General features: G+C 70.2%; 52 protein-coding genes (1 of these 52 running past the window's edge). 33 read left to right on the top strand and 19 right to left on the bottom strand.

Annotated features, from left to right (window positions below; translation table 11 throughout):
- The 16 genes from QM595_RS07635 to QM595_RS07560 form a co-directional block, all read left to right on the top strand.
- Positions 1–1,190 carry the 3' portion of a PucR family transcriptional regulator gene (locus QM595_RS07635; RefSeq protein WP_415170942.1) on the top strand. It extends 106 nt beyond the left edge of the window, so only the last 1,190 of its 1,296 coding nucleotides appear in the window; its start codon lies off the left edge, out of view; the stop codon is at positions 1,188–1,190.
- A gap of 165 nt (positions 1,191–1,355) precedes the next feature.
- Entirely contained in the window at positions 1,356–2,717 is a 1,362-nt protein-coding gene (locus QM595_RS07630; RefSeq protein WP_415170941.1) for a uracil-xanthine permease family protein, read from the top strand.
- Entirely contained in the window at positions 2,714–3,532 is an 819-nt protein-coding gene (locus QM595_RS07625) for an FAD binding domain-containing protein (protein ID WP_415170940.1), read from the top strand. The genes QM595_RS07630 and QM595_RS07625 overlap by 4 nt, the downstream gene beginning before the upstream one ends.
- Positions 3,533–3,545: 13 nt before the next feature.
- Positions 3,546–4,073: a (2Fe-2S)-binding protein gene (locus QM595_RS07620; protein ID WP_415170939.1), complete on the top strand. Its 528-nt coding sequence runs from the start codon at positions 3,546–3,548 to the stop codon at positions 4,071–4,073.
- A complete protein-coding gene (cutA, locus tag QM595_RS07615) occupies positions 4,070–6,454 on the top strand; it encodes an aerobic carbon-monoxide dehydrogenase large subunit (RefSeq protein WP_415170938.1) in 2,385 nt (794 codons plus the stop codon). The genes QM595_RS07620 and cutA overlap by 4 nt, the downstream gene beginning before the upstream one ends.
- Complete coding sequence (locus QM595_RS07610) at positions 6,451–7,131, top strand: SRPBCC family protein (RefSeq protein WP_415170937.1); 681 nt, start codon at positions 6,451–6,453, stop codon at positions 7,129–7,131. The genes cutA and QM595_RS07610 overlap by 4 nt, the downstream gene beginning before the upstream one ends.
- Entirely contained in the window at positions 7,128–8,531 is a 1,404-nt protein-coding gene (locus QM595_RS07605; protein ID WP_415170936.1) for an amidase, read from the top strand. Before QM595_RS07610 ends, QM595_RS07605 begins: the two co-directional genes overlap by 4 nt.
- A 435-nt stretch (positions 8,532–8,966) precedes the next feature.
- Positions 8,967–9,650 (top strand): lysophospholipid acyltransferase family protein, encoded by a 684-nt coding sequence (locus tag QM595_RS07600; RefSeq protein WP_415170935.1) that lies wholly within the window; start codon positions 8,967–8,969, stop codon positions 9,648–9,650.
- Positions 9,651–9,730: 80 nt separating this feature from the next.
- Positions 9,731–11,803, top strand: coding sequence for a hydantoinase/oxoprolinase family protein (locus tag QM595_RS07595; protein ID WP_415170934.1), 2,073 nt, complete (start codon positions 9,731–9,733; stop codon positions 11,801–11,803).
- Positions 11,800–13,764 (top strand): hydantoinase B/oxoprolinase family protein, encoded by a 1,965-nt coding sequence (locus tag QM595_RS07590; protein ID WP_415170933.1) that lies wholly within the window; start codon positions 11,800–11,802, stop codon positions 13,762–13,764. The genes QM595_RS07595 and QM595_RS07590 overlap by 4 nt, the downstream gene beginning before the upstream one ends.
- Positions 13,754–14,161 (top strand): cupin domain-containing protein, encoded by a 408-nt coding sequence (locus QM595_RS07585; RefSeq protein WP_415170932.1) that lies wholly within the window; start codon positions 13,754–13,756, stop codon positions 14,159–14,161. Before QM595_RS07590 ends, QM595_RS07585 begins: the two co-directional genes overlap by 11 nt.
- Before the next feature lie 110 nt (positions 14,162–14,271).
- Positions 14,272–15,417, top strand: coding sequence for a WD40/YVTN/BNR-like repeat-containing protein (locus QM595_RS07580; RefSeq protein WP_415170931.1), 1,146 nt, complete (start codon positions 14,272–14,274; stop codon positions 15,415–15,417).
- 191 nt (positions 15,418–15,608) lie between these two features.
- Entirely contained in the window at positions 15,609–16,541 is a 933-nt protein-coding gene (locus QM595_RS07575; RefSeq protein ID WP_415170930.1) for a carbamate kinase, read from the top strand.
- Positions 16,542–16,562: 21 nt separating this feature from the next.
- Complete coding sequence (locus tag QM595_RS07570) at positions 16,563–17,681, top strand: ring-opening amidohydrolase (RefSeq protein WP_415170929.1); 1,119 nt, start codon at positions 16,563–16,565, stop codon at positions 17,679–17,681.
- A gap of 56 nt (positions 17,682–17,737) precedes the next feature.
- Positions 17,738–17,998: a type II toxin-antitoxin system VapB family antitoxin gene (gene vapB, locus QM595_RS07565; protein WP_415170928.1), complete on the top strand. Its 261-nt coding sequence runs from the start codon at positions 17,738–17,740 to the stop codon at positions 17,996–17,998.
- Positions 17,986–18,384, top strand: a complete 399-nt coding sequence (locus tag QM595_RS07560) for a PIN domain-containing protein (protein WP_415170927.1) — start codon at positions 17,986–17,988, stop codon at positions 18,382–18,384. Before vapB ends, QM595_RS07560 begins: the two co-directional genes overlap by 13 nt.
- Here the strand turns inward: QM595_RS07560 and QM595_RS07555 are convergent, their stop codons facing one another.
- The gene (locus QM595_RS07555) at positions 18,385–19,545 is read right to left on the bottom strand and encodes a CaiB/BaiF CoA transferase family protein (RefSeq protein WP_415170926.1); all 1,161 of its coding nucleotides are present in this window, start codon (positions 19,543–19,545) and stop codon (positions 18,385–18,387) included.
- Positions 19,546–19,641: 96 nt separating this feature from the next.
- Here QM595_RS07555 and QM595_RS07550 point away from each other — a divergent pair, with 96 nt between their 5' ends.
- The 4 genes from QM595_RS07550 to nudC are packed head-to-tail and all read left to right on the top strand — an operon-like array spanning position 19,642 to position 27,805.
- Complete coding sequence (locus tag QM595_RS07550; RefSeq protein WP_415170925.1) at positions 19,642–22,830, top strand: ATP-dependent helicase; 3,189 nt, start codon at positions 19,642–19,644, stop codon at positions 22,828–22,830.
- A complete protein-coding gene (locus tag QM595_RS07545) occupies positions 22,827–25,988 on the top strand; it encodes a UvrD-helicase domain-containing protein (RefSeq protein ID WP_415170924.1) in 3,162 nt (1,053 codons plus the stop codon). Before QM595_RS07550 ends, QM595_RS07545 begins: the two co-directional genes overlap by 4 nt.
- A 59-nt stretch (positions 25,989–26,047) precedes the next feature.
- The gene (locus QM595_RS07540; RefSeq protein ID WP_415170923.1) at positions 26,048–26,863 is read left to right on the top strand and encodes a DUF1684 domain-containing protein; all 816 of its coding nucleotides are present in this window, start codon (positions 26,048–26,050) and stop codon (positions 26,861–26,863) included.
- A gap of 36 nt (positions 26,864–26,899) precedes the next feature.
- On the top strand, positions 26,900–27,805 hold the full coding sequence (gene nudC, locus QM595_RS07535) for an NAD(+) diphosphatase (protein ID WP_415170922.1): 906 nt from the start codon (positions 26,900–26,902) through the stop codon (positions 27,803–27,805).
- A gap of 119 nt (positions 27,806–27,924) precedes the next feature.
- Here the strand turns inward: nudC and QM595_RS07530 are convergent, their stop codons facing one another.
- Entirely contained in the window at positions 27,925–28,179 is a 255-nt protein-coding gene (locus QM595_RS07530) for a mycoredoxin (RefSeq protein WP_415170921.1), read from the bottom strand.
- 93 nt (positions 28,180–28,272) lie between these two features.
- Here QM595_RS07530 and QM595_RS07525 point away from each other — a divergent pair, with 93 nt between their 5' ends.
- The 5 genes from QM595_RS07525 to QM595_RS07505 all read left to right on the top strand — a co-directional run bounded on the left by QM595_RS07525 (position 28,273) and on the right by QM595_RS07505 (position 31,757).
- The gene (locus QM595_RS07525) at positions 28,273–28,704 is read left to right on the top strand and encodes a hypothetical protein (protein WP_415170920.1); all 432 of its coding nucleotides are present in this window, start codon (positions 28,273–28,275) and stop codon (positions 28,702–28,704) included.
- A gap of 106 nt (positions 28,705–28,810) precedes the next feature.
- A complete protein-coding gene (locus tag QM595_RS07520; protein ID WP_415170919.1) occupies positions 28,811–30,829 on the top strand; it encodes an ATP-dependent DNA helicase UvrD2 in 2,019 nt (672 codons plus the stop codon).
- A 119-nt stretch (positions 30,830–30,948) separates the two neighbouring features.
- Positions 30,949–31,149: a hypothetical protein gene (locus tag QM595_RS07515; protein WP_415170918.1), complete on the top strand. Its 201-nt coding sequence runs from the start codon at positions 30,949–30,951 to the stop codon at positions 31,147–31,149.
- Between the two features lie 165 nt (positions 31,150–31,314).
- Entirely contained in the window at positions 31,315–31,560 is a 246-nt protein-coding gene (locus tag QM595_RS07510; protein ID WP_415170951.1) for a WhiB family transcriptional regulator, read from the top strand.
- Positions 31,557–31,757, top strand: coding sequence for a hypothetical protein (locus QM595_RS07505; protein WP_415170917.1), 201 nt, complete (start codon positions 31,557–31,559; stop codon positions 31,755–31,757). The genes QM595_RS07510 and QM595_RS07505 overlap by 4 nt, the downstream gene beginning before the upstream one ends.
- Before the next feature lie 120 nt (positions 31,758–31,877).
- On the opposite strand, the gene QM595_RS07500 is transcribed toward QM595_RS07505, so the two are convergent.
- From QM595_RS07500 to QM595_RS07480, 5 genes are all read right to left on the bottom strand, one after another.
- Positions 31,878–32,387 (bottom strand): hypothetical protein, encoded by a 510-nt coding sequence (locus QM595_RS07500; protein WP_415170916.1) that lies wholly within the window; start codon positions 32,385–32,387, stop codon positions 31,878–31,880.
- A 292-nt stretch (positions 32,388–32,679) separates the two neighbouring features.
- Positions 32,680–33,279 carry a DUF6318 family protein gene (locus tag QM595_RS07495; RefSeq protein ID WP_415170915.1) on the bottom strand — a complete coding sequence of 200 codons (600 nt, stop codon included), beginning with the start codon at positions 33,277–33,279 and terminating at the stop codon, positions 32,680–32,682.
- A 32-nt stretch (positions 33,280–33,311) separates the two neighbouring features.
- A complete protein-coding gene (locus QM595_RS07490) occupies positions 33,312–34,637 on the bottom strand; it encodes an HNH endonuclease (RefSeq protein ID WP_415170914.1) in 1,326 nt (441 codons plus the stop codon).
- Between the two features lie 259 nt (positions 34,638–34,896).
- Positions 34,897–35,694 carry a hypothetical protein gene (locus tag QM595_RS07485; RefSeq protein WP_415170913.1) on the bottom strand — a complete coding sequence of 266 codons (798 nt, stop codon included), beginning with the start codon at positions 35,692–35,694 and terminating at the stop codon, positions 34,897–34,899.
- A 117-nt stretch (positions 35,695–35,811) separates the two neighbouring features.
- The gene (locus QM595_RS07480; RefSeq protein WP_415170912.1) at positions 35,812–35,970 is read right to left on the bottom strand and encodes a DUF5679 domain-containing protein; all 159 of its coding nucleotides are present in this window, start codon (positions 35,968–35,970) and stop codon (positions 35,812–35,814) included.
- A gap of 451 nt (positions 35,971–36,421) precedes the next feature.
- Here QM595_RS07480 and QM595_RS07475 point away from each other — a divergent pair, with 451 nt between their 5' ends.
- Both QM595_RS07475 and QM595_RS07470 read left to right on the top strand, forming a co-directional pair.
- Positions 36,422–37,438, top strand: coding sequence for a PHP domain-containing protein (locus QM595_RS07475; RefSeq protein ID WP_415170911.1), 1,017 nt, complete (start codon positions 36,422–36,424; stop codon positions 37,436–37,438).
- Positions 37,439–37,447: 9 nt separating this feature from the next.
- Positions 37,448–37,996: a M48 family metallopeptidase gene (locus QM595_RS07470; protein ID WP_415170910.1), complete on the top strand. Its 549-nt coding sequence runs from the start codon at positions 37,448–37,450 to the stop codon at positions 37,994–37,996.
- On the opposite strand, the gene QM595_RS07465 is transcribed toward QM595_RS07470, so the two are convergent.
- Entirely contained in the window at positions 37,928–38,491 is a 564-nt protein-coding gene (locus tag QM595_RS07465; protein ID WP_415170909.1) for an NUDIX hydrolase, read from the bottom strand. The genes QM595_RS07470 and QM595_RS07465 overlap by 69 nt on opposite strands.
- The gene (locus QM595_RS07460) at positions 38,488–39,765 is read right to left on the bottom strand and encodes a zinc-dependent metalloprotease (RefSeq protein WP_415170908.1); all 1,278 of its coding nucleotides are present in this window, start codon (positions 39,763–39,765) and stop codon (positions 38,488–38,490) included. The genes QM595_RS07465 and QM595_RS07460 overlap by 4 nt, the downstream gene beginning before the upstream one ends.
- Before the next feature lie 66 nt (positions 39,766–39,831).
- Here QM595_RS07460 and QM595_RS07455 point away from each other — a divergent pair, with 66 nt between their 5' ends.
- From QM595_RS07455 to QM595_RS07440, 4 genes are all read left to right on the top strand, one after another.
- Complete coding sequence (locus tag QM595_RS07455) at positions 39,832–40,260, top strand: molybdenum cofactor biosynthesis protein MoaE (protein ID WP_415170907.1); 429 nt, start codon at positions 39,832–39,834, stop codon at positions 40,258–40,260.
- Between the two features lie 4 nt (positions 40,261–40,264).
- Positions 40,265–40,495, top strand: coding sequence for a hypothetical protein (locus QM595_RS07450; RefSeq protein ID WP_415170906.1), 231 nt, complete (start codon positions 40,265–40,267; stop codon positions 40,493–40,495).
- Between the two features lie 48 nt (positions 40,496–40,543).
- A complete protein-coding gene (locus tag QM595_RS07445) occupies positions 40,544–41,602 on the top strand; it encodes a PDZ domain-containing protein (RefSeq protein WP_415170950.1) in 1,059 nt (352 codons plus the stop codon).
- An 80-nt stretch (positions 41,603–41,682) separates the two neighbouring features.
- A complete protein-coding gene (locus tag QM595_RS07440) occupies positions 41,683–44,622 on the top strand; it encodes a UPF0182 family protein (RefSeq protein ID WP_415170905.1) in 2,940 nt (979 codons plus the stop codon).
- Here QM595_RS07440 and QM595_RS07435 read toward each other — a convergent pair.
- Genes QM595_RS07435 through QM595_RS07425 form a run of 3 tightly spaced genes read right to left on the bottom strand, consistent with a single transcriptional unit; the run spans position 44,619 to position 47,062 of the window.
- Positions 44,619–45,350 (bottom strand): amino acid ABC transporter ATP-binding protein, encoded by a 732-nt coding sequence (locus QM595_RS07435; protein ID WP_415170904.1) that lies wholly within the window; start codon positions 45,348–45,350, stop codon positions 44,619–44,621. The genes QM595_RS07440 and QM595_RS07435 overlap by 4 nt on opposite strands.
- Entirely contained in the window at positions 45,347–46,186 is an 840-nt protein-coding gene (locus tag QM595_RS07430; protein WP_415170903.1) for an amino acid ABC transporter permease, read from the bottom strand. The genes QM595_RS07435 and QM595_RS07430 overlap by 4 nt, the downstream gene beginning before the upstream one ends.
- Before the next feature lie 9 nt (positions 46,187–46,195).
- Positions 46,196–47,062 carry an ABC transporter substrate-binding protein gene (locus tag QM595_RS07425; RefSeq protein WP_415170902.1) on the bottom strand — a complete coding sequence of 289 codons (867 nt, stop codon included), beginning with the start codon at positions 47,060–47,062 and terminating at the stop codon, positions 46,196–46,198.
- A gap of 92 nt (positions 47,063–47,154) precedes the next feature.
- On the opposite strand from QM595_RS07425, the gene QM595_RS07420 reads away from it, so the two are divergent.
- On the top strand, positions 47,155–48,318 hold the full coding sequence (locus QM595_RS07420) for an alpha-hydroxy-acid oxidizing protein (protein WP_415170901.1): 1,164 nt from the start codon (positions 47,155–47,157) through the stop codon (positions 48,316–48,318).
- Positions 48,319–48,435: 117 nt separating this feature from the next.
- Positions 48,436–49,053, top strand: coding sequence for a hypothetical protein (locus QM595_RS07415; RefSeq protein WP_415170900.1), 618 nt, complete (start codon positions 48,436–48,438; stop codon positions 49,051–49,053).
- A gap of 275 nt (positions 49,054–49,328) precedes the next feature.
- Here QM595_RS07415 and QM595_RS07410 read toward each other — a convergent pair whose 3' ends face one another.
- The 7 genes from QM595_RS07410 to QM595_RS07380 form a co-directional block, all read right to left on the bottom strand.
- On the bottom strand, positions 49,329–50,120 hold the full coding sequence (locus QM595_RS07410; RefSeq protein ID WP_415170899.1) for a tyrosine-type recombinase/integrase: 792 nt from the start codon (positions 50,118–50,120) through the stop codon (positions 49,329–49,331).
- Positions 50,121–50,126: 6 nt separating this feature from the next.
- The gene (locus QM595_RS07405; protein WP_415170898.1) at positions 50,127–50,348 is read right to left on the bottom strand and encodes a helix-turn-helix transcriptional regulator; all 222 of its coding nucleotides are present in this window, start codon (positions 50,346–50,348) and stop codon (positions 50,127–50,129) included.
- Positions 50,349–50,724: 376 nt separating this feature from the next.
- Entirely contained in the window at positions 50,725–51,591 is an 867-nt protein-coding gene (locus tag QM595_RS07400) for a zeta toxin family protein (RefSeq protein WP_415170897.1), read from the bottom strand.
- Positions 51,588–51,833, bottom strand: a complete 246-nt coding sequence (locus tag QM595_RS07395; RefSeq protein WP_415170896.1) for a hypothetical protein — start codon at positions 51,831–51,833, stop codon at positions 51,588–51,590. The genes QM595_RS07400 and QM595_RS07395 overlap by 4 nt, the downstream gene beginning before the upstream one ends.
- Positions 51,834–51,977: 144 nt before the next feature.
- Entirely contained in the window at positions 51,978–52,481 is a 504-nt protein-coding gene (locus QM595_RS07390; protein WP_415170895.1) for a hypothetical protein, read from the bottom strand.
- Positions 52,482–52,622: 141 nt separating this feature from the next.
- On the bottom strand, positions 52,623–54,326 hold the full coding sequence (locus tag QM595_RS07385) for a type I restriction-modification system subunit M (RefSeq protein ID WP_415170894.1): 1,704 nt from the start codon (positions 54,324–54,326) through the stop codon (positions 52,623–52,625).
- Positions 54,327–54,912: 586 nt separating this feature from the next.
- Positions 54,913–57,480: an AAA family ATPase gene (locus tag QM595_RS07380; protein ID WP_415170893.1), complete on the bottom strand. Its 2,568-nt coding sequence runs from the start codon at positions 57,478–57,480 to the stop codon at positions 54,913–54,915.
- Positions 57,481–57,671 lie beyond the last annotated feature (191 nt).

Below are 57,671 nucleotides of genomic sequence, written 5' to 3'. Positions count from 1 at the left end.
AGGACGGCACCCTCGACAATATCGCCGCCGAGGTGGCGCGAGTGCTCGACGTCGGGGTCCTGGTGACCTCCACCGACGGCCGCGAACGGGCCGCCGCGGTGACCATCGACCACCGCGCCGTCCTCGACGAGCACGACCTCGTCGACCCGACCGGCCGGATCCGGGTCGAGCGGCTCGGCGGCACCCGCATCGCGCTGGGCCGCGGCCACGAGGCGCGCAGCCTACGGGTGGCGGCCGGCGGCGCCGACCTGGCCCGGCTGATCGCGGTGCGCCTCGACGGGGAGATCTCCGTCGACGACGTGCACGCCCTGGAGCGCGCCGCGGCGGTGGCCGCGCTGCTGATCACCCGGCAGGAGGCGATCACCGCCGTCGAGAACAAGTACCAGGGCGACTTCCTGCGCGACCTGTTCCTGCACCGCACCGGCGACGACGAGTACGTCGCCGAGCACGCCGCCACCTTCGGCTGGGACCTGGACCGGCCGCTGATCGTGATGTGCGCCGAGATCGACCCGCTGCCGCCGGGCGCGACGCCCGTCTCGCGGCTGGTACGACGACAGTGGCAGGAGCGCTTCGCGGCGGCCTGGCGGCAGGTCACCCGCGCCAGTGGCGAGGGCATCGCCACCGTCGACTTCTCCTCCGAGGTGGTGGTGCTGCTGCCGATCGGCGCGGACGACCCTGATGCCCACGACGCCGGCCACCAGGCGGTGCGCCAGGTGGTGCACGCCGTTGCCGGCGACAAGGGCGGCGGCCGGCGGCCGTTCAGCGTCGGCGTCTCCCGGGTCGCTCGCGGCCTGGAGAGCCTGCCCGAGGCCTATGCCCAGGCGCAGCGAGCCGTCGCGGTCGGCCGCCGGGTCCACGGCAACGGGTCGACGACCTTCTTCGACTCTCTGGGCCTGCACCGGCTGATCGCGCTGATCCCCGACCAGGCCGAGCTGCGCTCCTTCGCCAACGACGTACTCGGCCCGCTGGCCCAGGACACCACCGAGGCCGCCGACCTGCGCAAGACGCTGCAGGTGCTGCTCGACACCAACTTCAACGTCGCCGAGGCGGCCCGCAGCCAGTTCTTCCACTACAACACGATGCGCTACCGGGTCTCCAAGCTGGAGCGGCTGCTCGGCCCGCTCTCGGAGGACCCGCATCTGCGTCTCGACGTCGCGGTGGCGCTGCGCGTCCTGGAGATCACCGGCTGATCCCACCCGGGCCACCCCGGACACCCAGCGCGAGACCTCACAACTGATGCCACCACTACGGGCCTTCCTTCGGCATGTGTCGCCGTCGAGACCCGATGATCTTCGTCACTACGTTGAACGAATCCCGCCTCGACTGAGCGAGGCACCGACGAAGGGTGCGGCGAAATGTCGTCGTTGTTCACATGGAAGGAAGTCGACCCGGCCCCCGGTGAGCCGGTCGGACCGGGCGAGCGGCTCAGCTGGGGCAAGACAGTGGGCCTGGGCGCCCAGCACGTCGTCGCCATGTTCGGCGCGACCTTCGTCTTCCCGCTGATCATGGGCCTGGACGCCAACCTGGCCATCTTCTTCTCGGGCGTCTGCACGATCCTGTTCCTGCTCGTCTGCCAGAACAAGGTGCCCAGCTATCTGGGCACCAGCGCCTCGTTCGTGGCCGGTGTCGCCGCGATCCGATCGCAGGGCGGTGATTCCGCCGACGTCACCGGGGCGATCCTCGTCGCCGGCATCGTGCTCGCGATCGTCGGCGTGCTGGTCCACCTCGCCGGCACCGGCTTCCTGCACAGGCTGCTGCCGCCGGCCGTCACCGGCGCGGTCGTCATGCTCATCGGCTTCAACCTGGCGCCGGTGGTCGCCGCCACCTACTGGCCGCAGGACCAGTGGGTCGCCCTGCTGACCTCGGCCTTCATGGTGGCCGCGGCTGTGCTGATGCCCGGCTTCTGGAGCCGCATCGCGGTCTTCCTGGCGCTGATCTTCGGCTACCTGCTGTCCTGGATCTGCGACGTCCTCTTCGGCCAGATCACCTCGGTGCTGCCCACCGGCCCCGATGCCGTGGCGCACGACCGGGTCAGCTGGGCGGGCGTCGAGGCCGCCGACTGGATCGGCTTCCCGAGCGGCAAGCTGGCCGACGGCGTCAGCGTGGTGCACGGCCCGAGCTTCAGCCTGACCTTCATCCTGCTGGTGCTGCCCGGCGTGATCGCCCTCATCGCCGAGAACACCGGCCACGTCAAGGCCGTCGCCGAGATGACCGGCGACAACCTCGACCCCTATCTGGGCCGGGCCATCGGCGCCGACGGCGCCGCGACCGCGCTGGCCAGCCTCTTCGGCGGCAGCCCGACCACGACGTACGCCGAGAACATCGGTGTCATGAGCGCGACCAAGGTCTACTCCACGGCCGCCTACTACGTGGCCGCCGTCGTGGCGATCCTGCTCGGGCTCTGCCCGAAGTTCGGCGCCATCGTCAACGCCACCCCCGGCGGCGTCCTGGGCGGCATCACGGTTGTGCTCTACGGCATGATCGGACTGGTGGGAGCCAAGATCTGGGTGGAGAACGGCGTCGACTTCGGCAAGCCCGTCAACATGGTCGGCCTGGCCGCCGGCATCATCGCCGGCATCGGCGGCGTCACGCTGACGATCACCGACGACTTCTCGCTCTCCGGCATCGCCCTCGGCACCCTCCTGGTCCTCGTCTACTACCACCTGGTCGACCGCGGCCGAGGTGTCGAGCAGGGGCAGGTGTCAAAGGTCCTGTGAAGCCAGCGGCGTTCCGCTATCACCGGCCCACCACGCCAGCCGAGGCCTGGGAGGCGCTGGCGGCTGACCCCGGCGCGAAGGTTCTCGCCGGCGGTCAGTCGCTGGTGCCGCTGCTGTCGATGCGGCTCGCGGCACCCTCCGCGCTGGTCGACATCAACGGCATCCGGGGGCTGGACGCCATCGAGATCACCGACGAGGGCGTGCGGGTCGGTGCGCTGGTGCGCCATGCCGACCTGCTCGCCTCGCCGGCGGCACGAGAGGCCCAGCCGCTGCTGGCGCTGGCGCTCTCCCATGTCGCCCATGCGACCATCCGCAACCGCGGCACCTGCGTCGGCTCGATCGCCCATGCCGACCCCTCGGCGGAGCTGCCGGCCGTGCTGGCGCTGCTCGGCGGCTCGCTGACCGCCGGCTCCGCACGGGGGACCCGGGTGATCCCGGCGGCCGACCTCTTCATCGGCCCGCTGGAGACCACGCTCGACCACGACGAGCTGGCGCTGGCCGTCACCTTCCCGGCCCTCCCCGCCGGCGCCGGGGTGGCCTACGACGAGATCGCCCGCCGGCACGGCGACTACGCCATGGCCGGCGTGGCCGCCCTGGTGGCTCCCGACGGCACCGTCACCGCGTCGTACGTCTCCTGCTCCGAGGTGCCCACCGTGGTCGACCTGACCGGCGTCCCGGACGACGAGCTCGGCGCGGTCGCACTGAGGCACCTCGACCCGGTCGAGGACATCCACGCCACCGCCGACTACCGCGCCCACCTCGTCGAGGTGCTGACCCGGCGCGTGGTCTCCGAAGCCAGAAAGGCACGCGCATGAGAAAGGCACGCGCATGAGTGAGGAGACCCACTCCTTCGCCCTGAGCGTCAACGGCGTCTCCTACGACCTCGACGTGCCCGCGCGCCGACTGCTCTCCGACGCGCTGCGCCACGACCTCGGCCTGACCGGCACCCACGTCGGCTGCGAGCACGGCGTCTGCGGCGCCTGTACGGTGCTGCTCGACGGCCGCCCGGTGCGCTCCTGCCTGGTCTTCGCGGTCAGCGCCCAGGGGGCCGAGATCACCACCGTCGAGGGCCTCGGCAACGAGGACGGCTCGCTGGGTCCGGTGCAGCAGGCGTTCGCCGAGTGCCACGGCCTGCAGTGCGGCTTCTGCACCCCGGGTTTCCTCACCACCATCACCGCCGGGCTGCGCGACAACCCCGCCCCGACCCACGAGGAGGCCCGCGAGATGATCGCCGGCAACCTGTGCCGCTGTACCGGCTACCAGAACATCGTCAAGGCCGTCGAGCGCGCCGCTCAATTGGGTGGAGAGCGCGCCGCTCAATTGGGCGGAGAGCGCGCCGCGGAGGTGTCGCCGTGACCACCAAGCTGATGGGGCGAGGCGTCCAGCGGGTCGAGGACCAGCGGTTCCTGCGCGGCCAGGGCCGGTACGTCGACGACGTGGCGGTCTCGCCGAGCACCCTGCACGCGGCGGTGCTGCGCTCGCCGCACGCCCACGCCCGGATCGTCGACATCGACGTCTCCGAGGTGCTGGAGATCGACGGCGTCCATGCGGTGTGGACCTACGACGACCTCGAAGGCCTCATGGCCGAGCCGCTGCCGCTGCTCATCCCGCACCCGAGCCTGACCCACGGCCGCACCCAGTACGCGCTGGCCAAGGACGAGGTCAACTACGTCGGCGAGGCGATCGCGTTCGTGGTGGCGGAGGACCGCTACCTGGCCGAGGACGCGGTGGCGCGGATCAAGGTGAGCTATGAGTTCCTGCCGCCGGTGGTGGGCGTCGAGGCGGCACGGCGCGCCGAGCACCTGGTGCACGAGGACGTGCCCGGCAATGTCGCGGCCCGGCTGGAGCAGAACACCGGCGCCGAGGGCGAGCTCGAGGCCCGGATGGCGCAGGCGCCGCACCGGCTCACCCTCGACCTGACCATCGAGCGCTCGGCCTGCACCCCGCTGGAGGGCCGCGGCACGGTGGCGCGCTGGGACCCCGACCTGGGCCGGCTCACGGTGTGGACCTCGACGCAGACCTCGACCGGCGTACGCGCCGCGGTGGCGGCCAAGCTGGGGCTCGACCTGCGCCATGTCGACGTGATCACCCCCGATGTCGGCGGCGGCTTCGGGGTGAAGATCAACCACCCCTGGCCCGAGGAGCTGCTGGTGCCGCTGGCGGCCCGGCTGCTCGGCCGCACCGTGAAGTTCACCGAGGACCGCCGCGAGCACTTCATCTCCTCCGCGCACGAGCGCGGCCAGCTGCAGCACATCGAGGTCGGCTTCGACGACGACGGCCGGCTGCTCGCCCTCGACGTGACGTTCTGGCACGACAACGGCGCCTACACGCCGTACGGACTGATCGTCCCGATCATCACCTCGACCCAGCTGCTCGGGCCCTACAAGCCGGGCGTCTACCGGGTCGTCTTCGAGTCGCTCTACACCAACACCGTCATGGTCACCCCCTATCGTGGCGCGGGCCGGCCGCAGGGCTGCTACGCCATGGAGCGGACCATGGACGCCATCGCCGCCTACCTCGGCAAGGACCGCACCGAGGTCAGGGCGGTCAACTTCATCCAGCCCGACGAGTTCCCCTACGACCAGCGGATGATCTTCCAGGACGGCCGCGAGCTGGAATACGACTCCGGCGACTACCCGGCGATGCTGGCGAAGATCAAGGCGCTGGTCGGCTGGGAGGAGTTTCCCGCGATGAAGGCGGCGGCTGCCGCGCAGGGACGCCGGCTCGGCATCGGACTGGCCTGCTACGTCGAGGGCACCGGCGTCGGCCCCTACGAGGGCGCCCACGTCCACATCGAGACCTCCGGCAAGGTCAAGGTGGCGACCGGCCTGACCACCCAGGGCCAGGGCCACGCCACCGTCTTCGCGCAGCTGGTCGCTGACGAGCTCGGCTGCAAGTTCGAGGACGTCGAGGTGGTCACCGGCGACACCCGCCGGATGCCGTACGCCGTGGGCACCTTCGCCTCCCGGGCAGCGGTGATGTCCGGCTCGGCGATCCACCTGGCCGCCAAGCGCGCCAAGGAGAAGGCGCTGCGGATCGCCGCCGACGCGTTGGAGGCGGCCGAGGACGACCTGGAGATCGTCGACGGCGTCGTACGCGTCCGTGGTACAGACGCCTCGATCGACCTGGGCACCGTCGCGGTGCTCTCCAACCCGCTGCGCTACGCCTTCGACGAGGCCTCCAAGGCGGCCACCCAGTTTACCGTCGGCGACCCCGGCAAGCCGCCGGTGGCCGAGGACGACGAGCCCGGCCTGGAGGGACAGGACTTCTACTCGCCCGAGCGGTCCACCTTCGCCTCCGGGATGCACGCCGTCATCGTCGAGACCGACCCCGAGACCTGTGAGATCCGGGTGGTGAAGTACGCCGTGGTGCACGACTGCGGCCGCCTGATCAACCCGATGATCGTGGAGGGTCAGATCCACGGCGGCGTGGCCCAGGGCATCGGCGGCGCGCTCTACGAGCGGATGGCCTACGACTCCTCGGGGCAGCTGCTCAACGCCTCCTTCATGGACTTTCTGATGCCCTATGTGACCGAGGTCCCCGACGGCATCGCGATCGACCACCTCGAGACGCCCTCGCCGCTCAACCCGCTGGGGATCAAGGGCGCCGGCGAGGCCGGCGTCATCCCGGCCGCCGCCGTCTTCGCCTCGGCCATCTCCGACGCCGAGGGCTTCCCGCTCACCGCCATGCCGATCTCGCCCGCCGAGCTCTACGAACTCCGAAAGGCACACTCGTGAACATCTCCGGTGCCGTCACCGTCGCCCAGCCCGTCGACGCGGTCTGGGACGCCATCCTCGACCCGGCCGTGCTGGTGCAGACCATCCCCGGCTGCTCCCGGCTGGAGACGCTGAGCTCGACTCCGGGGGCGGAGACCTCCTACGCCATGACGGTCACCGCCGGCGTCGCGGCCATCAAGGGGACCTACGACGGCACCGCGACGCTCTCCGACCTGGTCCCGGGCAAGTCGCTGCGGATGAGGCTCTCCGGCGCCGGCGCGCCGGGCACGGTCGACGCGACCGTGTCGGTGTCCTTCGCCGAGGTCGAGGGCGGGACGTCCATCTCCTACGACGCGGACGCCATCGTCGGCGGGATGGTCGGCGGCGTCGGCCAGCGGATGCTCTCCTCGGTCTCCAAGAAGATGGCCGGCCAGTTCTTCGCGGCGGTGGGGGAGGCCATCGCAACTCCGCGAGTCGGCAGAAGTGCAGGTCCAGAAAGCGCCGAGTCGGCAGAAGTGCTGGCTCCAGGAGGTGCCGAGTCGGCACAAGTGCCGGGCCAGCCCGCCCGCGCGACCTATGTGCGTGACTCCGGGCCTGCACTCGTGCCGACTCGGCAGGCGTTCTACGAGGGCATCGCCATCGGCGCCGGGCTGGTGCTGCTCGGCATGGCCGCCGGCCGGCTGCTCGGCCGACGATGAGCGACCTGACGGTCGACTCCCCGGCGCGCGACCAGGCCGCCGCCGTACGCTCCCGCGCGATCTCCGCCCGCGAGCTGCTGGAGCTCCACCTCGACCGGATAGCCGAGCGCAACCCGACCCTCAACGCGATCGTCTCGCTCGACGCCGACCGGGCCCGGGCGGGCGCCGCCGCGGCGGACCAGCACCTCGCCTCCGGCCAGCCGGTCGGGCCGCTGCACGGCCTGCCGTTCGCCTTCAAGGACACCCACGCCGTGGCCGGCTGGCGCACGACGTACGGCTCGCCGCTCTACGCCGGCTACGTCCCCGCGACCGACGAGCTGATCGTCGAGCGGATTCGTCGCGCCGGCGTGGTGACGATCGGGAAGACCAATGTGCCGGAGTTCGCGGCCGGGTCGCACACCTTCAACACGATCTTCGGTACGACGCTCAACCCGGTCGACCCGACCAGGAGCGCCGGGGGCTCCAGCGGGGGAGCGGCGGCCGCGCTGCGGTCGGGGATGGTGCCGCTCGCCGAGGGCTCTGACATGGGCGGCTCGCTGCGCAATCCGGCGTCCTTCTGCGGCGTGGTCGGGCTGCGGCCCTCGTTCGGCCGGGTGCCGGAGTGGCCGCTCTACAACCAGTGGGAGACCACCTCGACCGGCGGCCCGATGGCTCGCGACATCGGCGACCTGGCGCTGCTGCTGTCGGTGATCGCCGGCCCGGACCCGCGAGCGCCGCTGGCGCTCGGCGATCCAGGTGCCGCCTTCGCGCCGCCGTTGAGCGAGTCGGGGGTCGGCGCGCTGGCCAGACTGCGGGTCGCCTGGTCGCTCGACCTGGGCGGCGCCTTCGAGGTCGACGCCGAGGTGGCGGCCGTCGTGGAGGAGGCCGGCCGCGTCATCGCCGGCGCCGGAGCCGCTGTCTTCTCCGACTGGCCCGACCTGTCCCCGGCGGACGACACCTTCAGAGCGCTGCGCGCCTGGCACTTCTGGGCGAAGTTCGGCCCTCTGCTGGCCCAGCACCCGGACTCGTTCAAGCCCTCGCTGGCCGCGAACATCCGCGCCGGCGAGTCGCTGACCGGCGCCGACGTCGCCCGCGCCTATGCCCAGCGCACCGCGCTGGGCGAGACCATGCGGACGTTCTTCCAGACCTACGACCTGCTCGCGCTGCCGGTCTCCCAGGTGCCGCCGTTCCCGGCCGACCAGGAGTTCCCGACCGCCATCAACGGCCGGCCGATGGACACCTACCTCGACTGGATGCGGTCGGCCTACTTCATCACCGTCACCGGCTGCCCGGCCCTCGCCATCCCGGCCGGTCACACTGCCGCCGGCTTGCCGGTCGGCGTCCAGCTCGTCGCCCCCCACGGCGCCGACCGCCGGCTGCTGGAGATCGGTGCCGCCTTCGAGGCCGCCCGCGGCTGGTGAGCCCGCGCCTCGACTGGTCTAGACCGGTTGTTCACAGTCGACCCCGATAGCGGTGGAGAAACGATCGTTTCGGTGGATAACAGACCGTGAACGGTGGAGGACACGCCGACGAATTGTGGAACCAGAAGAATGTCTCGGAAGGGTCTTGAGCCGGGTGGATCGGCGGGCGTAGAACTTACTTACGCACTCCCGCAAGGGAGAGCGGGACAGCTCGGAGACGAGGGTCCATCTCACCGGAGGACGTCGCAAGACTGACGAAGGTGACGGCGGCTGGGTGACGAAGCCGTTGGGGCCGGAGTCGAGGAGATGTCGATCGGAAGCGTCACCGGCACCGATCAACCCGAAGGGCCCTTGGCACTCATACTGCCGAGGGCCCTTCACCTATTTCCCGCGCGCCGATTCGCACGACCGGCCGGTAACCGTCAGGATCAGGCCGTGCTCTACGAGGTGATGCACCGTGTCCTTCCGCCATTGCTGAAGGCGGTATGGCGCCCGGACGTCAGCGGCCTGGAGAACGTGCCCAGGCAGGGCGGGGTGATCCTGGCCAGCAACCACCTCAGCTTCGTCGACTCCGTGGTCATCCCCACCGTCGTCCCGCGCCGGGTCGTCTTCCTGGCGAAGTCCGACTACTTCACCGGCACCGGCATCAAGGGCGCGCTGCAGCGCAGCTGGTTCGAGACGATGGGGATGCTCCCCGTCGACCGCGAGGACACCAGGTCGGCGCTGGAGAGCCTCGACGTGGCGCTGCGCGTGCTGGCCGACGGCGAGGCCTTCGGCATCTACCCCGAAGGCACCCGCAGCCGTGACGGCCGGCTCTATCGCGGCCGGACCGGCGTCGCCCACCTGGCGCTGACCGCCGGCGTGCCGGTGGTGCCGGTCGGCCTGTGGGGCACCGAGCGGATTCAGCCGATCGGAGCCAGTCTCCCGCGCGTGGTCAAGGTGCGGGTCAGGTTCGGCGAGCCCATCGACCCCGGCACCCGGTACGACGACCTGCCGACCGGCAAGGCCCGGCGGCTGCTCACCGACGAGATCATGACGGCGATCCAGCGGCTCTCCGGCCAGGAGGAGGCCGGGATCTACGCTCCGCCGTCTCTTGAGGGCCGGTCCGCCGACGCCTGACGACTTCTGACAACGAGACCCGGTTTGGTCGGCAGAACCTGCTATCGCCGTACGTCGTGACGCCCGGCGAGACTGGAGCCATGAGTGTGCGCATCGGCATCGACACCGGCGGCACCTTCACCGACGTCGTCGCCTTCGACGAGGAGACGGGCCGGGTGGTCACCACCAAGACCCCGAGCACTCCCCACGATCCGGCCGAGGGCTTCCTGGCCGGCGTGGCCAAGGGTCTGGGCCTGCTGGGGCTGCGTGACGGCAGCCAGATCGCGGCGGTCTCCCACGGCACCACGGTGGCGACCAACCAGCTGCTGGAGGGGAAGGTCGACCGGCTCGGCTTCATCACCAACACCGGCTACGAGGCGATGCTGGAGATCGCCCGGCAGTCGGTGCCCGACGGCTACGGCAACTCCTACTTCTGGGTCAAGCCCGACCGGATCGTGCCGCGCGACCTGGTCAAGGGGGTCGAGGGCCGCTTCGACTTCGAGGGCAACGAGGTCAGGCCGTTCGACGAGACGGGCGCGCGGAGCGTCGCTCGCTGGTTCAAGGACAAGGGCGTCAACACCCTCGGCGTCAGCTTCCTGCACTCCTACGCCAACTCCGCCCACGAGGAGCGGATGCGGGAGATCCTCGCCGAGGAGCACCCCGACGCGGTCGTCTCCATCTCGAGCGAGGTGCTGCGGGAGTACCGCGAGTACGAGCGCTCCATGACCACCCTGGTCGACGCGGCCGTGAAACCCAAGCTCAAGGCCTACGTCGGCAACATCAAGACCCGGCTCGCGGAGTTCGCCAGCCCGCCGTTCTACGTCATGAAGTCCAACGGCGGCGTGCTCAGCGCCGACGAGGTGGTCAACCAGCCGATCACCACCGTCCTCTCCGGTCCGGCCGCCGGCGCCCTCGGCGCCGCGCTGATCGCCAAGGTCGCCGGCTTCGACCGGGTGCTGACCAGCGACGGCGGCGGCACCTCCACCGACGTCTCCGTCGTCATCGACGGCGAGCCCACCCTGACGACCGAGGGCAGCGTCGGCGCGTACCCGTCGAAGATCCCGATGATCGACGTGGTCACCGTCGGCGCCGGCGGTGGCTCTATCGCCTGGCTGAGCCCGGAGGGCACCCTCAAGGTCGGCCCGCAGTCGGCCGGCGCCGCGCCCGGCCCGCTGTGCTACGGCACCGGCGGCACCGAGTTCACCATCACCGACGCCCACGTCGTGCTCGGCCGGATCCCCCCGCACCTGCTCGGCGGCGAGATCCCGCTCGACGTCGACGCCGCCCGCGCGGGCCTCGACACTCTCGCCGAGAGCCTCGGCATGACCCCTGCGCAGGCCGCCGTCGGCGTGCTCGAGATCAGCGCCTGGAACCAGGCCAACGCGCTGCGCCAGGTCACCGTCAAGCGCGGCCTCGACGTCCGCGACTTCACCCTGGTCACCTTCGGCGGGTCCGGCAGCCTGCTGCTCTGCCGGCTGATGGACGTGCTCGGCATCCCCACCGTCCTGGTGCCGCCCAACCCCGGCAACGTCTCCGCCTTCGGGCTGCTCACCGTCGACGTCAAGAACGACTACGTGCAGACCCACGTCTGCCTCGCGGCGAGGCTTCAGGCGAGCGATGTCGGCAAGGTCTACGACGACCTGACGGCGCAGGCGGCGAAGGCGCTCACCGACGAGGGCTTCGCCGCCGAGCAGCACCAGTTCGTCCGCACCGCCGACCTGCGCTACTTCGGCCAGGCCTTCGAGGTCCGGGTGCCGGTCCCCGACGGCCCGATCACCGAGGAGACGCTCGCCACGGTGGCGGCCCGGTTCCATGCCGAGCACAAGACGACCTACGGATACAGCTTCGACGGCACCGACGCAGCGTCCCAGGGCCAGCAGGTGGAGTGGGTCAACCTCCGGGTCTCCGGGATCGGTCCGATCAAGCGACCCGAGATCCGCCGGTACGACGGCGAGCCCGGCGAGCCGGAGCCCCGCTCGAGTCGAGAGGTCTGCTTCGACGCCGCCGACGGCTACCTGGAGACGCCGGTCTGGTGGCGGCCCGACCTGGTGCCCGGCGTACGGATCTCCGGCCCAGCCATCGTCGAGGAGTTCGGCTCCACGGTGCCGGTCCACCCCGGCTTCGTGGCGGAGGTCGACGACTACCTCAACCTGATCGTGAGGAAGGACTCATGAGCCGCAGGGCCCCCACTCAGTTCCCGTTCGGCCACCTGACGGCCGACGAGGGGAGGAGCGCCGACCCGGTGCTCGTCGAGATCGTCCAGGGCAGTCTGGCCAGCGTCGAGCAGGAGGTCGAGACGGCCATCGCGCGCACCAGCCGGAGCCCGATGATCCGCGACGCCCACGACTTCCGCGCCGGCATCCACGACCGGCTGCTGCGCAAGCTCACCGGTCGCTCCTACTCCGCCCTGGTCCACCCGGTCGCCCGCGACTTCCCGATCGAGGAGATGAAGCCGGGCGACGTCTTCTTCCACAACGACGTCTACCGCTCCGAGGGCGGCATCGGCCACCTGCCCGACCTGTGCGTCACCGTGCCGGTGTTCGCGAAGCGCAGCGGAGCGAACCATGGGGACAGCGCGGGCGGGCGTGTGGTCGCCTTCGTCCAGGCCTTCGGCCACCACGACGACATCGGCGGCGCGGTGCCGGGCTCGATGCCCAGCACCGCGACCAGCGTCTTCGAGGAGGGCCTGATGGTGCCGCCCATCAAGCTCTGGAGCGAGGGCGTCCCCAACCGCGGCGCGCTGGCGATCATGACCCGCAACTCGCGGATGCCCGAGTCCCTGGCCGCCGACCTCGACGCCGAGTGCTCTGCCTGCCTGATGGGCGCGCGGCGGCTCGGCGAGCTCTTCGAGCGGTACGGCGTCGAGGCGGTCGAGTCGGCGTTCGACGCGATCATCAGCCGCACCACCGAGACCTACCGCCGCGAGATCCTGGCGAAGATCCCGGTCGGCAGCTGGGCCTGGGAGGATTACGCCGAGCACGACGGCGTCGAGGAGCCGAAGCTGCACACCCAGCGGATCACGCTGACCCGTACGGCCGCCGACGACCCCGAGGGCGAGCGGATCATCCTCGACTTCGACGGCACCGGCCCACAGGCCAAGGGCCCGATCAACCACTGCGGTGACTACAGCGACGGCGTCTTCCTCAAGAAGTGGCTGGCGCCGATCCTGCGCAACCTCGCCGACACCCCGGAGCGGATGGCCGAGCTCGACGTCAACGAGGGCATCGTGCCGCTCGTCGAGATGCGCTTCCCCGAGCCGGGCACGCTGCTCACGCCGGTCTTCCCGGCGCCGACCAACGCCCGCACCTTCGTCATCCTGCGGCTGCTGGGAGTGTTCGCAGGTGTGCTGGCCAAATCCGTCGACGGCCGGATGCCGGCCGACCAGGAGACGATCCGCTACACCGGCGTCTACGGCGAGGACCGCGACGGCAACCCCTACCTGATGCGCGAGGTGCTCGGCGGCGGCTCCGGCGGTCGGCCGCACGGCGACGGCGAGGACACCATCCACGTCGTCCCCGACAGCCGCAACCTGCCGACCGAGTTCACCGAGGCGCGCTTCCCGTTCCGGGTCGAGTCGCTCACCCTCGCCGTCGACAGCGGGGGAGCCGGCAAGCACCGCGGCGGACTGGGCTACGAGAAGCACATCCGGATGCTCAAGGACGCCCACTTCATGTCCATCGCCGACCGCTCCATCCTGGCCTGCTGGGGCGTCAACGGAGGGCTCGCCGGCAAGCCGTTCCAGATCACCATCGACCCCGGCGGCCCACACCAGCGCGAGGTCGACGCCCTGGCCGACGCCGAGCCGGTGCGGGCCGGCGAAGTGATCCGGATCCGCACCACCGGCGGTGGCGGCTGGGGCGACCCGCTCGAGCGCGACCCGGCCCTGGTCGTCCGCGACGTCATCTGGCGCAAGGTGTCCGCCGAGTCGGCGCTGGCCGACTACGGCGTCGTTCTCACCGGCGAAGGCGACGACCTGGGCTTCGACGAAGCGGCCACCCAGCGTGAGCGCGCAGCGCGAGCATCGGGTCCGGCCAGCCCGGCCTTCTTCGACCGCGGCCCCGGCTACGCGCGGCTCGCCGCCGGGGCGTCGTACGCGGAGGTCGATGTGCGGGAGAATCCGGGGCGTGCTGACTGAGACACTGGGCCTGACGCCGCACCCCGAGGGCGGCCTCTACCGGCTGACCTGGACGTCCCCGCAGACGGTGACCCTTCCCGACGGCCGGGTGCGCCCGACCGCGACGCTCATCTACTTCCTGCTCCCCGCCGGCGCCTCGAGCGCCTGGCACAAGGTCGCCTCCGACGAGACCTGGCTCGCCCATACCGGCACCGTCTCGTTGCAGTACGGCGGCGATGGCGATGCTCCGGTCGAGGGCGAGGTCGTCACCGTGGGCGTCGATGTCGCCGCCGGCCAGCACCCGCAGGCGCTCGTCCCGGCCGGCGTCTGGCAGCGCACCCTCCCTGGTGAGGCGGAGGCGCTGGTGAGTTGCCTGGTCAGCCCCGGCTTCGACTTCGCCGACTTCGAGCTCGGCTGAGGCTCTCGCCGGGCCGCGAGTCAGGGCGTGATCAGCCCGGCCGCGAACTCGGGCGAGACCCGCGTCTCCGGGCTGATCCCCATTCATAGCCTGGGCATATGCTTGGCCCGATGCGAGCCAAGAACGTGGTGATCGGCGCGGCCGTGGCACTGTGGACAGCCGTCGCCGTGACGAGTGGCACTGCCCCGGCCGAGGCCGTGACGCCGGCCTCGGCCAAGCTGAAGGTCAAGGCCTGGCAGCAGGTCGCGCTTCCGGTCGGCAGCATCCCCCGGGACGTCTCGACGGTCAGCGCGCGAGTGGTCTGGGTGGCCGACTGGCAGGGTGGGATCCTGCGCACGACCAACGCCGGCCGGTCGTGGCGGCGCACGCAGGTCACCGATCCGGCCGACTACGTCACGTACGTCGCCGGCGTGAGCAAGAAGGTCGCCTATGCGATCACGGCGCCCACCACGTTCCCCGCCACCTCCACCCAACGGCTCCTCCGCACGGGCAACGGCGGCAGGACCTGGCGGCCCGTGCTGACGCCGCCCGGCCCGGACTACCAGCTCTCCTGCCTCGCGATGGCGCCCGACGGCAAGCGGGGCTTCGTTGTGGGGAAGCAGGTGTCCGCCGTCCCCTACACCTCGCCGAGCCAGCTTCACCTCTGGGTCACGAAGGGCGCCGGCAAGCGCTGGGCACCGGTCGCCGCCGCGGCATCGCCGAGCGAGTTCCCGACCACTCGCCTGGACCACACGGGGCTCTCGGGCTGCTTCGTGCAGCAGGGCGGCAGCGTCGGCATCGTCCTTCAGCGCTACACCGTCGACCCGACGACGTACCGGACGAACGCCAACTACAACTACCTGATCTCCGGCTCAAAGTGGGGCAGGCACTGGCGTGCTCCCGTCGAGCTGCCGCCCGCCGCCGGCGGGATGGGCTTCGTGCAGACGGTCGCTGCGCGCGGCAAGCACGTGCTGGCCGTCGGCGGTGTCGACGGCGACGACATCTTCACGACGCCGGGGCCGTCATGGTCCGCTGTCCGCTCCCGGTGGTCGGTCGGCGGGACGACTCCGGGATACATGCTCGACGTGTCGTGGGTGCCCGGCCGCCCGAAGACCGCGGTCGCGGTCGGCTTCGGCGGGACCGCGGTCACCACCGATAGGGGCCGCACCTGGCTCCCGATCGACCAGCTCGAGCTGGGTCAGGTCTCGTGCGCGGGCACCACCTGCTGGGCTGCCCCGCGGGCCGGTGCCACCCTGGAGCGACTGCGCCTGAGGTAGGCCTGCACCCATCGAATGGGTGCTGATCCCCATTCAGAACAGCCGCCCGTGCCGGTGGACTCGTGGCACGGTGGTCCGGATCGTTGAGGATTCCCTAGCAACACCTGCCAGTGAAACGACGATCCGTTGGCCGATATTGGGCTGGGGAGTCGGGCCGCGCTGAAATAGGTTCGTGCCATGGGAGTGGCCCGATGAAAGTGCTCTGCGCGCTCGGCGGCAATGCGCTGACCAGCGCCGAGGGTCGTGCCCGACCCGAGGACCAGATCGCCGCGGTCACCACCGCTGCCGGTGGCATCGCGGAGTTGATCGCGGCCGGCCATCAGGTCGTGCTGACCCACGGCAACGGCCCGCAGGTCGGCAACCTGCTGGTCAAGAACGAGCTCGCCGCCGCGGTCGTGCCGCCGGTCCCACTGGACTGGTGTGTCGCGCAGACCCAGGCCACCATCGGCGTCATCCTCGCCAATGCGCTGGAGAAGGCGCTGGCCGACCGCGGTGCCCCCCGCCCGGTGACGGTGCTGGTCACCCGCGCGCTGGTGCGATCCGACGACCCCGGCCTGACCGAGCCCAACAAGCCGATCGGCCGCTACCTGCCGCTGGCCGAGGCACAGCTGCTCATCGACCACGGCGAGGTGTGGCGCGACTTCGGGGCGAAGGGCTGGCGCCGCGTCGTGGCCAGCCCCGAGCCGGTCGAGATCGTCGACGCCCCGGCGATCCGCGCCATGGTGGACACTGACTGCGTCGTGGTCGCCAACGGCGGCGGCGGCGTGCCAGTGGTGGCCGACGCCGACGGCCTGCTGCACGGCGTCGAGGCGGTCATCGACAAGGATCTCGGCGCGGCCCTGCTGGCACAGGCGGTCGAGGCCGACGTACTCCTCATCGCGACCGACGTCCGCCACGTCCTGCTCGGCTACGGCACCTCCGCCGAGCGCGCCCTCACCCGGACCACGGTGGCCGAGCTGCGCGGCTTCGCCGAGGCCGGCGAGTTCGGCACCGGCTCGATGGCCCCCAAGGTCGAGGCCGCGCTCCGCTTCGTCGACCGCACCGGCGGTCGCGCCGCCATCTGCTCGCTCGATGACATCGTTCCCGCCCTCGCCGGCGATGCCGGCACCCTCGTCACCGCCTGAAAACCCGAAAGGATCCCACTGATGCCCTCCCCGCGTGTTCCAGCTATCGAGGTTCGCAAGGTCCCGCTCCACAACGTCTCCGACGCCTCCGAGCTCGTCAAGCTCCTCGACGACGGCGTCTTCGAGGCCTCCCGGGTGATCGCCGTCGTGGGCAAGACCGAGGGGAACGGTGGCGTCAACGACTACACCCGCATCCTCGCCGACCGAGCGTTCCGCGAGGCGCTGGTCTCCCGTGGCGCCGACCCCGAGGCGGTCAAGGAGGTGCCGATCGTGTGGTCGGGCGGCACCGACGGCGTCATCAGCCCCCATGCGACCATCTTCGCCACCGTCGACCCGGATCCGGAGCATGCGCCGTCCGACGAGCTGCGGCTCACCGTCGGCTACGCCATGAGCGAGGAGTTGCTGCCCGAGGACATCGGCCGGGTCGCCATGGTCGAGAAGGTCGCCGCCGCGGTGAAGGTCGCGATGGAGCGGGCCGGCATCACCGACCCCGCGGAGGTGCACTACGTGCAGACCAAGACCCCGCTGCTCACGCTGTCCACGATCTCGGATGCCCACAAGCGCGGCAAGACGGTCTTCACCGAGGACACGCTGCACTCGATGGACGTCTCCAACGGTGGTACGGCGCTGGGCATCGCGGTCGCCCTCGGCGAGATCGAGATGCCCACCGACGAGCAGATCATGAAGGACCGCACCCTCTACTCCTCGGTGGCCTCCTGCTCCTCCGGCGTCGAGCTCGACCGCGCCCAGGTGGTCGTGGTCGGCAACGCCCCCGGCGTGGGCGGCCGCTACCGGATCGGCCACTCCGTGATGAGGGACGCCCTGGACGCCGACGGCATCTGGGAGGCGATCCGCTCCGCCGGGCTCGACCTGCCCGAGCGGCCGCACACCTCGGACATCGACGGCCGGCTGGTCAACGTCTTCCTCAAGTGCGAGGCCTCCCAGGACGGCCACGTCCGCGGCCGCCGCAACGCGATGCTTGACGACTCCGACGTGCACTGGCACCGCCAGATCAAGGCCGCCGTCGGCGGCGTCACCGCGTCCGTCACCGGCGACCCGGCCGTCTTCGTCTCCGTCAGCGCCGCTCACCAGGGCCCCGACGGCGGCGGCCCGGTGGCCGCCATCGTCGACCTGGGCTGACGCCGGTTGTCGGCCCTCTCGTATATACGTACTGTATATACGAGAGGAGGTTGCCGATGGTCACCACCAAGCTCTTCCTGAGCAACACCACGCAGGCCGTCCGGCTGCCCAAGGCTGTCGCGTTCCCCGACGACGTCACCGAGGTCGAGATCACCGTCGAGGGCGATAGCCGGATCATCCGGCCCGTCCGCGTCGATATCAGCTGGGAGAGGTTCTTCAAGCTCCGGGAGGAGTTAGGCGGCGTCGGCGACGACTTCCTCGCGGATCGCGATGAAGGCGTCCGTGATCAGGAGGAGCGTGCCTGGTGGTGGGAGTGAGCGCACTGCTCGACACCGACATCTCCATCGAGGTCATGCGCGGTCGCTTCCCGGAGATCGACCGGCGGTTCAACGAGGAGCCGGAGCCACGCATCTCGACGATCACGCTCATGGAGCTCGCATTCGGAGTGCTGCGATCCCCGCGTCGTCGTCGTGAGCAGCAGCTCCTCACCGGCTATGCCGACCTGGTCCCGGCCGAGCCGTTCGACGAGCGTGCCGCGATCAGCGCCGCCCGGGTGCGGGCCGAGCTGACGGCCGCCGGCACGCCCATCGGGCGCTACGACACCCTCATCGCCGGTCACGCGCTGGCGCTCGGCGTGCCGCTGGTGACCCGCAACCGGCGCGAGTTCGAGCGGGTCGAGGGACTGACCCTCGAGGTCTGGTGATCAGCCGAACTCGGCGCGGATCGCGTCGGTGTGCTGGCCGAGCAGCGGGGGAGCGGCGTGGGTCTCGCGGCCGCCGCTGAAGGCGTTGTCGTCGAAGCGCAGCGGTGAGCCGGGCAGCTCGATCTCGCCGAGCGTGGCGTGGTCCACCGAGACCACCAGCCCCTGGGAGCGGGTCTGCTCCCAGGTGTAGACGTCGTCGAGCGAGCGCACCTTGCCGGCCGGCACCCCTGCGTCGGCCAGCAGCGCCAGCCAGTGCTCGGCGTCGGCGGTCGCGAAGAGCGTCTCGAGCCGCTCGATGAGCTGGCTGCGACGGGCCACCCGCTCGGGGTTGGTGGCGAAGCCGTCCTCGTCGGGCGACCAGCCGAGCGCCGTACACAGGGCTCGCCACAGCGACTCCGAGCCGCAGGCGATCTGGATCGGCGCGGTGGCCGTGGCGAACATGCCGTAGGGCGCGATCGACGGGTGGTGGTCGCCGGCCAGCCCCGGCACCTCGCCGGCCACCGTCCAGCGGGTGCCCTGGAACGCGTGGATGCCGACCATGCCGGCCAGCAGCGAGGTGCGTACGACGCGGCCGACGCCGGTCAGCGCCCGTTCGTGGAGCGCGGCGAGCACACCGATGGTGCCGTTCATGCCGGCCACCAGGTCGCCGATCGGCACCCCCACCTTGGTCGGCGCGGAGACGCCGGTCAGCGACATCAGGCCGCCCTCGCCCTGCGCGATCTGGTCGTAGCCGGCTCGGGTCGCCTCGGGTCCGTCGTGACCGAAGCCGGTGATCGAGAGGACCACCAGTCGCGGGTTGAGCTCGTGCAGCCGGGAGACCGGGAAGCCGAGCCGGTCCAGCACGCCGGTGCGGTAGTTCTCCATCAGCACGTCGGCGCGCTCGATCATCCGCTCCAGCAGCTGCTTGTCCGCCTCGGCCTTGAGGTCGAGGACGATCGACTCCTTGTTGCGGTTGGCGGAGAGGAAGTACGTCGAGACGCTGTCGTCCTGGTCGGCTGTGCCCGTGACGAACGGCGGCCCCCACGACCGGGTGTCGTCGCCGGCGGGTGGCTCGATCTTGATGACCCGGGCGCCGAGGTCGCCCAGCGTCATCGCCGCGTGGGGCCCCGCCAGAGCACGGGTCAGGTCGAGCACGAGCAGGTCAGTCAAGGGTCCGGACATGTCTGCCAGCCTCTCAGCATGGGATAGGGCGGCATATGGCGAGACCTGACCACAACTGGCGGAACTGTCGGCGCCGCATGATGGAGTGTCCCTGACATGCCGACCTACCGTCTCCTTCCGCCCGCCGCGCCGCCCGTGCCGCCGGTGCTCGACGAGCACCAGCAGCGGGTCGTCGACCACGCGGGCGGGCCGCTGCTGGTGCTGGCCGGGCCCGGCACCGGCAAGACGACCACCATGGTCGAGGCGATCGTCGACCGGATCGAGCGGCGCGGCGCCCGCCCCGACTCGGTGCTGGCGCTGACGTTCTCCCGCAAGGCCGCCGAGCAGCTGCGCGACCGGGTCACCGCCCGGCTCGGCCGCACCACCGGCGCCAGCCCGTCGATGACCTTCCACTCCTTCGCCTACGGACTGGTGCGTCGCTATGCGCCCGCCGAGCTCTACGCCGCACCGTTGAAGCTGCTCAGCGCCGCCGAGCAGGACGTGGTGCTCGCCGAGCTGCTCACCGATGCGCCCGAGTCGGTGCGCTGGCCGGAGCGGCTGCGGGCCGCCGTCGGCACCCGCGGCTTCGCCCGCGAGGTCGCCGGGGTGCTGGCCCGAGCGCGGGAGCGTGGCCTCGACCCCGACCAGCTCGTGGAGCTGGGCCGCCGCGAGCGGGCCCCCGAGCTGGAGGCGGCCGGTCACTTCCTCGCGCAATATCTGGACGTGCTCGGCGACCAGGCCGCGATCGACTACGCCGATCTGGTGGCCCGGGCGGTCATCGAGGCCGAGCGCCATCGCGACGAGCTCCGGGCTGCCTACTCCTGCGTCCTCGTCGACGAATACCAAGACACCGACCCGGCCCAGGTGGCGCTGCTGCAAGCCCTCGCCGGCGACGGTCGCGACCTGGTCGTGGTCGGCGACCCCGACCAGTCGATCTACGGCTTCCGCGGTGCCGACCTGCGCGGCATCCTCGACTTCCCGACACAGTTCCGAACGGCGGCTGGCGACCCCGCCCCGGTCCTCGCCCTCGGCACCACCCGGCGGTTCGGCCACGCCCTGCTCGCCGCGTCCCGGCGGGTCGCTCGCGGCATCCCGCTGACCGGGGCGATCCCCGCCGACGCCTACGACGCCTTCCGCACGCCGGAGGTCGCCGCCGGCACCCCGGACGGCGAGGTCGGAGTGCTGACCTTCGACACGCCACGAGCCGAGGTCGAGCACATCGCCGACCTGCTCCGCCGCGGCCACCTCGAGGGCGGTCTCGGCTGGGGCGAGATGGCGGTGCTGGTGCGCTCGGGACGCAACTCGATCCCGGCGCTGCGTCGCTCCCTGATGGCGGCCGGCGTGCCCGTCGAGATCGCCGCCGACGAGACGCCCTTGGCCCAGGAGCCCGCGGTCCGGGTGCTGCTCGACGCGCTCTCGGTGGCCGTCGACGCCGAGATCGAGAGCGGCGATCACCTCGACTATGTCACCGGCGACCGAGCGCGGGAGCTGCTCACCTCGCCGCTCGGCGGCCTCGACGTCACCGACGTCCGCGCACTGATCCGGCATCTGCGCGGCGTCCACCCCGAAGCGCGCAGTCGTGACCTGCTTCGCACCGCCCTCCTCGACCCCGACGCCCTGGCGCACGTCGAGGGCGAGCCGGCCCGGCGGGCCGCCCGGCTGGCCCGGCTGGTGGCGGCCGCTCGCGAGGCGATCGCGGCGGGCGCCAGTGCCGAGGAGGTGCTGTGGGGCCTCTGGAGCGGGAGCGGCTGGCCCGACCGGCTCCGCACCGCCGCCGAGTCCGGCGGCCCGGCGGCCCGGCTCGCCCACCGTGACCTCGACGCGATCGTCGCCCTCTTCGAGGCCGCCGCGAAGGCCGAGGAGCAGCGAGCCAAGACCAGCCCGCAGACCTTTCGCAAGCAGCTCGAGGCCCAGCAGATCCCGGCCGACACTCTTGCCGAGAAGGGGGTGCGCGGCGAGGCGGTGCGGCTGCTGACTGCCCACCGGGCCAAGGGGCTGGAGTGGCGGCTGGTGGTCGTCGCCCATGTCCAGGAGGGCAGCTGGCCCGACCTGCGTCGTCGTGGCTCGCTGCTGGGTCCCGACCGGATCCCGCCAGGCGGCCGGGGCGAGCTGCTGCCACCGCTCGGCAGAGCGGCGATGCTGGCCGAGGAGCGCCGACTCTTCTACGTCGCGGTCACCCGAGCCCGCGAGCGGCTGATCGTCACCGCCGTGCGCAGCGCGGAGGAGGACGGCGAGCAGCCGTCGCGATTTCTCGACGAGCTCGACCCGACCGCGGACGAGGATGCCTTGGCAGCACGCCATCGGGTCGGCCGCCCCGCTCGCTCGCTCTCGCTGCCCGGTCTGGTCGCCGAGCTGCGGCGCGTGGTCGCCGACCCGGCGCAGCCGGCGCAGCGCCGCAACGCGGCCGCGCTGCGACTGCGACGGCTGGCGTCGGTGGTGCCGGCCGCGGACCCGGCGACGTGGTGGGGTCTGCACGCCTCGTCGGTGGCGATCGAGCCCATCCGGCCCGCCGAGGAGCCGGTGCGGATGTCGGCGAGCGCGCTGCAGAGCATCCTGGAGTGCCCCGTGAAGTGGTTCCTGGAGCGGGAGGCCGGCGGCGAGCGACCCAGCACCAGCAGCCAGGGCTTCGGCACCATCGTCCATGCCCTCGCCGAGCGGGTCGCCTCCGGCGAGCTCGGCGAGGCGAGCGTCGCGGACCTGATGGAGCTCGTCGACGAGGTGTGGGACCGGATGGAGTGGCGTACCCCCTGGGCGGCCCAGCGCGGTCGTGACGACGTCCGCGCCGTGCTGGAGCGCTTCCTCAACTGGCACCGTCGCGCCGAGGCCCGCCTCGTCGTCCAGCAGGAGGCCAACCTCGACGTCGAGGTCGACCTGCCCGACGGGCAGCGGGTGCGGCTCTACGGCTTCGCCGACCGACTCGAGCTCGACGCGGACGGCAAGGTGGTGGTGGTCGACCTCAAGACCGGGAAGTACGCCCCGCGCGACAAGGATCTCCACCTCAACCCGCAGCTGGGGCTCTACCAGCTGGCCGTCGACCACGGCGCGGCGAAGGAGTGGGCGGGCGAGGCCGGCTCCGGGGGCGCCGAGCTGATCCAGCTCCGGATGGGCTCCGGCGGCCTGCCGAAGGTGCAGGCCCAGGCACCCGCCACCGACGACGCGCCGCTCGCCGTGGTGGAGCAACTCGGCGACGCGGTCCGGGCGGTGCGCGGGGAGACCTTCGTGGCGCGTCCCGACGACCAGACCTGCCGGTTCTGCTCGTTCAAGCCGGTCTGCCCCGCCTGGTCACCGGGGAGCGTGCTCTCGTGAGCCCGCGGATCCACACCCCCGAGCAGCTGCGCGACCTGCTCGGCGAGACCTGGACCTATAGCGCCGAGCAGTGGGCCGCGGTGACCGCCGACCCCACCCGGCCGGCCGTGATCATCGCCGGCGCCGGCTCCGGCAAGACGGCGGTCATGTCCGGCCGGGTGGTCTGGCTGGTCGCCAACGGCATCGTCACCCCCGACCAGATCCTCGGACTGACCTTCACGACCAAGGCCACCGGCGAGCTGCAGCAGCGCGTCCGCGCCGCCCTGCGCCGCGCCGGCCTGCTCGGCGCCAGCCCCGACACCGGCACTGGCATCGCCGACGACGTCGAGGAGCCCACCATCGCGACGTACCACTCCTATGCCGCCAACCTGCTGAGCGAGCACGGTCTGCGCATCGGTCACGAGCCCGACGCCCGGCTCATCGCCGACGCCGCCCGCTTCCAGCTCGCCGCCCAGGTCGTCTCCCGCTACGAGCAGCCGGTCCACGCCCTCACCGACCACCCCGACACCGTCATCGGCAACCTGCTCGCCCTCGACGGCGATCTCGCCGAGCACCTCGTCAGCCCCGAGCAGCTGCGTGCCTGGGACCTCGACGCGCTCGACCAGCTCCGCGCCACCGACGCCAAGGGCTGGAAGGCCGACTACGACAAGGCGATCAGCGCGATCACCCGCCGACTGGAGCTGGTCGGGCTGGTCGAGGCCTATCGCGCCCGCAAGCGCCACCTCGGCCTCATCGACTTCTCCGACCAGATCGCGCTCACCGCCCGGCTGGCCGAGGAGCACCCCGCGGTCGGCGAGGCAGAGCGGGAGCGATTCCGGGTCGTGCTGCTCGACGAATACCAGGACACCTCCGTCGCCCAGGCCCGGATGCTGCGCGCACTCTTCACAGGCGGTCATCCGGTGATGGCCGTGGGCGACCCCAACCAGGCCATCTACGGCTGGCGCGGCGCCTCGGTTTCCAACATCCTCGGCTTCCACCGTGACTTCCCGCCCGCCGACGACCGCCTGCCCACCACTCTCAACCTGACCTTCAATCGGCGCTCCGACCGACGCATCCTCGAGACCGCCAACCTGCTTGCCTCACCGCTCTACCAGGCCACCGGCACCCTCCCGCTGCGGCCCAAGGAGGATGCCGACCCGGGCGAGGTCCGCGTCGCCGTCTTCGAGACCTACGACGACGAGCTCGACCACCTCGCCGACCAGGTCCGCGCCACCCACGACCGGGGCACGCCGTGGCAGGAGATCGGCGTGCTGGTCCGCACCAACGCCCACGGCGCCGACGTCTACGACCGGCTCACCGCCGCCGAGATCCCGGTGGAGATCGTCGGCCTGAGCGGGCTGCTCCGGCTCCCCGAGATCGCGGAGGTGCTGGCGACCCTGAGCCTGCTGCGAGACGTGACCGACAACGCCGCCGTGCTGACCCTCCTCAACGGTCCCCGCTGGGCGATCGGGCTGCGCGACCAGGCGCTGCTCGGTCGTCGCGCCCGCGAGCTCGGCGGCCGCGGGCAGCAGCGGCGCCCGGACGTGCACGGGCAGCTGGCCGCCGCGGTCGAGACCGTCGACCCGGCCGAGGTCAACGCGCTCTGCGACGCTCTGGAGGACCCCGGCGACCTGCCCTACTCCGCCGAGGCGAGGCAGCGGTTCGCGGCGCTGACGGCCGAGCTGCGCCGACTCCGGGCCGCGGCGGGTGAGCCGGTCCTCGACCTGGTACGCCGCATCGTCGAGACCATCGGCATCGACGTCGAGCTCTCCTCGGCAGTCAGCGAGAGCGCTCGCGCCCGCCGCGACAACCTCGACCTGTTCCTGCAGGCGGTCGCCGAGTTTCGCGGCTTCGACGGCCAGATCACGCTGCCGGCGCTGCTCGCCTGGCTGGAAGCGGAGAACGACGCCGGCCAGGGCCTCGACATGACGACGCCGAGCGACGCCGAGTCGGTCAAGCTGCTCACCATCCACCGGTCCAAGGGGCTGGAGTGGGACGTGGTGTTCCTCCCGGGCGTCAACGTGGACCAGTTCCCCAATGGCACGTTGCGCAGCGGCCACCTGACCTCGCCGCAGGTGCTGCCCCAGCCGCTGCGCGGTGATGCCCACGACCTGCCCCGCCTGACGTCGTACGGCAAGGACGAGTTCAAGGACTGGGTCGAGCGCCGCCGCGCCCACCAGGCGGACGAGGAGCTCCGGCTCGCCTATGTCGCCTGGACCCGGGCGCGTCACGAGCTGGTGGTCTCGTCGTGGCGGTTCGGCCCCAACCAGCCGTCGCGAGGATTCGGTCCGTCCGACTACCTCGAGACCACCCGCGCCGCGATGGCCGGCTGGGGCGCCGAGCCCGAGCGGTGGGCGCAGCGGTGGGAGCGGGGCTCGGAGGAGACCAACCCCTACGCCGGCCGGGTGGTCGAGCACCCCTGGCCGATCAGCCACCGCACCCTGGAGGTGGAGCGTCGCGTCGAGGCGGCCCGGCTGGTCCGCGACGCGGTCGACGACGGCTACGCCGACGAGCTCACCCAGGTGTGGGACACCGAGCTGGCGCGACTCCTCGACGAGCTGGCCCGGCAACGCGCCGTCGAGGTGGAGGTGCCGCTGCCGAGCGCGCTCTCGGCCACGGCACTCGCCCGGTTGCGAGAGGACCCGGAGACGTTCGCCCACGACCTGGTCCGGCCGATGCCCCGGCAGCCCTCGGCCGCGGCCAGGTTCGGCACCCGCTTCCACGCCTGGGTGGAGACCCGCTTCGGACAGCAGGACCTCTTCGACCCCGACGAGTTGCCGGGTCGCGGCGACAGCGACATCGAGGACGACGCCGACCTGGCGGCCGTCGTCGAGTCATTCGAGCGAGGCGAGTTCGCCGACCGCGCCCCCTCCCGGGTGGAGGCGCCCTTCGCGCTGGTGCTCGCCGGCCAGGTGGTGCGCGGTCGCATCGACGCGGTCTACGCCGAGACTAGGCCGGACGGCAGCCCCGGGTGGCTGCTGGTCGACTGGAAGACCAGCCGGTCCCAGACCGCCGACCCGCTCCAGCTCGCCCTCTACCGGCTCGCTTGGGCCGAGCTCACCGGCGACCCGCCGGAGTCCGTCCGTGCCGCGTTCTACTACGTCCGCACCGACACCCTCGTCGAGCCGGCCGACCTTCCCGACCGCACCGAGCTGGAGAGGATCATCAGCGTCGGTTGAGCCGACCCATCACGGATTCCGTGTTGACCGTCCGGCACCGGCGTCGTTTGCTCGACGGCATGACGTTGACGGCGTGGGAGACCTGGCGCGAGGAGCGCGACAAGCAGTTTCGCGAGCCCTACACCTGGACCAGTTTCCGGGGCCTCACCTGGCTCACGACCGAGCCGGTAGCGATCCCGGGCACCCCGGGGCGCTGGTGGACCGACGGCGAGGCCGTCCATGTCGCGCCCGGCCACGACGACACCGATCGGCTCGTGCTCGCCGGGACCGGCGAGCCGGTCACCGAGGAGACGGTCGTTCGTCCGGGTGAGAGCCACAGCCTGTGGGCATTGCGGTACGGCGGCCCCGACTCCAGCCGCGTCGCCATCGAGCTGCTCTTCTTCACCAACCCCGACGGGACCACCCATCGCGGCGTCCGGCCGCGCGACCCCGACAACCCGCTTGTCGAGCACTTCGCCGGCATTCCGGTCTTCGACTACGACCCGGCCTGGGTGGTGACCGGCCGGATTCGCTACCTGGCCGAGCCGGTGGCCGCAGAGGTCGGCTCCGAGCAGCCCGACCTGCGCTTCGCGGTCTCGATCATCGGCGAGATCGAGCTGCCGCTGCCGACCGGCGACACTGTGGCGCTCAAGCTGGTCGGCGATCGACACGGCACGCACCAGCTCACCTTCGCCGACATCGCGGCCGGCGTCGCACCGTGGCGCACCATCCGCTTCGAGCCCGACGCCGTCGCGGCCGACGGCACGATCGAGCTCGACCTCAACGTGCTACAGAACTATCCAGCCGGCGTCGCGCCGTACTGCTTCTGCCCACGAGAGCTCCCCGAGAACCGTCTCCGGATCGCTCTCCCGGTGGGTGAGAAGAGCGCCCGCTGAGCCGACGCATCGGGGCTAGCTACTAGGTTGGATTCCGTGGCTTCCCAGGGGCATGTGCATCTGCGGCTCAGTCAGCACCCCCACGACCGGCTCCACGCCCGCCGCAACGACGAGGAGTGGTTGAGCCGTCAGTGGGCGGCCGAGGACTCTCTCGCCGTCGTGATCGCGGGAAATCGGGTCCGTCCCGTCGACGGCCGGATCGAGTGGCTGCCGACCAGCCAGGCGCCCGCCGGACAGCGGCTGCTGCTGGGGGAGCGGGACGGCCGTACCTGGTTCGCGGTCCGGGTCCAGCCCCGGCCCGAGGACGGCTGGGTGCCGCTGCGCGGCGTGCTCCCGGCGCTCGCCGCCGACGACACCGGTCAGGCGCCGCTGCTGTTCCACGCGCTCGGCCTCGCCGAGTGGCTGCACGTCACCAGATTCTGCCCGCGCTGTGGTGGCCCGCTGTCGCCACGCGCGGAGGGTCACGAGTTGGTCTGCTCCGACGGTCATGTGCAGTTCCCGCGCACCGACCCGGCGGTCATCATGCTCATCACCGACGGCGAGCCCGGCTCGTCGTCGGAGCGCTGCCTGCTCGGCCGGCAGCGGGTCTGGCCGGTCGGCCGGTTCTCGACGCTGGCGGGCTTCTGCGAGCCGGGGGAGTCGCTGGAGGACGCCGTACGCCGCGAGGTCGCCGAGGAGGCGGGCGTGGTCGTCGGCGAGGTGACCTACTTCGGCAACCAGCCCTGGCCGCTGCCTGCCAGCCTGATGCTGGGCTTCTTCGGCCGCGCCCTGGCCACCGACGTCGTCGTCGACGAGGACGAGCTCGAGGAGGCGCGCTGGCTGACCCGCGCCGAGCTGCGCACCGAGGCCGAGACCGGCTCGCTGGTGCTCCCCGGCGGCGCCTCGATCAGCAGGTCGCTGATCGAGGAGTGGTACGGCGGCCCGCTGCCGGGCTCCTGGTAGAGGACCGGAGCAGGCCAGCATCGGTCCGGACCGGCCCCCACGGATACCGATTCCACACCACCCAATATGGCACCAGGGATATCAGCAACCCGGGTTAATCGGCCGGCTCCTCGTAGGGCTCAGCCCGCCAGCGCCGCGAGCTTCTCCCTGACCTGGATCACCGAGGGGTTGGTCTGGGCGGTGCCGTCGCTGTAGACGAGCGTCGGCACCGTCTGGTTGCCGCCGTTGACCTGCTCGACGATCGCTGCGGCGCCCTCGACCGCCTCGATGTTCACCTCCTCGAACTCGATGCCCTCACGGCCGAGCTGGGCCTTGAGCCGCTGGCAGTAGCCGCACCAAGGGGTCGTGTACATCGTGAACTTCGAGTCGGACATGACAGCGGGAACACCCACGGCAACCGAGGCATTCCCACGTGGCGCATCAAGGCCGGTTCGTGGCGAGGACTGCTCGTTGCCTACGATCCAGAGGTGTCCCCGTTCGACCGGTTGTCCAAGATCCATGTCCTCGCCGCGATCCGCGATCACGGTGGCCAAGCCGACGAGCGCCTCGACGGCGCTGAGGCGGACGTCATGATCGTCGAGCGCGGCAGGCAGTACGACGCCCGTGCGATCGTCCTGGCGGCGTACGAGAAGGTCACCGGCGAGCGAGTGACCGTCGACCAGTTGCCGCAGGACCTGGCTGGCCTGTTGACCCGCCTGGAGCTCAAGGTGGTCCGCCGCAGCGAGATCCGGGCGGCAGAGGAGTCACGGCGTCCGAAGGCGCGGGTGTCCGGGACGCGTCGGTCGGCCGCACCGGCGAGAGCGCCGAAGGTCAGGCCGCCGGAGCCTCAGCTCGCGCTCTGCCCGCGTTGCATGATGCAGCTCCCCGCCGGTCGGAGCAGCTGCGACTACTGCGACTGAGCAAAACCCGCTCATCGCAGACCGCGCCAGCCGCGCCAGTCCCCGAACGCGTCCCTCAGCTCCTCGGCATCGTCGATGTCCGTGCCGCCATCTAGGGTGATCGCTGATGACTCCCACCGATCTGCTCGACGCCCTCGATCCGGAGCAGCGCCGCGTCGCCGAGGCGCTGCGAGGCCCGGTGAGGGTGCTTGCCGGTGCCGGCACGGGCAAGACCCGGGCGATCACCCACCGCATCGCCTATGGCGTCGCGACCGGGGTCTACGCCCCGACGGAGATCCTCGCCGTCACGTTCACGACTCGGGCGGCGGGGGAGATGCGCCAGCGGCTGCGAGCGATGGGAGCCGGCGCGGTGCAGGCGCGCACCTTCCACTCGGCCGCGCTGCGACAGCTGCGCTACTTCTGGCCTCACGTCCACGGCACTGAGCTGCCCACGCTGACCGAGTCGAAGATCCCGATGATCGCCCAGGCGGTGCGGCGGCAGCGGCTCAACGCCGACCAGGCCATGCTCCGCGACCTGGCCTCCGAGATCGAGTGGGCCAAGGTCTCCAACGTCCACCCCGATGTCTACGCCAAGGTCGCCGCGGCTCGCGGCAGGGCGGTCGGCCTCGACCACGACACCGTCGGCCGGGTCTTCTCCTCCTACGAGGACGTCAAGCGGGCTCAGGCGCGCATGGACATGGAGGACGTGCTGCTGCTGACGGCCGGTGTGCTCGCCGAGGACGAGCGGGTCGCCGCCCAGGTGCGCCGGCAATACAAGTGGTTCGTCGTCGATGAGTTCCAGGACGTCTCGCCGCTGCAGTCGGCCCTGCTCGACCTGTGGCTCGGTGGCCGCGACGAGATCTGTGTCGTCGGCGATCCGGCTCAGACGATCTATTCCTTCGCCGGTGCCGACGCCGGCTACCTGCGCGGCTTCACGAGGAAGTTCCCCGACGCCACCAGCGTCGAGCTGGTCCGCAACTACCGCTCGACCCCGCAGGTCGTCACCACCGCCAACACGCTGTTGGCCGGCACCGAGTCCCAGGGTGTCGCGCTGGTCGCGCAGCGGCCGGCCGGCCCGTCGGTGACATTCCACTCCCGCTCCGACGAGGTCGCCGAGGCGGAGGCCGTCGCCAACCGGATCCGGCAGCTGAATGCTGACGGCCGGCCGTTCTCCGAGATGGCCGTGCTGTTCCGCATCAACGCCCAGTCGGAGACCTTCGAGGAGGCGCTGACCGCCGGCGGCATCCCGTACGTCGTGCGGGGCGCTGCCCGCTTCTTCGACCGGGCCGAGGTGCGTGAGGCGGTCACCCGGCTTCGCGGGGCGGCTCGCGCCGAGCCGGCCGCCGATCTGATCGAGACCGTCCGCGACACGCTGTCCGGCATGGGCTGGTCTCCCGAGCCTCCGGAGGCGCGCGGGCAGACCCGTGACCGGTGGGAGTCCTGGCAGGCGCTGGTCGACCAGGCGTCGTCGTTCGACGGCGACCTGACGGCGTTCGTGGAGGAGCTGGACCGCCGTGCCGCCGACCAGCACGCCCCGGTGGCCGACGGTGTCACGCTCGCCACCTACCACGCGGCCAAGGGCCTGGAGTGGGACTCGGTCTTCCTCGTCGGTCTGCAGGAGGGCACCCTCCCCATCACCTATGCACTCGACTCACCCGAAGCCGTCGAGGAGGAGCGTCGCCTGCTCTACGTCGGTGTCACCCGCGCCCGGATCGACCTGTCGCTCTCGTGGTCGCTGGCCCGACAGCCCGGCCAGCGGTCCTCCCGCAAGCCGTCGCGGTTCATCGAGCCGATGCTGCCCGAGTCGGTTCGCCCGGTCGAGCGGCCGCAGTCGCGCGGCGCCCGGATGTGCCGCACCTGTGGCCGGCCGCTCGGCACCGCCACCGAGAAGAAGCTCGGCCGTCACGAGGACTGTCCGGCGGCCTATGACGAGGAGCTCTTCGCTCGGCTGCGGGCCTGGCGCAAGGAGACCGCGGACGCGATCGCCAAGCCGGCCTTCGTGGTCTTCACCGACCTCACCCTAGAGGAGATCGCGGCACGTCGGCCCACGACCGACAAGGCGCTGCTCGCGGTCCCGGGCGTGGGCCACAACAAGCTCGCGACGTACGGCGCCGAGGTGCTCGCGATCGTCGCCGAGTCCGCGTGATGTCCGCTTGGCAGAAAATCTTCCGGAAATCGGCCTTAAATGGTTTGCGGGTCTCCGGTAGGGGTAGGTAGCGTCTCCCTCGACCTGTTAGGCGCGCACACCGGAAGGAGGTGGCCGAGATGAGCATGAACCTGATCTACACCACGACTGGCGCTCAGTCGTCCTTTGGCATGTCCACCTGCGGCCACGTGATCTTCCCGCGCACCATCCTCGCTGCCGGCGAGTGGTCTGTCCGCACTGATGTCAAGGGACACGTGGCTGCCGTCAAGGCCACCCGCAACGGCCAGGGGACCCACGCCTGGAGACCGCCGAGAGTCTGAGACCCAGACTCGGCAGCCTTCAGGCCGCGGAACCCGACCAGGGTCCGCGGCCTTTTTTGTTGGAAAAAATCGCGATCAGGAAGCAACAGGAGGTGAACGATGACCACCAGCGTTCTCGACCGGGCCTACCAGGCGATCGAGGCTGGGCCGGCCGACCTGGCCGACATGGTCGATGACGAGCTGCTGCCATGTCGGGTCAACAACCCGGAGCTGTGGTTCGCCGAGTCCCCGAGCGACGTCGAATGCGCCAAGGCGCTCTGCCAGAGCTGCCCCGTCCAGGCGCTCTGCCTGGACGGCGCACTCTCCCGCCGGGAGCCGTGGGGCGTGTGGGGCGGTGAGCTGTTCCTTCAGGGAGTGGTGATCCCCCGGAAGCGGCCGCGGGGCCGTCCACGCAAGGACGCCGTTGCATGAACACCGAACTTCGAGACAACAGGAGCATCACGATGAACCTCATCTATGAGGAGTTGGCGCGCGCGCATCAGGCCGCGCGCCTGGGAGAGGCGCAAGAGCAGCGCCGGGGCCGTGCCCTGGCGCGCGCCCGCAGGCTCAGCCGCAAGGCCGAGCTCGCGGCGCAGCAGGCGCGTCTGGCTCTCGCCCGCGCTCTGTAGCAGACCAGGGGGGATCACCTCCTCCCGGCACCCTGATCGCGGGTGACGCGAACGGCCCGTCCTGCCTCCACCGGAGGCGGGGCGGGCCGTTCTATGTTGGTGCCATGGCCGAGATGATCACTAGTCCACCAGGATCGGCGTCGCCGACCTGATTCGCAGGGACTGGGCCGCGCCGGCCTTGGTGACCGTGCCGTCGACCATCGCCCACCCACCGCCGTCGAGGCGATACTCCGCCTCCCACACCGTGTCCACCCTCGCCTCGACCTCGCCCTTGGTCCGGTAGCGATGGGTGACCTCGAGCTTCGGATACGCCGCGCCCGGCTTCGTGGTCGTCTTGTCGACGCCGTCTCCGAAGTGCCAGCCGAAGGACTGCGGCCTGATCCGGAAGTCGACGGTGTGCTCCAGCACGGTCACAGTCGCCGTGAACGGCTCCGCCACGGTGTAGAAGTTGGTGTCGAAGTTGACCAGCGTCTCGCCGCCCGGCGGCTGGACCACGATCACGGACTCCGGCACCGGGATCGATTCGAAGGCGCTGCGGATGTCGCCCATCGTGACGGTGTTTTCCTCGGGACAGTTCGTGTGGGGATAGAGGTGCAGGCCGTCATTCGTCTGGTACCAGACGTTTTCCATGGGATCCCCGTTGTCACAGGCCAGTTGAGCATCGTCCACGCAGGTCGAGGCGCCCGCCAGATTGCAGGCTGGCTCGTGCACCCAATGCCCAGGCGGTAGGGCATTGTCGCTACCACCGTCCGGACTACCAGTGCCACAAGTCTGACCTGAAGCGTCGAACCCACCCTCGCCAGCCCCGGTCGTCGGATCACATGGACCGGGACTGTCAACATCTCCGGCTGTCGCCATTGATGCGAATCCGAGGATTGAGAAAATTAAAATCGATGAGCCGAAGAGTAATAGAGGTCTCATCTCACTTCGCCTCATGGAACTGAGCGACTTTCCAGGCGCCGTCGTCGGCTAGTAGTTCGAGTACGCGTTGAAAGGTTCCGCCATCGCTCTGCCAGTCTTGGGAATCATCCGGGTAGTTGACTTGCTGCGGTTGAAGCGTAAGTGTGAAGGTCACAACGGCTACCGTCAGCCCAGGCGAGTTACGCCAAGTCACTGACAACTCAGAGACCTCCCCGTCTCCGCCAAGGATCTGGCCGTGTTTGTCGTAGACCCTTCTGATGGCCGAGATGCCGTTCTCACAACCAGCACAGCCCTGAACGCTCTCGCGCCCAATGGCATCTGTATCGCCAGTCGACTGGGCATAGTCCACGACCGCCCAGAAGTACCTCACGAACGCCTTGGCTCCCGCCTCGTCGTGCGACTTCGCGGCCTCCGGCATGACCGGCGGCGTGGGGCCGGTCGGTGTGGGTGACGGGGGAGGGGCGGAGGTGGAGGGGGTGGTCGCGGGCGTTGTCGACGGCGGCGGGTCGGCTGCTTCGCTGCCTCCCGATGAGCAGGCTGATGGAAGCGTCAGTGAGCCAGTGGCGACGACCGCGCCGATGAGTGATGCGACACGTCTCATGAACCGTGGTCCTTCCCGAGATGGTCGGGAATCTACCCAGGGGGCCCGGGGTCCGAAACACCCTTGCGAGAATCTGTGGACAACCGGCCCAATGGATAGGTCCCGGCCGGCGTGCGGAGGTAGTGGCGACCTCCGGGGGATTGCCAGTGGTAGAGGCCGGGGGAGAGCTTCGAATATCGCCAGCCGGCGTGGGTCTTGAGACGGTGGTGAAGTCGGCATAGGGAGCCGAGATTCTCGGTATTGGTCTGGTCCGGCGGTCCGTTTGGATCGTAGGGCTCGTTGTGGTCGCGGTCGGCGGGGCGAGCATCGCGCGTGCAATAGGGGTGAACGCAGGTGGCGTCGACCAGGGTGGCCTGCTCGTGCATCTGCTCTGAGGGCGCATAGCCGTCGCGGGTGAGGGGCTGAGCCAGGTCGAGCACTGGGGTGACACGGAGGCTGGTGCCTGGGGTCGCGCACCAGGTCTTGAGCTGGTCGAGAGTGATCAGTGTGTCGGGTGACTCCAGGCGGGCCAGGCCGGTGCCGGCCAGGTCGCGGTCGAGGTGGACGTAGAGCCGCAGCTGACGAGTTGGTGCGGTGCCGTCGTAGCCGGCAAGCGTGCGGCGGGCGATGACGCCGAGGGCCTTGGCACGGCGCACGTCGAGGGAGTCCGACTCTGGCTCGAGGTCGGCGGCCACCTGCGCGATCGCGGCGTCGAGGTCGGCGGCGTCGGCGAGGTCGAGGGCGGCGTCGAGGTAGACGGTCCCGTCGACCGGGGTGTGCTTGGCGATGCTGACGTGGCGCTGCTCCGCAGCCTCGGCGGCTCGGCGGGCGGCTTCCTCGGGGTCGTGCAGCGCGATCGCGGCGTCGACGAGGCGGTCGAGTCTGGTGGCGCCGATCTGGTGGGCCAGCGGAGCGACGTGCTCGGCGACGTAGCCGGCGGCCGCCTCGGTGAGCGTGCGGGTGCGCCGAGCGATGAGCCGGGCCCGCCAGACCGGCACCTGGCCGTTCTGAAGCCGTCGCCAGAGCGGTCCGAGTCGCTGGCTGATCTCGAGCGCATCGCCGAGGTAGTCTCGTGCGGTGTGGTCGGCCATGCCGAGCGCGGCAGCGAACTCGGCCACCGCGTCCTCGGCGACGAGCGGCGCACCCTCGCCTGCGAGAGCCAGGTCGGTGACCTGCCCCCGCTCGGCGACCAGTGCCGCCGCGCCGGGATCGGTGGTGGCATGAAGCAGGCAGAACTCCGCCGCCCGGGTGATCGCGTAGACCTCCGCGCGAGCGGCGGCCTCGCGGAAAGAGGCCACGTCGGCCAGCACAGCGTCGGACGCCGTCTGGACCAGGTCCAGTGCGGCGCCAGATCGTGCTGGCTCGGCAGTTGCGCTCATGACCCAAGCCTAACAGGTTGTGCTACGTATTCAAACATATGTTCGTAAAATGGCAGAGATGTAATCCGTTTGTGCAGCGTTCGAGACTGGGAGGCAGAGCTGGAGTTCTGGCGGCGACTGACCGGCTGGGAGGTCCGGCCGACCAGACATCGCGACGGACAACCGCGCGGCCGCGAGAGGCGGTGGACCGGTCTGGACGGTGCTCGACCCGCCCGCCGGCCCGGTCGTCTGCGTGACCGATCGCGATCCTGACACTGGTCTAGTCGGCTAGCGCGTCCCAGGCGCAGCCGCACAGCGGGTGACGGGCGAACGCCTGTGAGGACGGCAGGCCCACGGCGGGGAGGGTCAACACCGCCGACCAGGTGTCGGGCAGGTCGCCGTCGACATAGGCCAGCACCTCGCGGACGACCAGCGCCAGCGCGAGTGACTGGGCGACGGGATCCACCGGCGTCGAGTCGGCGACCTGTGCCAGCTGGTCGACGACCAGAGGACGACGGGGATCGGGGTCGTCGAGGTCGACGCACCGCAGACATGCCGTCTGGCCGGGTACGACGAGCGGCCCCACTTCCCAGCAGGAGGCGGTGCCGGCGACCGGCAGGTGGGGTACGCCGGAGCGCAGATGCTCGTCGAGCAGGGAGCGCCGCACCGGCCCGAGCGAGAGGACGACGGCCAGTGACCCTGGCCCGTCGACGGGCAGGACGCCGGCGGCCTTGAGCAGTGTCGAGACCGGGCCGACCAGGGCGGCCGGACCGGTCAGCGAGACGGCGGCCGCGGCCCGGGCGGCAGCCCGCTCCGGATGAGAGGAGCCGTAGGCGCCCGCCAGCCAGCTCGCCGTCGGCGAGGTCGGCGCCGGCACCACGGCATCGGCCGCGGTCAGCGCGGCCAGTGCCCGCCGCGCCGGGAGCGAGTCGGGAGGCTCCCCGGGCTCGGGGGAGGCGAGCGTGGCGAGCAGGCGTCGTACCGGCGCGGTGTCGGCCAGCACGACATGGCCGACCTGGAGGTGCGCGTCGTCGTGGCGCACCGCCGTGAGGCCGGGCCGGAGGATCATCCGAGACATGACCCGAGCGTGCCGAGCCGAGAGAAGGCTCGCAACCGGCTCTCCACAGGCGAAATGACGGCGGCGCCGATCCCGAGGGATCGACGCCGCCGTCGCGGTCCTACGGTGGGCCGAGGATCAGGCCTTGCCGAGGATGCGGTTGAGGTTGGTGCCACAGGTCGGGCAGACGGCCTTGGCCATCTTGGTGCCCTTGTCGTTGACCTTGATCTCGCCCGTGGCCTCGCGCTTCTCCTTGCACTTCACGCAGTAGAACTCGCCGCTCCAGGTCTCCGCCATGACGGCCTCCTTGCCTATGTCTTACGTTGGTCGTCGCGACGGGTATGTCGGGGAAGCCCGCCGGGGCCCCGGCCTGGGCCGGTGAGCCGCCTCGACCTTACGGCACGCTCCGCGCCTGAGCCCACTCGGCACGCTCGCGTGGCGTGGCGTGTCGCAGTGGAGCAAGAAGACGAGAGACCCCCGGTGTCCTGGATCGTCCTTCGCCTTCCCCTTGCCAAGGACGTCCGGCGGCGCCGGGGGTCTCGTCTGCGGAGAAACCTAGGGAGCCACGCCGAGCGGGTCAACGCAGCGGCTCCCCTGCCTGTGGACAGCGGTGTGGAAAGCCTGGTGAAAACGCCGGGAATACCGGTGGACAACCATGGGAGACCGGTGTGGAACACCGGTGGGTCAGAATGGGATGCGCCGCGCTGACCAGCGTCGATGCAGTCCACCGGGTGTGGAGGAAAAATAGATGGAGCCAGTCGCCGCGCTGCGCCGCATCGCGTTCCTGTTGGAGCGGGGCCGCGAGGACACCTACAAGGTCAAGGCGTTCCGTGCAGCGGCCGCCACGCTGTTGCCGATGGACGCCGAGGAGATCGCCCAGGCGGTGGCGAGCGGCACCCTCACCGACCTGCCCGGCATCGGCAACAGCACCGCCACCGTGATCAAGGAGGCGGTCGAGGGCAGGGTGCCCGAGCGGCTGCGCGACCTCGAGGAGGAGTACGGCGGCCCGCTGACCGACGGCGGCACCGAGCTGCGACAACGGCTCAAGGGGGACCTGCACTGTCACTCCGACTGGTCCGACGGCGGGTCGCCGATCGAGGAGATGGCCTTCACCGCCATCGAGCTCGGCCACGACTACCTGGTGCTCACCGACCACTCGCCGCGGCTGACGGTCGCCCACGGCCTCAGCGCCGAGCGGCTGACCCGACAGCTTGCCGTCATCGAGGCGGTCAACGACCACCTGAGCGGTGAGTTCACCCTGCTCAAGGGCATCGAGGTCGACATCCTCGACGACGGCGGGCTCGACCAGACCGAACAGCTGCTGACCAGGCTCGACGTACGCGTCGCCAGCGTCCACTCCAAGCTCAAGATGGACCCCGAGCCGATGACGAGACGGATGGTCAGAGCCGTCGAGAACCCGCTGACCAACGTGCTCGGGCACTGCACCGGTCGGCTGATCACCGGCAGCCGGGGCACCCGGCCGGGCAGCAGGTTCGACGCCCGGGCGGTCTTCGAGGCCTGCGCCGAGCACGACGTCGCGGTGGAGATCAACAGCCGGCCGGAGCGCCGCGACCCGCCGACCCGGCTGCTCGAGCTCGCCCGCGACATCGGCTGCCTGTTCTCGATCGACTCCGACGCCCACGCGCCCGGCCAGCTCGACTTCCAGCTCTACGGCTGCGAACGGGCCGAGGCAGCCGGCATCGACCCGGACCGAATCGTCAACACCTGGCCGCGGGAGCGGCTGCTGGAGTGGGCCAAGCCCTAGAGTCGCAACATGGTGGACCAGCAGATCGAGGTGCGGCGCAGCAGGCGCCGCCGTCGTACCGTGTCCGCCTACCGCGACGGCGACCGCATCGTGGTGCTCATCCCGGCCAGCCTCAGCAAGAAGGAGGAGGCCGAGTGGGTCGAGACCATGGTCGCCCGGCTGGAGCGGCAGGAGAGGCGGCGCAAGCCCTCCGACGAGGACCTGCTCAAGCGGGCGAAGGCGCTCGGCGACGAGTACTTCGGCGGTATCGCCGTCCCGGCCTCGGTCCGCTGGGTCGACAACCAGCAGTCGCGCTGGGGCTCGTGCACGCCTGGTGACCGCACCATCAGGCTGTCGCGACGGCTGGAGGGGATGCCCGGCTGGGTCGTCGACTACGTCCTGGTCCACGAGCTGGCGCACCTGTTCGAGCCGCACCACAACGAGGCGTTCTGGGGCTGGGTCGACCGCTACCCGCACGCCGAGCGGGCCAAGGGCTTCCTGCTCGGCTGGTCAGCCGCGGCCAGGCTGGAGCCGCCGCCCGGCGAGTCGGACGAGGGCGAGGTCGACGAGGTCGACTAGGTCCGGGTCGGGCGAGGGGAGTGCGTCGGCGGGCCACCACCGCACGTCCAGCGACTCGGCGGAGACGGCCGGCACCGCCTCGGGCGGTACGACGGCCAGGAACCGGACGTCGTAGTGGTGCACGCCGGCGCCGCAGAACGGCACCTCGTGGTCGCTGAGCTGGACCGGGTCGGGGTCGAGCGAGACCGAGAGGCCCGACTCCTCGGTCGCCTCCCGGGTGGCGGCGGCGAGCAGCGAGGCGTCGCCGGGCTCCAGATGCCCGCCGAACTGGAACCACTTGCCGGCCTTGGCGTGCAGCGTCAGCAGCACCGCGGCGCCGTCGGCGGACATCACCAGGGTCGAGGCGGTGAGGTGGTGCGGGCGCCCGGCCCGGTAGACGCCGTCCGGGGTCTCGGCGAGATAGGCGACGTAGCGTGCCCGGAGCGCCTCCTGAGCGGGATCGGGTGCACGCCACCCGGAGAGCACGCCGAGCGCGTCAGCGTGGAGTGCGCTCACTCCCCGGACTCGCCGGGACCGTCCAGCAGCGCCCGCAGCTCGGCGTCGAACTCGTCCGCGGAGAGCTCGGCCGGGGTGTCGGCGCCCTCGCGGAAGCCCAGCGGGTCGTCGAGGTCGGCGGCGGTCGGCAGCAGCGCCGGCGACATCCAGACCCCGTCGCGCGCCTCGGCGCCCTGCCGCTGCCGCAGTGAGCCCCACATCGTCGAGGCGTCGCGCAGCCGGCGCGGACGCAGCTCGAGACCGACCAGCGTCGCGAAGGTCTGCTCCGCCGGGCCACCGGCGGCCCGGCGGCGCCGGAACGCCTCCTGCAGCGGCGTGGCTGCCGGCATCCGCTCACGAGTGGCCTCGGCGACGATCTCGTCAACCCAGCCCTCGACCAGCGCCAGCACGATCTCCAGCCGCTCCAGGGCCGCTTGCTGGGCGGGGGAGTCGGCCATCTCGAAGAGCTGGGGGTTGTCCATCAGCTGCTGGAAGGAGGCCGGGTCGGTCGGGTTGATGCCGCGCAACTGTTCCTCGACCTTCTCCTGCAGGCTGCCGAGGTTGATCTCGACGCCCTTGGCATAGGACGTCACGGTGTCGGTCACATAGGACCGCAGCCACGGCACCCCGGCGAACAGCCGCTGGTGGGCGGCCTCGCGAAGCGCGATGTAGAGCAGCACGTCGTCCTCGGTCACCCCGTCCAGGCCGGCGGCGAAGGCATGGACGTTGGTGGGGACCAGCGCGGCCCGGCCGGGGGCCGCCAGTGGTACGCCGATGTCGGAGACCGAGAGCACCTCACCGGCCAGCGCGCCCAGGCCGGAGCCGGCCTGGTTGGCCACCATGGCGCCGATCGCCTTGCCCAGGAAGCCCGCCATCGGGCCGAGCTCGGCGGGCATGGCGTTGACCGAGGAGGCGGCCACCGGCTCGATGAGCACCTTCCAGGTCTCGATCGTGTTGACCAGCCACTCGGCCCGGCTCCAGGCCGACGTCGTGGTGACGCCGGAGGGGAACGTGGTGGTGCCGTCGATCCAGTAGTCGGCGAGCCGCAGCGCGTCGGCGACGGCGTCCTGCTGGCGCTGCGACGGCGTCGGGTCGCCGCCCGCGGCAGCGCTCTTGCGGGCCAGGTCCAACGCCAGGTCCCAGTTCAGCGGGCCGTCGTAGGACTGCGACATCATCGCCTGGATCTGCCCGAAGAGTTGCGACAGGTCGGGCATGCCGCCCGGGCCGCCGAAGAGAGCCTCGAACGGCGTGCCCTTGAACGGGTTCTCGGAGCTGTCGTCTCCCGGAGTTGCCATGTCGACAACGTTACGCGGCAGCGGCAAGAAGCGCCTGCCCGCGGCGCAGGCCACTAGCGTAGGTCCGTGACACATCCTGCAGTCAGGCTGGCCGACATCCGCGACGTGCCGCTCGACGTGGCCGAGGTGGTGGCGGCCCTCGACGACGACGCCTCCGGCGGTCTCACGCTGTTCGTCGGCCGGGTGCGCGACCACGACGCGGGGAAGGGCGTCGCCGGTCTGGCCTACGAGGCCCACCCGACCGCGCTGGCGCGGCTGGTGGAGGTCTGCGAGCGGGTCGCCACCGACTTCGAGGTCAACGCGGTGGCGGCCGTGCACCGCACCGGTGACCTGGCCATCGGCGACATCGCGGTCATCGTGGCCACCGCCAGCGGTCACCGCGGCGACGCCTTCGCCGCGAGCAAGGCCCTGATCGACACCCTCAAGAGCGAGGTGCCGATCTGGAAGCACCAGCGGTTCGCTGACGGAACCGAGGAGTGGGTCGGCCTACCCTGAACCCGTGGAGATCCTGCTCTGGCTCGCGCCCGCCGCCGTCGTGACGGTCCTCGCCATGTGCTGGGTGGCGTGGCTCGGCCGGGAGCACCGCGAGCATCGGGAGGACCGCGAGGCCGCTACCCGGCGGCTGGGCGAGGCGCTGTCGCGACAGCCGCGCACGACGTACGCCGCCCCTCGACTGCCCCGGGAGAGGTCCACCGGCGTCGCGGTCCGCCAGCGCCGGAAGGCGGGCTGACCACCCCTCACCGCCCGCTTGGACGGTGATGAGAAGGTTTGTGCCGTGATGCAGATGTCCCAGCGCACCCTGGCGGGGTTGATCGCCGTACCGCTGGTGTTGGTGCTGTTGCTGGTGGCGCTGCTCACCCCGCTTCCCTACGTGGTCTACCGGCCCGGGATGACGCTCGACGTGCTCGGCGAGGACCAGGGCAAGCCGATCGTCGAGGTCTCAGGCCTGCCGGTCTATCCCGTCGACGGCCAGCTGCGCATGGTGACCGTCTCGGTCACCCGGCCCGACACCAAGCTGACGCTGCCCGGCCTGATGGCCGCCTGGTTCGACAAGCACGACGCCGTCTACCCGTGGAGCGCGGTCTACCAGAGCGGCGAGACCGACGCGGACAGCGAGAGCGAGGGTGCCGCGCAGATGTCCTCCAGCCAGGACATCGCCGCCGGGGTCGCGCTCCGCGAGGACGGCGTCGACGTCACCGCGGAGGTCAGCATCGGCTCGGTCGTGACGGGCAGCCCGGCCGCGGGCCAGCTGCAGGCGGGCGACGTCATCGACAAGGTGGACGGCGAGAAGATCACCAGCGCCGACCAGCTCATCGACCTGGTCAGCACGACTCCCGCCGGCCAGCAGCGCACCTTCACCATCAGCCGCGACGGCGTCACCAGCGAGGTGAGCATCGCGCCGGTGGCCGACGACGACGGCACGCCGCGGATCGGCGCCTCGCTGGCGGAGCGATTCCTCGACCTCCCGGTCGACGTCGAGCTCAATATCGACTCAGACATCGGCGGCCCGAGCGCTGGCCTGATGTTCTCGCTCGCCATCTTCGACACCCTGACGCCCGGGGCGCTGACCGGGGGCCACGACATCGCCGGCACCGGCGAGATCGCGACCACCGGCGCCGTCGGCGAGATCGGCGGCATCCAGCAGAAGATCGCGGGAGCCCACCGCGACGGCGCGGAGCTCTTCCTGGTGCCACCCGGCAACTGCGAGGAGGCGCTCGGTGCCGACAACGGCGACATGCGGCTGGTGCGTGCCGACACCATGCACGACGCCGTCGAGGCCATCACGACGTGGGTCGCCGACCCGAAGGCCGACCTGCCCACCTGCGAGGATCAGTAAGACATGAGTGAGCGAAGCGAGCGAATAATTCGAGCTAGGGCGCGTCGCTCATGCCTCCACCGAGCGAAGCGAGGTCGCGCATGAGTGAGCTGTTCGACGACGACCCCCGCCAGACCCCGCCGCCGCGGGGGACCTCGAGGCGCACTCGGGCGCTCGTCATCACCGCCGTCATCGTGGTGGTGGCGTTCTTCCTGCTCACCACGTTCGCCGGCCTGTGGACCGACCACCTGTGGTACGACGCGCTCGGCTACGGCGGCGTCTTCAACAAGCTGCTGTGGACCCGGGTCGGGCTCTTCCTCGCCTTCGGCGTCGTCATGGCGGTGGCGGTCGGCCTGGCGATAGCGCTGGCCTACCGCGGCCGACCGTTCATCCTGCCAGGCGGCCACGACAACGGCATGGACCGCTACCGCGAGGCGGTCACCCCGATCCGCACCTACCTGCTGATCGCCGTCTCCGTCATCGCCGGCGTCTTCGCGGGCACCTCGGCCACCGGCCAGTGGCGCACCTTCCTGATGTGGCGCAACGGCAGCGACTTCGGCCAGACGGACCCCTACTTCGGCCGCGACATCGGGTTCTACGTCTTCGACCTGCCCTGGTACCACCTGCTCGTCAACTTCGTGATGGCGCTGGCCGTGGTCGCCCTGCTCGCCAACGTCCTGGTCCACTACCTGTACGGCGGCATCCGGCTGCAGCAGGCCGGCGACCGGGTCTCCCGGCCGGCCCAGGTCCAGCTGTCGGTGCTGCTGGCCGTGTTCGTGCTCGCCAAGGCGGTCGACTACTGGCTCGACCGCTTCGACGTGGTCTACAACGACTCCCCGCTGATCACCGGCCCGGGCTACACCGCCGACCACGCCATCTTGCCCGCGAAGGTCATCCTGGCCGGCATCGCGGTCATCTGCGCGGTGCTCTTCCTGGTCAACATCTGGCGTCGTACCTGGCTGCTTCCCGGCGTCGGGGCCGCGCTGCTGATGGTCTCGGCCATCCTGCTCGGACTGATCTGGCCCGCCATCGTCGAGGGCTTCCAGGTGCGTCCCTCACCCGCCGAGAAGGAGGCGCCCTATGTCGCGAAGAATATCGCCGCGACCCGGGCCGCCTACGGCATCGACGACGACACCGTCACCGTCGAGAACTACACCCAGGACGCGCAGATCACCGATGACCTGGCCACCCAGCTCGACAACGAGGTCAAGTCGGCGCCGCTGGTCGACCCCCAGCTTGTCCACGCGATGTTCGAGGAGAACCAGCAGGTCAAGGGCTACTACACGGTGCCCGAGGTGCTCGACGTCGACCACTACCAGATCGAGGGCCAGGACCGGGCCTTGGTGCTCGGCGTGCGTGAGCTTAACCAGTCCGGGATCGCGGACCGCGACCAGACCTGGACCAACCTGCACACCGTCTACACCCACGGCAGCGGCGTGATCGCCGCCTATGCCAACCAGCGCAATCTCGCCGACGACACCGAGAGCACCGCCATCCAGTGGGCGCAGGGCAGCGGCACCACCCAGGACGACATGGTGGACTACGGCCCCGGCGACTTCGAGCAGCGGGTCTACTTCGGCGAGCAGTCGCCGTCCTACTCCGTCGTCGGTCGCCCCGAGGGCGCCGCGCCGGTGGAGCTCGACCTGGCCGGCTCGGGGGAGAACGAGGGGCGCACGACGTACGACGGCAAGGGCGGCGTCGCCATCGGGTCCACCTGGCGCCAGCTGCTCTACGCGATCAAGTTCGGCTCCTCCAGCTTCCTGCTCTCCGAGCGGGTCAACGAGAACTCGCAGATCCTCTACAACCGCACCCCGCGCGAGCGGGTGGAGAAGGTCGCGCCCTGGCTGACCCTCGACGACGACGCCTACCCGGTGGTGGTCGACGGCCGGATCCTGTGGGTGCTCGACGGCTACACCACGACCGACCGCTATCCCGGCTCCGAGAAGGAGTCGTTCAAGACCATGACCGACGACGTGCAGCAGCAGTCCACCGGGCTGCAGACGCTGCCGACCGACGAGATCAATTACATGCGCAACGCGGTCAAGGCCACCGTGGACGCCTACGACGGCACGGTGACGCTCTACGCCTGGGACGAGGACGACCCGATCCTCAAGGCCTGGTCGAGCGCCTTCCCCGGCACGGTGAAGCCGAAGGCCGACATCCCCGAGGACCTGCTGCCGCACCTGCGCTACCCCGAGGACCTGTTCAAGGTGCAGCGCTACCAGCTGGCGAAGTACCACGTCACCGACCCGCAGGCGTTCATCCAGGGCTCCGACTGGTGGTCTGTGCCGGAGGACCCCAACTCGCCCGACCACCTGCTGCCGCCCTACCGGCTCTTCGTCGACGACCGGGCGAGCAGCGCCGAGGTGTGGTCGATGTCGACCACCTTCGTGCCCCGTCGCCGCAACAACCTCTCGGCGGTGATGACGGTCAACTCTGACCCGACCACGACCGACTACGGCAAGATCACCGTGCTGGAGCGGCCCGACCAGCAGACCCAGGGGCCCGGCCAGGTGGTGACGGTCTTCAAGAGCGACCAGGACATCGCCGCGGCGCTGCTTCCCTATCGCGGGACCAACGCCGGGATCAGGTACGGCAACCTGCTCACCATCCCGACCAGCGACTACGGGCTGATCAACGTCGAGCCGGTCTACGCCCAGCAGGTGGCCGGCTCCTCCTATCCGGTGCTGGCCCTGGTCCTGGTGGCCTACGACGGCCACCTGGGCTACGGCGGCACCCTGTCGGAGGCCCTCTCGGTGGCGGTCGAGAACGCCGAGCAGGGCAGCGGCACCGAGGAGCCGCCGAGCACGGAGCCGCCGACCACCACTCCGCCGACGACGACCCCGCCCACCACCGAGCCGCCCACGACGACCCCGCCGACCGGCACCCTCGACGAGCAGGCGAAGGCGCTGCTGGCCGACGCCGACAGGCTGTTCGCGGCGGCGACCCAGGCCGCCGAGCAGGGCGACTTCGTCAAGCGCGAGCGGCTGCTCAAGAGGGCGCAGCAGAAGATCGAGCAGGCGCTGGCGCTGCTGGGCTAGTGCAGCCGGGCCAGGAAGTCGCGGGTCGCCTGCTGCTGGGGCGCGTCGAAGATCTGCTCCGGTGGCCCGGACTCGACGATGCGGCCCCCGGCCAGGAAGACGATGCGGTCGGCGACCCGGCGGGCGAAGCCCATCTCGTGGGTCGCCATCAGGATCGTCGATTCCGCCTGCTTCAGCTCGCCGACCAGGTCGAGCACCTCGCCGACCAGCACCGGGTCCAGGGCGCTGGTGATCTCGTCGAGGAGCAGCAGCTCCGGTTCCGTCGCCATCGCCCGGACGATGGCGACCCGCTGCTGCTGGCCGCCGGAGAGCCGGTCGGGATAGGCGCGGGCCTTGTCGGCCAGCCCGATCCGGTCCAGCAGCCGCATCCCGTGCTCCTCGGCCTCGCGGCGCGGTGTCCGGCGTACCTTCCGCGCGGCCAGGGTGACATTGTCGAGCACGCTCATGTGCGGGAACAGGTTGTAGTGCTGGAAGACCACCCCGATCCGCGCCCGGACGCCGTCGGCGTCCACCCGTGGGTCGGTGATGTCGTCGCCGGCCAGCAGGATCTGGCCGTCGTCCACCGGCTCGATGAGGTTGATGGTCTTCAGCAGCGTCGACTTGCCCGAGCCGGAGGCGCCGATCAGCACGACCACCTCGTGGTCGGCGACGTCGAGGCTGATGCCGCGCAGGATCGGGGTCGAGCCGAACGACTTCTCGACGTCCCGAACGCTCAGTCGAGGCGTCATACGACGCCCCCGATCTGTTCGCGGCGCTGGGCGCGAGCGGTGAGCCAGTCGGTGAGGCGGATCATCGGCCACGCCAGCAGCACGAAGAGCAGCCCGGCGACGACGTACGGGGTGAAGTTGAAGGTCTTGGAGACCTCGATCTGTGCCGCCCGAATGGCGTCGACCGCACCGAGCACCGAGATCAGGCCGACGTCCTTCTGCATCGAGACGAAGTCGTTCATCAGGGCGGGGGTCACCTTGCGGATCGCCTGCGGCGCGATGACCAGCCGCAGCGTCTTGGTGTGGGAGAGGCCCAGCGAGCGGGCGGCGAGTCGTTGCGAGGGGTGGACCGCCTCGATGCCCGCCCGCAGCACCTCGGCGACATAGGCCGAGTAGGTGATCACCAGCGCGATGGTGCCCCAGATCGCCGGGTTGACCCGGTGGTCGATGAGGTTGAGGCCGGGCACGCCCAGCCCGATGAGGTAGAGCACGATCAGCAGCGGCATCCCACGGAAGATGTCGGTATAGCCGGCCGCCAGATAGCGCACCGGCGCGAAGACCGCACCGCGCAGGGTGCGGGCCACCGCCAGCAGGCTGCCGAAGACGGCGACGCCCAGCGAGGCCACGACCAGCACCCGGACGTTGAGCCAGAGCCCCTCGAGAACGGCCGGCAGCACGTCCCAGCCGTAGCCGACGTCGAAGAACGAGGCCCGGACGTCGTCCCAGCCCGGGCTGTTGACCAGCACCAGCCAGACGACGACCGCGAAGAGGAGCGTGCTGACCAGGCTGACCAGCACGGAGCGGCGCCGCTGCCCGGCTCGGTAGCGGCGCCGCTCGAGCTCCAGCTCGGAGGGCATCGAGGATGACTACTTCAGGACCGGAGCGCCGGCGGCGTCGGTCAGCCAGGTCGCGACCAGCTCGTCGAGGGTCCCGTCGGCCTGCAGCGCGTCGACTGCGGCGCTGACCGGCGCGGTCAGCGCGGAGTCCTTGGGCAGCAGCAGGCCGAACTGGTCGCCGCCCTGGTCCGAGGCCAGCTGGCCGACCACGACGCCGTTGTCGAGTTCGGCGGCGGCCAGGTAGAGCGCCGTCGGCAGGTCGACCGCGAGGACGTCGATCTGGCCGGCGTTGAGCGCCTGGACGGCGTCCTCGGTGCTGTTGAAGACCGCCACCTGTTCGGTGGGCTGGATCAGCTCCTCGGCGGCGTCGAGCGAGGAGGTGCCGACGGAGCCGCCGATGAGCGCGTCCTTCAGGCCGGCCAGGTCGGTGGCGTCGGCACCGGTGTTGCCCTTGATCGAGACCAGCCCGGGAGCGGTCGTGTAATAGGGGGAGGAGAAGTCGACGGCGTTCTTGCGCTCCTCGGTGATGGTGAACTGCTGGATGTTGAAGTCGAAGTCCTTGGGACCCGGCGCCACCGCCGACTCGAAGCTGGTGCGCACCCACTCCACGTCGTCCTTGGCGAAGCCAAGCTTGTCGGCGACGGCATAGGCGACGGCGGCCTCGAAGCCCTCACCGGAGGCCGGGTCGTCGTTCTCCACCCAGGGGGAGTAGGAGGGCTCGCCGGTGGCGATGGTGAGCTTGCCGGGCGTGAGGGTCTCCAGCGTCGTCGACTCACCGGTCGTCGGGGTGCTGCCGCTCTCGGTCGCCTCGGAGCCCGCGTCCGAGCCGCCGCAGGCAGCCAGGGCGAGCAGGGCGACGGTGCTGAGGGTCGCGGCGAGCATACGTGGTGCGCGCATTGGGGTCACTCCTTTGGAAGTACGTAGGGCGACATGGTGGCATTTCCCGCGCGGGGAGATCCGCCCGGTCTCACTCCTCTACGCTCCGCTGTGTGGCGAACTTCTCCGACTGGCAGCTCGGCGTCTACCTCAACGGCCTGATGGGGGAGGTGCCCACGCTCCCGTTCGGCTTCGCCGAGCTCGAGCGACGCGCGGCCGAGACGATGGAGCCGAGGCTCTTCGACTATGTCGCCGGCGGTGCCGGCGACGAGCAGACGCAGAGCGCCAATGTGGCCGAGTTCGCGGCCTACGGGCTGCTGCCCCGGATGCTCTCGGGAGCGGCCCAGCGCGACCTGTCGGTGTCCTTGCTCGGCCTCTCCCTGCCGACGCCGATCCTGATGGCGCCGGTCGGGGTCATCGGGGTGTGCGCTCCCGACGGCCACGGCGACCTGGCCGCCGCTCGGGCAGCGGCCGAGACCGGCGTACCCCTCATCGGGTCGACGCTGATGCAGGACCCGCTCGAGGACGTCGCCGCCGCGCTGGGGGAGACCCCGGGCCTCTTCCAGCTCTACACGCCCGCCGAGCGCGACGTCGCGGAGAGCCTGGTCCATCGCGCCGAGGCCGCCGGCTACCGCGGCATCGTGGTCACCCTCGACACCTGGACCCTCGGCTACCGACCGCGGGACCTGCGGCACGGCATCTTCCCGCAGCTCACCGGCGCCTGCCTGGCCAACTACGCCAGCGACCCGGTGTTCCGCTCGAAGCTCGCCGTGTCGCCGGAGGAGGACCCCAACGCATTCGTCGGTTACTGGGCGCTGACCTTCGGCAACCCCGGCCTGACCTGGGACGACGTCGCCTGGCTGCGCTCGCTGACCCCCCTGCCGCTGGTGCTCAAGGGGATCTGCGCGCCCGACGACGTACGTCGCGCCCGCGATGCCGGCGTCGACGGCATCTACTGCTCCAACCACGGTGGTCGCCAGGCCGCCTCGGCCCCGGCCCTGTCGTTCCTGCCCGGCGTGGTGGAGGCCGCCGGGGACCTACCGGTCATCTTCGACTCCGGCGTTCGCTCCGGCGCCGACATCGTCAAGGCGCTCGCGCTCGGCGCCACCGCGGTCGGCATCGGGCGCCCCTACGCCTACGCCGCCACCCTCGGCGGCACCGACTCGATCGTCCACCTGCTCCGCTGCCTGCTCGCCGAGGTCGACCTGACCATGGGCCTCAACGGCTACGCCGACCTCGCCGCGCTGCGCGACGGCGGGGCCGTCTTCCGGCGCTAGCCCGAGAGCACCTGTCCGGTCGTCACGGAGGGTGCGTTCTCACCTGCCCGGGCGAGGTGTCGCCGTCCCCTGGCCGACAACGCGATCACGACCGATGCGTCGATCGAGTACGACCGGGTGCTGCTCCAGATCGACTTCATCCACGGCGACTACATCCCCGGCATCAGCCCGGTCCCGGTCACCGACCGCGACGTCCTCTTCGAGGTCGCCGAATCCGCCATCGAGGACCTCGTCCGGCACGGCATCGACTCACTGATCGTCGAACTCGTCCTGGACATGCTCTGGGCAGCCCGAGAACTGGATGCGCCTGATGTACGGCGAGACCAGCGGGATGCTCCGCGACGCCCTCGGCGAGCTGCTGCGCCAGCACCGCATCCAGCAACGCATCGGCGGCGCCGGTCTCCACACCGTCCCGCGACTTTGCCGACGACGGAGGAACTCGTCTCGGCCCAACGGTTCGAGATGGTCGACCTCTGGCGCCAAGCCGCCCGAGCCGGTGCCCTCGCAGAACACGACTTCGACGCCGGAGTCGGCTACGGACGCTTGTCCGAAGCCGAATCCATGACCGTGATCCACGACGCCGCCGAGATCACTCGCGCCCTCGTCGGCCTGGACCGGCGCTACTCCAACATCCCGGGCTGGAAGGCGCGGCCGAGGTCTGCGCGGCGTACTCCGGCTACGGAAACCCCGACTACTCCGTCGACCGACGCGGCTGGAAACCACCCGCACGGCTGATTGACGGACCGGGCCTGCCGGGCATCACCGGCGTGCTCCAGGCCCGACACAACCTGCTGCTCCACCTGATCAAGTTCCCCGACGCCCAAAGCCTCCGCGTCGTCCTGGACTCCCAAGGCATCGTCTCCCTCGAAGCCGCGTGCCGCTTCACCGACAGCAACCCCGAGCTTTCAGCCCGGTGGTAGCGGCGTGCCGAGACCTACGGACGTCTCGTCCGTACGACTCGTGATGTCGGCGGGCTCTACGGCAAAGGCGGACTCGCCGCCGGCCAAGGCTCAGTCGCAGCCGCACGGATGCAGAGGCTCTCGGCCGACGGCCTCAGCAGCGCCGGGCAACTTCGACGGCTGGAACGCATCAGCGCCGGTATCGACGAGCGCGTCGCACTTTCGGATCGCCAGTACCTCGCCGATGCGGGCAGAGGTTCCGAGCATGACCTCGATGAGTTGCTCCAACTGTCCGTCCGGCGGTGGGCCGGCGAACCCGGCGCCACGTCGCCAACCTCGTGCGGCCTCGCGGATAACCCCGATCTCCTCCACCGTCAGAGCCTTGGCCTGGGACGGTGGCTTGTGGAGTTTCGCAGTCTCCCGCACGGGGTTCTCGCGAAGTGCGTCGTAGCGGACGGCCAAACCGAACGCGAGACTCAGCACAGTCTTGGCCTGCTTGGCGGTGCTGTAGCTCTTCGACGCTGCCAGTGCTTTCAGGAACCGGTCGACGCGGCCAACGGTGATCTCGCGCAGGGCATAGTGCTCGAACACCGGCAGCACGAGTTGGCGCATGTTGCGCTCGTACAGCGCCCGAGTGCTCTCGGCCAGTTTGTTCGTCAGGTCCATGTCGTCGAGCCACAGGTCGACGAGCTGCTTGAACGAACTGTCCGGGGTGACCTCGTTGTAGTTGGTCCTGCTCGTGCGGTTGCGCTCGGCTGTCCTCTGCGTAGAGCCGACCGCCGAGACCCGGCGGACCTGGCCGTCGTCGTCGCGGTAGCGCGCACGTGCACGGACTTGGCCCGACGGAGTCTTCTCGAAGTGGATCTCACCGAAGGTTCCGATGGGGGTGCGTGGCCGTCCCATGTCAGCTCACCGCCCCTCTGGCGCGCGACCGGTGACGTCCTCCCGCTGCTCCTGGAGCCACTCGTTGACATCGGCGATGAAGTAGCGAAGTTGCCGGCCGACGTGGACCGCACGGGGACCACGACCGGCCAGGCGCCAGTCGTGCAAGGTCCGAGTGGGGACGTTGAGGTACTCGGAGAGTTCCTCGATCGAGATCAGCGGTGCGATACCGCTCAAGGTGGGTGTCATGCCAAGCAGGTGTGCTGGCCGGACCGCGCGAGTCCGCACCGCTCGGGGTGACTCGGTAGCCGATTCGTAGATCAGCCCTCTGAGGGGCTTCTGGACAGGGTTTCTGGACCCTAAGCGGACATGTGATCAAGTCCCACAAACCTTTCAGGCGCGGAACCCGTAGGTTCCGCGCCTGAAATTCGTAGCGGGGACAGGATTTGAACCTGTGACCTCTGGGACCGAACAGATGTTCGACCGTTGCTACTGATCGTCTTCGGTCGGCTTGGGTTGCCACGATCTACACGGAGATCGGCTGGCAGCCGATGAAGCCACTCTACCGGTCGATGGTGGTCGTCTCGGATTGGATCGGGGTCAACTTGCTGGGTTTCCGATGGCCTCAGCGGGTCGCGCCAAGGATCTCCAGTCGCAGGGCTTGCAGGTCATGCACGACAACCGCCTTGCCCAGGCTGACGAAGGTGTCCTCGAACCGGTCAAGCAGCCCGAGAAGGTCACCGATCTCGTCGTCACTCGGCAGGGTGTCATGGGCTGACCGGACCGCGTTGGGGATCGCTGCGGCGGACTGGCCACTGACCTTGACGATCGCGCTTCCCCAAGCGTCGTAGGCCGTGGCGTCGGAGAACACTCCGGAGTCGAGGATCGCCTCGACCGAGGCGGGCAAGCTGTCATACGAAGCATCGTGGGCGGCAGGCAGCGTGTAGCGACCCTTGCCGTTAGCGCGTAGCTGGTCGTAGTAGCGGCCGAAGATCCGGGTGCGGCTGACGAACTTGTGAACCGCCAGCACATGCACGTGTGCCTCGAAGCTCGAGTCCGTGAAGTTCTTGGCACTCTCGATGGTGACCCCGGGTCGCCGGAAGGTGCCTTCGAGGATGACGTGCGGCCGGTGCTCGATCGCCCAGGCGATGGCTTGCTCGACCCAGCGGCCGGAGTCGAGGTCGGTGTAGAACGCGGCAGCTTCGTCATCCTCGGCGAGTAGTCGGTTGTACGCCGGATGGTGGGGCCGGAAGTCGTCACCGATGATGCTGGCCACGGCACCGATGCCATCGGCGGCGATGATCGCGGTCGTGACCGCGCCCTGCGCAACGGACTTGCCGGCTCCGGGTTGGCCACCGAAGAAGTGAACGACCGGACGATCGACACCGGCGACGCCCGCAAACTCGGTCGGCACGATCCGATCAAGGAAGATACGCAGACTCTCGTCGTCGCTCAGCAGGTGAAGCTCGCGGTCGAGACCGCTCTCGCTCACGCGGCGGTGGCGCCAGCTCGCTCGGCGCGGGAGTTGTCCAGCAGGAGCCCAGCGATCTCGATGGCGGCGGCGTTGTTCGGGGCGAGCAGGCGGCGCACGCCGGCGAGGCGGGTGATCGCCTCTAGGTGCGCGCGGCCCTCGGCGGTGTCTTCTCCGAGGTGATCAACGAGTTCAGTGTGGTGGGCGATCTCGATGTTGATGGACTCACGCAGGCCTTCGTACTCGATGCCGCGCATCAGCACGTCTGCGAATGATTCCGCCATGACCGACCTCCAATCTCGTTGCTCCAAGTCTGCCACGGCCGAGGCGGACGTCGTGGGAGCCGCGCGTCGTCCTCTCCGTCGCCGCTGCTCTCGGTCACATCGCGAGACGCCAGCGGGATGACTTCACTGCTGGTTGTCGCTTGTCATTGCCGGTTGTCTTCCACTGTCACCGGTCGTTGCTGGACGCTCGACGCTGCCTGCAACAGGGTGGTTGACATCGCTATCAGTGAGGCGCACCGTCGTTGCATGGGCACCTCCGTCGCCACCGGCTCCCCGGCTCTCGCCAGGGTGAACGGTGCCGCCGAGTCGGCGGAACCGTTGACGGTGGTGAGGACTCCTCACCACCGGGCGGAAGCGGTGCGTTCGGGAACCCGAACGGTGGTGAGGACTCACCACCACCGCGCAAACCCGAAAACCGCGTTTCAGCAAGTCGCGCCGGTGGTGCCGCAGGATCCGGATGTCGGTGCGCTCCTTGAACCAGAGCAGGACCATGACCGCCTGAGCGTGGACACCGGCGGCACGCTGCCAGGGACGCCGGTCGTGGACCCTGCGGTGTTCGCGAAGCCACCGACACACGGTGACCAGGGTCTGGGTGGGGACGTCGAGGCTGGCACGATAGGTGATCACGCGGGGTCCTTGCTGGGGAAGTTGATCTGTCGCAAGAACGACCATTTCCGGTCAGGACCCCGCGGCTCCCGACCGACACGCGCTCGTCACACACGTCACACCAGCAACCCTGGTGAGAAAACCTCAATGTATGTGGGCTGCTCACTGCTCAACTTCCCGCAGGAGGGTCAGAATCTTCACGACCTGGGCTTCGAGGTCGGCGTCGATCTCAGCGAGGGGACGCGGTGGGACGTACTTGTAGAAGTGACGGGTGAACGGGATCTCGTAGCCGACCTTGGTCTTCTTCTCGTCGATCCAGGCGTCGGGGACGTGCGGCAGTACCTCGGTCTTGACGTAGGCGTCGATGCCACCGGCGTAGGTGAAGGGGACGTTCTCGGTGTCGCGCAACTTCGTGTCCGGCTTCGGGCGGCCCTTCGCATCGGTGACCGGCTTGCCGTACTCATCGACCAGGGGGCGCTCGACGGTGATGGTCCAGTAGCCGAAGTCGGCGGCGTCGAAGGTCTTGGAGTGTTCGGTCTCGGCGAGGTCGTCGTACAACTTCAGGACGCGCTCGCGGTCGGCCGCGCCGACCTCTCGACCCTTGGCTCCGAGGTTCTTGCGGAGTTTGGTCCAGAACGACGTAGCGTCGATGAGCTGGACCTTGCCCTTGCGCTCGGGCGCCTTGGTATTGTCGAGAATCCAGATGTAGGTCGCGATGCCGGTGTTGAAGAACATGTTGGTCGGCAGCGCGACGATCGCGTCGACCAGGTCGGACTCCAACAACCAGCGGCGGATCTCGCTCGGGCCTGACCCGGCCGCGCCGTTGAACAGAGGCGAGCCGTTCAGGACGATGCCAGCGCGTCCGCCGCCCTCGTGAGCGGGGCGCATCTTGTTGGCGAGGTGGGTCAGGAACAGCATCTGGCCGTCGGAGACCGGCGGGAGCCCGTGCCCGAACCGGCCGTTCGGCATCGCGGCGGCCTCGGCCTTGACCGACTCTTGTGCGGCCTTCCAGTCCACGCCGTAGGGCGGGTTGGACATGCAGAAGTCGAAGGTGCGTCCGGCGAACTTGTCGTCGATCAGAGTGTCGCCGAGCTGAATGTTGGAGGCGTCCTGGCCCTTGGCGAGCATGTCGGACTTGCAGATGGCGTAGGACTCGTCGTTCAGTTCCTGGCCGTAGAGCGCGAGCCGTGCCTTCGGGTTGCGCTCCAGCAGCCGTTCCTCGGCGACCGAGAGCATGCCGCCGGTTCCTGCGGTGGGGTCATAGATGGAGCGCACCACGCCAGGCTCCAGCAGAGCCGCGTTGTCCTCGGCGAAGAGCAGGTCAACCATGAGCCGGATGGCATCACGCGGCGTGAAGTGATGGGCAGACTCCTCGTTGGAGGTCTCGGCAAACTTGCGGATCAACTCCTCGAACAGGTCACCCATCGCGGCGTTGGGCACGGTGTCGGGGTGGAGGTCGACCTCGGCGAACTTGGAGACGACGATGTAGAGGCGGCCCTTCTCATCAAGGGTGGCGATCTCGTTCTCGAACTTGAACCGCTCGAACACGTCGATGTTGGCGCTGAACCGGCTGATGTAGTCGATCAGGTTCGAGCGCAAGCCCTCGGGATCGGCCAGCAACTTGGCGAAGTCGAACTCGGAGGTGTTGTAGAACTTGCGGCCGGTCTGCTGGCGCACATGCACGTCGAGCGCGCCACCCGTGAACGCCTTGGCCAAGTCACGCACGGTGTCGCGGTCGGGTTCGAGGATGCAGTCGAGGCGGCGCAGGATCGTGAAGGGCAGGATGACGCCGCCGTACTGGTGCGGCTTGTAGACGCCACGGAGTTGGTCGGCGATCGACCACACGAAGTTGCCCAGACTGCTCACGCGGCGCTCACCCCGGCGGCGGCGGACTCGACCTTCATCACAGGCGAAACCCTATCGACGCCTGCCGTCGGAATCGTCTGATACTGCGCCAGTGGCTTCGTGGTCACATGCTGAGACGACTGCACCTCGGGTCTGACTATTGGTTGTCGTTGGCTGTCCACGGTTGTCTCGGACTGTCACCGGACGTCGCGGAATCCCTTGCAGGGCAAGCGATTTGGCGGTTGACGACGGCTCCGATACGACGCACCGTCGATGTATGGGCATCTCCATGACCACTGCTTCCTCGGCTCAGGCCGGGGTGAACGGGTCCGCCGAATCGGCGGCCCCGTTGACGGTGAAGGGTGGTGCCGATTCGGCACCACCGGCGGCGCCCATTTCGGGAATCTCACGGCGGTGCGGACTCCGCACCACCGCGTTCGGGATGAGTCAACGGCGGTGAGGGCTCCTCCCCACCGTGCCGAGAGCTTCGCTCCGGCATCAACGGTGGTGGTGAGTCACCACCACCGCGACTGCTGAGATAGCGAAGCTGCTGGTCAGAACGGTCCCGCCGAATCGGCGGAACCGTTGGTAGTGTCGACCTCGGCTCTCACAAACTTCGGCCGTGGTCGCGCTCTGGGCTGGGCGCCGACGGAGTCAACGGCTCCACGACAGGGCGTGACGACTTGGCCCGGTCCCGCCGCTCACGGATGAGGTGTGCCGCCTCGACCGGCGGCCGAGACTCGATCTCAGCGATGTAGTCCCGGGCCTGGGTTGTCTGCTTCTGCAGCCGTGCGACGCGGGCGGTGACCTGACGCGGCTGGGCGTTACCGAGCACCAGGCCGGACAAGTCGGCGTGATCGGTCAGGTGCTCCTGGTCGAGGTCACGCAGTCGCTGGCGGGCTTGCTCGGCCTGTTGATGTGCCTCGATGACGCGGGCATCACGGTCGGCCATGTCGTTGACGACCGTTTGCGCCCAGGCGACGAGTCCGTTCTCGGTCTGTGGCACGTTGCCCCAACGGTCTTGGACGAGCTGCGCGGCGGCGTCATGTGCAGTGGCAGCTTCGGTCGTGGCGCGCTCGGCTGCGCGTTTGACGAACCGGCCGGGTCGAGTTCGGTTCGCTTCCCACAACCGCGCGCGAGCCGCCAAGAATGTCTCACCGTCGATGGTGGCTTGGGCGACCAACGGGGCGGCGACTTCGTTGCGGATCTCGACCAGTCGGGCATCGGCGGCAGCGACGATCTGCTGCTGGTCTTCGCGTTCGGCCTGGTGCTCGACAGACTGCTGTCGCAGTGCTGCAAGGGCGTCGTCCCATCGGGCTTTCTCCCGTTCGGCCTTCTCTATGAACTTGCGGACGCGGGCGCGCTCGGCGTTGACCAGTTCAACCGGGCCGTGAGCCACGAGTCCGGCGACGGCCTCGCGGGCATCGACGGTTGCGGCGAGCAAGCCTCGGTCGGCGCGGTCACGGGCTATCGCCTCGACGAACTGCTCCCGCGCGTCGCCCACGTCGGTGGCGACGATGTGGAGGGTGTTCTGCGCGCGGCCTCGGGTCATGCCGACGTAGACACCGGCAGCGTCGAGCGCATCGGAGAGCACCGTGTGCGACGCGTCCACAGTGGCTCCTTGTACGCCGTAGGCGGTGACCGCGTAGGCCAGATGCGCGTGCTCGGCCACATACGCGGCGGGCAGCCACACGGTGTGCTCGCGCTTCCGACCACTGTTCGCTTCGATGACGTACAGGTCGCCCATCTTGCTGACGTGTTGGACGGTCCAGGTCTGCCGGTTCGCCACCCCAACCTCGGAGTCGTTGCGGCGGGTCTGGATCACGTCCCCGACGCCGATGGGCAGCCCGTCACTCCCGAACGTCGTGCAGGCGTCATCGACCTCGCCGTGCTGGACGCGGGTCTGGCGGATGAGTTCGTTCAAGCTCCGGGCTTCGTCATTGGTCGCTGCGGTCACCGCATCCCCATCGCGAGCGGTCTCCGCGATCGCGTCGTAGACGTCCTCGTCGCTGTCATACAACCGGATTAGCCCGAACGAGTGGAGCTGGTCGAACAATCCGGCCGGGTTCTCGCCCTGCCGCAGCCGGATAGTGAGGTCGGCGTATGCGGGGTCGGTGAAGCGATGGACTGTTGCCATGTCGAACACCTGCGGGACCAGCGTCGCCGCGATGTCGAGCACGCCACCACGACCTACCGCCGGGAGCTGCGCCCGGTCACCGACCAGCGTAAGGGTCACGCCTGCCCGGTCGGCAACGTCGAGGAGTGCGAGGGCGGTGTCTTGGTCGAGCATCCCCGCCTCATCCACCACGATCCGCTCACCGGCAACGAGCCGAGCCTCTGGTGGTGGGCCCTCGTAGGCCCTGCCCGTGTCGGGGTCAGTCTCGCCGACCGCGAGCCGCGTCCACACGCCGTCGTCATTCCACCGCCAGCCGTGCGCATAGACCAGCGCCGCCACCGAGTCGGCTGGGACGCCGAGCTCGTGGGCGGCGACGTCGGCGGCCTTCTTCGTCGGCGTCACCACCCGTGCTGCGCGGCCCTGTTGCGCTCCTGCCTCGATGGCAACACCCAGCATCGTCGTCTTGCCAGCACCCGCAGCACCCTCCACCACAACCAACGGAGCGGTCGAGGCGACAGCAGCGGCCGCGCGCTCTTGGTCGCCGTCCAGACCACGCACAGCAGCGAGAGCACTCACGTCCAGCACATCCTGCGACGGCATCTCGGCGCGGGCCGTGAGCAAGTCTCGTAGTTCCGTTTCGGCCGCGACCACACGCAACGACGTCAGGTGCGCGACATGCTCAGGCGATGGCGCTCCGGGCGGAAGAACAGACAAGCAATCCTCGACCGCGAGGCGTGTCGTGATCGCCACAAGGTCACGCAACTCCTCGCCAGTGGCGGTGACGCCGTGCTCGGTGATGATCCGGGTGACGTGCTCCTGCACCGTATGCACCGCCCACGCTGATGCACCGGCGGCGCAGCGGTCCAGCGCCCGTGCCGCGAGGTGTTGCGCCGGCAACTCATCGAGCCTCACCGGGTTGCGCCGTGGCGCTCGCGGGTGGTTCGGGGTGTAGCCGGCGTCGGACAGTTCGCGTCGCCAACCGTCCTCACTGCCCAGCGTCGTGGGCTTCTTGTTCGGCCGTTGGTGGTCCCATGCCTTGGCGTGCAACCGGGCACGCACAACAGGACCCTGCTCCTGGCCGGGGCGGGCTTCCTCCCACTCGGCTGTGAACCGCCCTGGGGCTGTCGGAGGGGTGTGTCAGGCGACAGCGGGGTCACTGTAGCCCGGGGATGAGTGGTGTGTCTGCTGGCGGTAGAGGTCCTCGTACTCGGCCGGCGGGATGTCGCCAATCGAGGTGTGAAGACGGTCGT

The sequence above is a fragment of the Nocardioides sp. genome, assembly GCF_047607185.1.
In the GTDB taxonomy this organism is placed as follows: domain Bacteria; phylum Actinomycetota; class Actinomycetes; order Propionibacteriales; family Nocardioidaceae; genus Nocardioides.
The sequence above is the reverse complement of the archived record's forward strand: the minus strand, read 5'-3'. Positions and strand labels throughout refer to the sequence as shown.

What these genes read in the sequence shown, in the direction of transcription:
- QM595_RS07460 (WP_415170908.1), bottom strand. Translation starts at nt 39,765, where the DNA reads ATGGCAACTCCGGGAGACGACAGCTCCGAGAACCCGTTCAAGGGCACG.
- QM595_RS07485 (WP_415170913.1), bottom strand. Translation starts at nt 35,694, where the DNA reads ATGTCTCGGATGATCCTCCGGCCCGGCCTCACGGCGGTGCGCCACGAC.
- QM595_RS07530 (WP_415170921.1), bottom strand. Translation starts at nt 28,179, where the DNA reads ATGTCCGACTCGAAGTTCACGATGTACACGACCCCTTGGTGCGGCTAC.
- QM595_RS07410 (WP_415170899.1), bottom strand. Translation starts at nt 50,120, where the DNA reads ATGGGACGGCCACGCACCCCCATCGGAACCTTCGGTGAGATCCACTTC.
- QM595_RS07435 (WP_415170904.1), bottom strand. Translation starts at nt 45,350, where the DNA reads ATGACGCCTCGACTGAGCGTTCGGGACGTCGAGAAGTCGTTCGGCTCG.
- QM595_RS07510 (WP_415170951.1), top strand. Translation starts at nt 31,315, where the DNA reads ATGGTCGATGACGAGCTGCTGCCATGTCGGGTCAACAACCCGGAGCTG.
- QM595_RS07480 (WP_415170912.1), bottom strand. Translation starts at nt 35,970, where the DNA reads ATGGCGGAGACCTGGAGCGGCGAGTTCTACTGCGTGAAGTGCAAGGAG.
- QM595_RS07580 (WP_415170931.1), top strand. Translation starts at nt 14,272, where the DNA reads ATGCGAGCCAAGAACGTGGTGATCGGCGCGGCCGTGGCACTGTGGACA.
- QM595_RS07515 (WP_415170918.1), top strand. Translation starts at nt 30,949, where the DNA reads ATGAGCATGAACCTGATCTACACCACGACTGGCGCTCAGTCGTCCTTT.
- QM595_RS07490 (WP_415170914.1), bottom strand. Translation starts at nt 34,637, where the DNA reads ATGAGCGCAACTGCCGAGCCAGCACGATCTGGCGCCGCACTGGACCTG.
- QM595_RS07500 (WP_415170916.1), bottom strand. Translation starts at nt 32,387, where the DNA reads ATGGAAAACGTCTGGTACCAGACGAATGACGGCCTGCACCTCTATCCC.
- QM595_RS07495 (WP_415170915.1), bottom strand. Translation starts at nt 33,279, where the DNA reads ATGAGACGTGTCGCATCACTCATCGGCGCGGTCGTCGCCACTGGCTCA.
- vapB (WP_415170928.1), top strand. Translation starts at nt 17,738, where the DNA reads ATGGTCACCACCAAGCTCTTCCTGAGCAACACCACGCAGGCCGTCCGG.
- QM595_RS07590 (WP_415170933.1), top strand. Translation starts at nt 11,800, where the DNA reads ATGAGCCGCAGGGCCCCCACTCAGTTCCCGTTCGGCCACCTGACGGCC.
- QM595_RS07445 (WP_415170950.1), top strand. Translation starts at nt 40,544, where the DNA reads ATGCAGATGTCCCAGCGCACCCTGGCGGGGTTGATCGCCGTACCGCTG.
- QM595_RS07505 (WP_415170917.1), top strand. Translation starts at nt 31,557, where the DNA reads ATGAACACCGAACTTCGAGACAACAGGAGCATCACGATGAACCTCATC.
- QM595_RS07620 (WP_415170939.1), top strand. Translation starts at nt 3,546, where the DNA reads ATGAGTGAGGAGACCCACTCCTTCGCCCTGAGCGTCAACGGCGTCTCC.
- QM595_RS07430 (WP_415170903.1), bottom strand. Translation starts at nt 46,186, where the DNA reads ATGCCCTCCGAGCTGGAGCTCGAGCGGCGCCGCTACCGAGCCGGGCAG.
- QM595_RS07570 (WP_415170929.1), top strand. Translation starts at nt 16,563, where the DNA reads ATGCCCTCCCCGCGTGTTCCAGCTATCGAGGTTCGCAAGGTCCCGCTC.
- QM595_RS07405 (WP_415170898.1), bottom strand. Translation starts at nt 50,348, where the DNA reads ATGACACCCACCTTGAGCGGTATCGCACCGCTGATCTCGATCGAGGAA.
- QM595_RS07425 (WP_415170902.1), bottom strand. Translation starts at nt 47,062, where the DNA reads ATGCGCGCACCACGTATGCTCGCCGCGACCCTCAGCACCGTCGCCCTG.
- QM595_RS07470 (WP_415170910.1), top strand. Translation starts at nt 37,448, where the DNA reads ATGGTGGACCAGCAGATCGAGGTGCGGCGCAGCAGGCGCCGCCGTCGT.
- QM595_RS07540 (WP_415170923.1), top strand. Translation starts at nt 26,048, where the DNA reads ATGACGTTGACGGCGTGGGAGACCTGGCGCGAGGAGCGCGACAAGCAG.
- QM595_RS07630 (WP_415170941.1), top strand. Translation starts at nt 1,356, where the DNA reads ATGTCGTCGTTGTTCACATGGAAGGAAGTCGACCCGGCCCCCGGTGAG.
- QM595_RS07475 (WP_415170911.1), top strand. Translation starts at nt 36,422, where the DNA reads ATGGAGCCAGTCGCCGCGCTGCGCCGCATCGCGTTCCTGTTGGAGCGG.
- QM595_RS07550 (WP_415170925.1), top strand. Translation starts at nt 19,642, where the DNA reads ATGCCGACCTACCGTCTCCTTCCGCCCGCCGCGCCGCCCGTGCCGCCG.
- QM595_RS07605 (WP_415170936.1), top strand. Translation starts at nt 7,128, where the DNA reads ATGAGCGACCTGACGGTCGACTCCCCGGCGCGCGACCAGGCCGCCGCC.
- QM595_RS07440 (WP_415170905.1), top strand. Translation starts at nt 41,683, where the DNA reads ATGAGTGAGCTGTTCGACGACGACCCCCGCCAGACCCCGCCGCCGCGG.
- QM595_RS07520 (WP_415170919.1), top strand. Translation starts at nt 28,811, where the DNA reads ATGACTCCCACCGATCTGCTCGACGCCCTCGATCCGGAGCAGCGCCGC.
- QM595_RS07555 (WP_415170926.1), bottom strand. Translation starts at nt 19,545, where the DNA reads ATGTCCGGACCCTTGACTGACCTGCTCGTGCTCGACCTGACCCGTGCT.
- QM595_RS07595 (WP_415170934.1), top strand. Translation starts at nt 9,731, where the DNA reads ATGAGTGTGCGCATCGGCATCGACACCGGCGGCACCTTCACCGACGTC.
- QM595_RS07575 (WP_415170930.1), top strand. Translation starts at nt 15,609, where the DNA reads ATGAAAGTGCTCTGCGCGCTCGGCGGCAATGCGCTGACCAGCGCCGAG.